The sequence below is a fragment of the Stenotrophomonas sp. EMP41 genome (genome assembly GCF_047495535.1).
In the GTDB taxonomy this organism is placed as follows: domain Bacteria; phylum Pseudomonadota; class Gammaproteobacteria; order Xanthomonadales; family Xanthomonadaceae; genus Stenotrophomonas; species Stenotrophomonas sepilia.
In genome coordinates this window covers 3,222,728-3,280,398 of sequence record NZ_CP179923.1, presented here as the reverse complement: position 1 = coordinate 3,280,398, position 57,671 = coordinate 3,222,728, and the positions used below count along the sequence as shown (strand labels likewise).

Here is a 57,671-nt window from a genome sequence, read left to right as displayed (position 1 = left end):
GGGGTGTCCTGCATGGGCCTGCCTACCCGCGCCATGCAGGAACAATCAACGCGCCGCAGCGCCCGCTTCTGACTTAGAACTCCGCCGCCACCGTCATGAACAGCTGCCGCGGCGCGCTCGCATGGATCGCATAGCGCGTGCCCTTCGGATCGGTCGGTGCGAACGAACTCAGCTGGCCGGCGTAGCGCTTGTTGGTCAGGTTGGTCGCGTTCAACGACACCCGCACGTTGCGCAGGCCCAGGCCGGGGCCGAAGTCGTAGCCTGCACCAGCGTCGAAGGTGGTCACGCCCGGCACCGACTGGTCGTTGGTGTAGGTGTAGTAGCGCTTGCCGGTGTACTTGGCACGCAGGCTGGCGAAGAAGCCATCGCGGTTCCAGCTGATTTCGCTGGAGGCCATGCGCTGCGGCGTATCCACCGTGATCTTGCCCGCCACCGGCACGATCGCGCCGCCCGAGGTGTAGTCATCCTCGTAGGTGGTCTTGTTCCAGGACAGCGCGTTGTACCACTGCAGGCCGTCGATCGGCTTGAGGATGAAGGTCAGCTCCGCACCATGGCTCTTCACCGAACCGACGTTGATGAAGCGCGTCACGCACTCCGGACGCGTGCCGACCTCGATGCTCGAGCACGGGTTCAGCGACAGCAGGCGGTTGTCGAACTTCACGTTGTAGGCCGCGATCGACGCCTGGTACTTCTCGCCGAAGGTACGGAAGCCGGCTTCCAGGCTCTTGGACTTCTCCGGTTCCAGCCCGGCGCTGGCCGCGAACGATTCCGGCGACACCTGCAACGGGCCACCGCTGCCGCCGCCGACGAAGGCGGCGATGTTCTCGGCGTACGAGGCGAACAGCTCATTGTTGGCGTTGAGCTTGAAGCCCAGGCCCACCTGCGGCAGCACCGACTTCTTGGCGGTCAGCGTGCCCGAGGCGATGCTGGTTTCCACGCCCGGCTGGGCGGTGGCGCGCATGCGGGTGTTCGGGCTCTTGATGCCCACGTCGACGGTCAGGCGCTGGTCGAGGAAGCGCATGCGGTCCTGCACGTAGAACTGGCGCGTGCGGATGTCGAAGTCCTGGTTGAACAGCAGGCGGTCCGGGTTCTTCAGGTACAGGTCGTCCAGGAACGGGCCGCTGATGTAGTAGAAGTTGCGCGACACGTTATGGTCGTTCTGCTCGTACCACAGGCCGGCTTCCAGCTCGTGGATACCCACCGTCCACGACAGCGCGGCGGTCAGACCATCGCGGTTGATCGTGTAATTGGTGCTGCGGATCGAAATCGGCAGCATCCTGTCGGTGCCCGGGTAGGACGGCTGGCCCGGTGCCCACCAGTGGCCCTGGCCACGGTTGTCGTGGTGGTAGGCCAGCAGCTTCAGGCGGCCCTGCTCGCCCAGGCGCAGGTCGGCATCGACCGAATACAGATTGTCGTCGCGCAGTGCACGGCTCTGGTAGTAGGCATCGTCGATGCTGTTGACGCCGCCGCTGAACTTGCAGCGCGCCTTGTTGTAGGTGCCCGGCGCGCAGTACGCGGCGGCGACGGCGCGATCCCAGTCCGGCGCGTAGATGTTCCAGTCATACCCCAGTCCGCGTGCCAGCATGTCCTTGGACAGGTAGGCATAGTTGGCCTGGCTGGCGCGCGAGGTGGCCACGAACGCACCGAAGCGGTGGTCGCCGACGTTCCACACGGCCTTGGCGTTGAACTGGCGGGTGGTCTGGTTCTGGTACGGCGCGGCCCACATGTCCTGGTCCTGGTGCACGCCGGACACGTAGGCCGAGAAACCATTGATGTCGCCTGTATCCACGCGCAGGTAGCCGCGACGCTGGTTGTTGTCACCCACGGTGACGCTGGCGCGTCCACCGAATTCGGTGGACGGGTCCATCGAGAAGTACTGGATGGTGCCGCCCAGGTTGCTCGTCGACGCCACGCCCAGCGAGCCGATGCCCTGCGACAACTCTGCGCCGGCCAGGTTCTCGGCGATGATCGCGCGGGCAATGCTCAGGCCGTTGTAGTTGCCGTAGCTGTTGTCGCCCAGCGGGATGCCGTCCAACGTATAGCCGAGGCGGCTCTTGTCGAAGCCGCGCAGGCTGATGGTCTGCGATTCTTCGTTCGCGCCGAAGGCATCGTTGGACTGCACCGACACGCCCGGCAGGCGGTCGAGGATTTTCTGGCCACTGGTGCCCGGCGGCAGCACCTGCTTGTCCACGGCAGTGATGCGCTGCACCTGGCGGGTCTCGCCCTGGCCGATCACGGAGACGGTGTCCAGCGTCTGCGCGCTCAGCGCGGCATCGGTGCTGGCGCCGGTATCGGCGGCGGTGGCGGCATGGGCGCTGGCGGCGGCGGAGAGCGCGATCGCTACGGCGATCGTCAGGTGTCGGGTCTGCATGGTGGTCCGTTGCATGGGGAGTGATCACCGGCACGCGTGCGCGGTGCAGGCCCACTATGCGAACGGAACATGAAACCTTCTTTACGAAAAACCAACGAACGATGCAGGCCCCGTGCGCGTCCTGCAACCAGATAAAAAAAGGGCCGGATCCTCCTCGCGAGCGAAGGTTCACCGGCCCCGCACACTCCGTGGGGGAGGGCTCAACCCATGTACAGGCCACCGTTGACCGGATAGTCGGCACCGGTCACGTACGAGGCTTCATCCGAGGCCAGCCACGCGCACAGGCCGGCCACTTCCTCGGGGCGACCCAGGCGACGCACCGGTACCGACGCCGCCAGCCGGTCCAGCACATCCGGCGGGAAGCTGCTGATCGCCTGGCTGGCGATGTAGCCCGGCGACAGCGTGTTGACGGTGACGCCGCGCGAGGCCACTTCAGCGGCCAGCGCACGGCTGAAACCGTGCATCGCGGCCTTGGCGGTGGCGTAGTTCACCTGGCCGATCTGGCCCTTGTGGGCGCTGACCGAGCCGATATTGATGATGCGGCCCCAGCCCCGCGTGGCCATGCCGTCGACCACCTGCTTGGTCAGGTTGAACAGCGCATTGAGATTGGAGGCGATCACCGCGTTCCAGTCTTCCACCGTCATCTGCCGGAACAGCAGGTCGCGGCTGCCACCGGAGTTGTTGACCAGCACGTCCACCTCGCCGACTTCTGCACGGACCTTGGCGAACGCGGCGCTGGTCGAGGCCCAGTCGGTGGCGTTGCCTTCGGAGGCGATGAAGTCGAAGCCCTGTTCGCGCTGCTCGCGCAGCCAGTTGGCCTTGCGCGGCGAATTGGGCGCGCAGCCGGCGACCACGGTGTGGCCGCTGCGGGCCAGGCTCTGGCAGATGGCAGTACCGACACTGCCCATTCCACTGGTGACGTAAGCGATTCGAAGCGTCATTGCAGAAGGCTCCTAGGCAAAGGGTCAGGCGGCGAGGGGGTACAGGCCGAACAGCAGGCTGCCGATCATCAGCAGCATCGAGATGGCGATGGCCCACTTCAGGGTGAACTTCTGGTGGTCGGCGAACTCGACCTTGGCCAGGCCCACCAGCAGGTAGGTCGACGGCACCAGCGGGCTGAGCAGGTGCACCGGCTGGCCGGCCAGCGAGGCGCGCGCCATTTCCACCGGGGTGATGCCGTAGTTGCCGGCGGCCTCGGACAGGATCGGCAGCACGCCGAAGTAGAACGCGTCGTTGGACATGAAGAAGGTGAACGGCATCGACGCCACCGCGGTGATCACCGCCAGGTACGGGCCCCACGACTCCGGAATCACCGCCAGGAAGCTGTGCGACATCGCTTCGACCATGCCGGTGTTGTTGAGGATGCCGGTGAAGATGCCCGCGGCGAAGATCAGCGACACCACCGACAGCACGTTGCCGGCATGGTTGACCACGCGGCGGCGCTGCTCGGCCAGGTTCGGGTAGTTGATCACCAGGGCGATGGCGAAGCCGACCATGAACAGCACCGGCATCGGCAGCACGCCGATGATCAGCGCGGTCATCAGCGCTACGGTCAGCGCAAGGTTCACCCACAGCAGCTTCGGCCGCTTGATGTCTTCGGCGTCCTCTACCGACGGCAGCGCGTTGTTGTCATCGGACACGCTGTTGTCCATCCAGCTGCCGCCCTTGGGCAGGGTCACCACGCCGAGGCGACGGCGTTCCTTCAGGCCCAGGTACCAGGCCAGCAGCAGCACGCCGGCACAGGCGATCACCATCGACGGGATCAGCGGCACGAACACATCGGCCGGGTCCACGTGCAGCGCGGTGGCCGCGCGTGCGGTCGGGCCGCCCCACGGGGTCAGGTTCATCACGCCGCCGGCCAAGATGGTCACGCAGGTCATGTTCAGCGCGTTCATGCCGAGGCGCTGGTACAGCGGCAGCATCGCCGAGACGGTGATCATGTAGGTGGTCGAACCGTCGCCATCGAGCGAGATCAGCATCGCCAGCACCGCAGTGCCAAGCACGATCTTCATCGGGTCGCCCTTGACGAAGCGCAGGATCACCCGTACCAGCGGATCGAACAGGCCGGCGTCGATCATCACCCCGAAGTAGAGGATGGCGAACATCAGCATCACGCCGGTCGGCGCGATCTTCTTGATGCCCTCCAGCATCATCTCGTCGATGCCGGCGCCGAAGCCGCCGATCAGCGCGAACAGGATGGGGATGGTGATCAGGGCCACCAGCGGCGACAACCGCTTGCTCATGATCAAGTACATGAACGTAATGACCATGCCAAAGCCGAGGATGCTCAGCATCATCTGCGGACTCCTTGCGAAAACAGGATGTGGGGGAGTGGAAGGGGGTCGGGCGGTTTGCCCGGGACAGCTGGCTTAGAAGTCGTACTGCAGGCGGCCGGTGACCGCGCGCGTGCGGTCCACCGTGACCCCGGCCAGGCGGTCGCGATTGCGGCTTTCGATCACGTTGAGCATGAAGCGCAGGTTGTCGCGCAGGTACCAGTTGCCACCCAGCGTCCACGCTTCAGTGCTGCCACGGCGCAGGTCCGGCGCGCCATCGAGGTGCTGCGCGCCCCACATCTGGTCGTAGCGCAGCGCCACTTCGAAGGCCCCAGCCTTGTGGCGGATGTCCTTGACCCGTGCGAAGCGGCCGGTCTTGCGGTCGTAGGCACGGCTTTCGCCGGTGACGAACCAGCTGAGCATGCCGTAGGCCGCCATCACGTCGCCGCGTTGGGGGCCATCATCGAAGGTGGCGCCACTGAACTCGCCCTGCCATGACAGCGGGCCGCGCACCTGCGCGTATTCCAGCGACCACTTGTTGACGTCGGTATCGCGGCCGGCGGAGAAGTCGACCAGGGTCAGGCGGCTGTTGTCGGACAGGTGGCCGGCCGGGCGCGGGCGGATGCGCAGGCCGGGCACGCCGTTGGCACCCGGGTTGTCGTAGGCCTCGCGGGCCAGCGACAGGCCCAGGTGCAGCACGTCACCGTCGCTGGGCGAGGGCGCCCAGGTGACGCGCCCCCCCGCTGCGCGGCCCTTCACCTGCCAGGCGTCGATGCTCTCCAGGCTGTAGATGCTGGCCGCCCAGGTAAAGTCACCCGGATTGGCCTGCCAGGACGCACCCAGGCGATACAGCGGCGCCAGCGTGGTGCCGGCGTTGCCGCGCTCCAGGAAGCTGCCGTAGTTGGAGCTGGTACGGTCATCCAGCGAGAAGTACTGCTTGAACTGGCCCACGGTCAGCTTGCCGGCCTTGCCGAAGCTGCGTGCCAGGTACACGTCCTTGGCCTCGACGCGGTCGCCGGAGAAGTCGGCTTCCAGCTTGTAGTCGACCACGAAGAACTTGCCCGACACATCAAGCCACGCGCGGCGGATCTCGGTGTCGTCCTTGTTCGGGGTACCGCGGTTGTCGTTGTCGAAGGTGGCGAAATCCAGGTGCAGGCGACCACCGAGGGTGGCGGTGACCGGACGGTCGTCTTCGGCGGCGTAGGCCGGCGCCGACAGGGCAGCCAGCGCCATCATGGCGGCAGGACGCCGCCAGGCAAACGTGAATTCCACAAACCCTCCCAGGTGCGCGCCAGGCGCGCGGCAATCGTGGGCACCGGACGGTGCGCGGCCGCAGTCTGGGTCGGGCAAGCTGTCATCGTCCTGTCAGCGGTTTGTGCGGTGCAGCGAAAAGCGTGCCGGCGATCTCGCCGCGCCGTGCCCGGCGAGCTCGGCGGCGGCATGCGGTAGCATTCGGTTCCCCTCCCACCCGTGTGCCCATGCGCCTGCTGCTGGTCGAAGACAACCCGGATCTGGCCGATGCGATCATCCGCCGGATGCGCCGTAGCGGGCACGCCGTGGACTGGCAGGCTGATGGCCTGGCCGCCGCCAGCGTGCTGCGCTACCAGAGCTTCGACCTGGTGGTGCTGGACATCGGCCTGCCCAAGCTCGATGGCCTGCGCGTGCTGGCCGGCATGCGCGAGCGCGGCGACAGCACGCCGGTGCTGATGCTGACCGCGCGTGATGGCATTGAAGATCGCGTGCAGGCGCTGGACGTCGGCGCCGACGACTACCTCGGCAAGCCGTTCGATTTCCGCGAGTTCGAAGCGCGCTGCCGCGTGCTGCTTCGGCGTGCACGCGGGCAGGCCAGCGAAGTAGTGCAGATCGGCGGCTTCCAGTTCGACAACGCTGCGCACCGGGTCAGCCTCGACGGCGAACCGATCGAACTGCCCAACCGTGAGTACCGCCTGCTGGAGATCCTGGTCGGGCGCCTCGGCCACGTCGTCGGCAAGGATGAGATCGGCAACGGCCTGTTCGGTTTCGATGACGAAGCGGGCCCGAATGCCATCGAGTTGTATGTTGGCCGCCTGAGAAAGAAGCTGGCGGGCGCGCCGCTGCGCATCACTACGGTGCGCGGCGTTGGCTATCTGCTGGAAGCCAGCGATACCGATGCCGACGCCGATGGCTGACGTGCGCGCTGCGACTGCGGCGCCGGGTTCGCTGCGGCGCACGCTGCTGCTCTATCTCGGCGTGCTGCTGGCAGTGTTCGCGGTGGCCCTTGTGTTCGCCGCACGCGATTACGGCCAGCGTGCCGCCAACCGTTCCTACGATCACCTGCTGGTGTCCTCGGCGCTGTCCATCGCCGATTCGGTGGCGCTGGTCGATGGACAGTGGCAGGTGGATCTGCCGTATGCGGCGCTGGACCTGCTGGCGATGGCGCCCGAGGACCGCGTGTTCTATCGCGTGGCCGACAGCCGCGGCACCCTGATCACCGGCTACGGTGACCTGCCGGCACCGCCGCACCGGCCCGGTACCCAGCCGCAGCTGTTCGATGCCACCTACAGCGGCGAGACCGTGCGCTTCGTGGTGGTCAGCCGCAGCTTCGCCGCCGCCTCGGCGCAGGGCGAGGTGCAGGTCCAGGTCGGTCAGACCCGGCGTGCGCGTGAAGCGGTCGCGCAGGACATGGTCAACCGCGCGTTGCTGGCGATCGGCGTGCTGTCCGGGCTGCTGCTGGCGCTGGTGGCGTTCGGCGTGCATCGCGCATTCCGGCCGCTGGTGCGGGTGGAGCGCGAGCTGTCGCGACGGGAACCGTCCGACCTGAAGCCGCTGGATGCCCGCGTGCCGCGCGAGATGGACCAGATGGTGGCGGCGCTGAACCGCTTCATGGAACGCCTGTCCAGCAGCAACGAGACACTGCGCGCGTTCATGGCCGAGGCCGCACACCAGATGCGCACGCCGCTGGCCGCGCTGCGCGCGCAGGCGCAGCTGGCGCTGGATGACGATGATCCAGAGGACATGCGGCGCAGCCTGCAGGCGATCGAGCGCAACGCCACGCACATGAGCCGGCTGCTCAACCAGCTGCTCAGCGATGCCAGCGTGATCCATCGGTCGCACCTGCAGCGCTTTGCGGCGGTGGACCTGGCCGAGACGGTGCACCAGGCGTTGCATGAAGCGCTGCCGCAGGCAAGCCCGGCACCGCGCGTGCAGTTGGCGATGACCGCCGAGCCGGTGCAGGTGCATGGCGACGCGCTGCTGCTGCGCGAGGCGATCAAGAACCTGGTGGACAACGCAATGAAGTATGGCGGTGATGGCCCGTTGCAGATCGCGTTGACCGTGGAGGGCGGGCAGGCCGTGCTGACCATCGCCGACCATGGCGCTGGCATCGCTGCGGCCGATGCCGAGCGCGTGTTCGAGCGCTTCGCGCGTGGCGAGGGCGCGCCATCTGGCGGTGCCGGGTTGGGCCTGGCCATCGTCAAGCGCGTGGTCGACAGCCATGGCGGCCGCATCGACCTCAGCAACCGCCCGCAGGGCGGGCTTATCGCCACCATCCGCTTGCCACGGAGCAGTCCATGATCCGCCTGTTTGCCACGGCCGTTGCCCTGCTGCTGGCCCTGCCGGTGCTGGCCGCGCCGGGCGACGTGCGCCGCTTCCCTGCGAAGGGGGCGGCCACGGCGCAGCTGCGCATCCACGGCACTACCGACATCGAAGTGTTCGCGGTGGTCATCGCCGACTACCAGCGCCTGCACCCCGGCACCGAAGTGGTGTACGAGGACATCATCACCCAGGACCTGTACGCGCGGTACCTGCACGACCGCGGCGGGCCGGCATCACCGGACCTGCTGATCTCCAGCGGCATGGACCTGCAGACCAAGCTGGTCAACGATGGCCACGCACTGCCGCACCGCTCGGCGCAGACTGCCGCGCTGCCGGCGTGGGCGCAATGGCGCAACGAAGCATTCGGCATCAGCTACGAGCCGGTGGTGATGGTCTACAACACCCGCGCACTGCCGGTGGCGAAGGTGCCGCACACGCGCCGCCAGCTGCTCGACCGGCTGCGTGCGGAAGGTGCACCGCTGCGCGGCAGGGTCGGCACCTATGACATCGAGCGCAGCAGTGTCGGCTACCTGCTGGCGACCCAGGACGCGCAGCGCGGCAGCATCGCCGGTGCGCTGCTGGGCGCGCTCGGCGACAACGACGTGGTGCGCGAGGAGCGTACTGGCGTGCTGCTGGACCAGGTGGCCAGTGGCCAACTGTCGCTGGTCTACAACGTGCTCGGCTCCTACGCGCAGGCACGTGTCGATGCCGGCGCGCCACTGGCCATCATCGAGCCTGAGGACTACACGCTGGTGGTGCTGCGCACCGCGGTGATCCCGCGCACCGGCCTGCACCCCGAAGAAGCGCGGCGCTTCCTCGACTACCTGCTGTCGCCACGCGGCCAGCAGGTGCTGTCGCGCGAGGCGCGGCTGATGCCGATCGTGACCGGCAACGCACGGGGCGACGATGCACCCGGCCGCAGCCGTCGCCCGATCCAGCTCGGCCCGGGCCTGCTGGTGTACCTGGACGCGCTCAAGCGTCGCCAGTTCCTCGATGCCTGGCGCAGCAGCGTCGAGCCGGCCGGGCGCTGAGGCGGCGACCTGCCCGTACAATGGCGGCATGAGCGAATACACCATCCTGATCGCCGATGACCACCCGCTGCTGCGTTCGGCGGTGGTGCAGTCCTTGCGGCAGAGCCTGCCGCTGGCGCAGGTGCGCGAGGTGGCCAGTGCCGAGGCATTGGCTGAGGCGCTCGACGCACAGCCGGACGTGGACCTGGTGCTGCTCGACCTGACCATGCCAGGCGCCCATGGTTTTTCCGCGCTGCTGCACGTGCGTGGCTCGCATCCGGACATCCCGGTGGTGATCCTCTCGTCCAACGACCATCCGCGGGTGATCCGCCGCGCCCAGCAGTTCGGCGCCGCCGGTTTCATCCCGAAGTCGGCCCCGGCCGAGACCATCGGCGAGGCCGTGCAGGCAGTGCTCGACGGCGGCCTGTGGTTCCCGGCGATGGCCGCCGAGCGCTCGGAGGCCGATGCGCTGCTGGCCAGCCGCCTGGCCCAGCTGACCCCGCAGCAGTTCCGCGTGCTGCTGTGCCTGGCCGATGGCCTGCTCAACAAGCAGATCGCCTACGAGCTGGGCCTGGCCGAGAACACAGTGAAGGTGCACGTCACTGCGATCCTGAAGAAGCTCGAATGCCATAGCCGCACACAGGCTGCGGTGCTGGTGAAGGCGCTGGAGCCGGAAGGCGACCCGCGGGCAGGGATGGACGGCTGATCAACGCAGGGCATTCAGACGGAGATCTTTTGTCTGGCGCTGTTGTCAAAGAAGGACCTCTTCAACGAAGATCGAAAGCTGATGGTCCGTCAGCGCATCGTCGCTGCGCACGTGTACCGAATAGCGGACCGGCAGTTGGTGCAGCGGTGCCCTGAGTGTGTCGATATACTGGACTTGACCTTCTCTTGAAAGAGATTTCAGTTCGGACTTGGACAACTCGCGGGTTGACTGCCTCACGCCATCCGACGAGTAGGAAGAAACAAGCACCGAGGCCGGAAATGAAGGGCAGCGGGTTGCGCAGGAAATGTGGACTCGCATTGAGCGGAAGTAGACGAGACTCCGCTTCCATTCATTCTCTTCAATGGTCTCTGACAAGCGGACTGGTTCTTGCACAGTAAGTGATTGCTTGTGAACTGCTCGAGGTCGAAAGTTGATCCCGGTGTGTCGCTCGTACTGACGCAGTGTGCGCTGTGAGCCCAGTCCAAAAATTCCAAAGCCTTCCATCTCAGATCCCAGGATCGAAGCTGGGGGGGCATCCTGTTAGAACTGGCCTTGGTGAGTGCACCCTCGGACGCTCGAGTAGGCTCTTCATCTTTAAGTCCCATTCACCCGAAAAGCGGTGGTGCGAGTCGATCTGAAGGTTGTAGTGCTCACCCCGGTAGCGCCGCTGGGCCAGGTTTATGGCCCAGCCGCATCCCTTGGAGTGAACATAATCAATGTCGATCAACTCGATGTTTGCACCATGTATCCGTAAGAAATGGACTGTAGTGCCTTCTTCGGTTGCTGTATGGGTCAATTCAAATCCGTTCGCTTCGAAGGACTGGATGTCCTGTTCGGATCCGTGTTGCCAGCAGATGACAACGCGCAGCAGGAATGGCGACTTGGCATTTTCTATCATGTCCTTCAACGTGGGTAACAGCTGAGGGTCTCGATAGCTTGGTATCTGTACAAAGATGGTTCTTTCCAGATTCATCAGGGGTGCGAGCTCCTCGTGGCCTTACGCACTGGAACGCTTCAGCCTGGTTGAAGGATTAGTTGCCGCTGATCGAATTCATTACTGGATCGGTGGAGAATATGAATCTGTTCTCGTATCCAGAGCCAAGATTCTCAGAGGCTTCGGCGTAGCTGTAGGTGGGAGAGGATTGGTCTGACGCAAGCCTGCGGCCCCAGGCTTCATGGTCGGCATTGCTTTTGGCCCGAGCGATGCCGATGCAGATGCTAAGGCCGCATGACAGACGCTCCAGTTGGGCGTCCTCACCCATCGCGCGTGTTATTGAGGATCGATAGTGCTTGGCTAGATCCTGTGCCTCAGTGCTGGTTGCAGCGTCCTGGGTCATGCGGTCGATCACGTCTGATGTGCTTCTGCCGGAGCGTAGGAGGTCTCCGGCAACTTGACTTGAGATTCCGCCCTCGAAGATGAGTGCAGATTCTGATTGAAGATACTCGAGTGAGGATGCTACGGGACGGGAGGTCGCTGTCGAGTTGTCTGTTCTTGATCGCACAACCAAAGGCTGTGTGCTGAGATCGCTCGATCTGACTTGATTGATTTGTGCGTCTGCCGCGCTCGTATTGAGAGTGGTGTTGGCATCTGATGCTCTGTCATCTGTACATCCTGCGCAGCACATGCATAGTAGTGTTGCAGTGATCAGATGTGAGATCTGTATGATGGAGCTGGGCATGTGATTGGAGCTCACTGTGGATCCTAGGTTGCGGGCTATGGGTGTCAATCAATAGGGCAATCAAAAGGACCATTGCAGTCCGGTGGTCGGGTTGTCTGGAACACTGTCCTTACGCGTCCGCCACAGCAATCCGTAACTTTCCAGGCGCCGGCAGAGTCAACATTGACGACACAGCTGTTGGTGCAGCGATATCTGACACCATTGAAGGTCGTTTCACTCTCCGCATTTGCTTCGCCGGTTGCCAGTGCCAGGCCAGCTGCAAGAACAACGCTACCCAGTGAATGCTTGTCCATTCTTCGCCTACGGTGTGGTCGGCCGATCGGCCGGGGAACGAGATATTCCATGCTTCAGTAGCGCCGGTCTGTCAGGAGACTGCTTGTCTTTGCTCGGAATTTGTCCATGCCTTACGCATCTGCGTCGCGCGTCTCGCTCCTTCTCACTTTGCGGATCTCACGCGAAGGGGCGTAGTCATTCGGTACGGGATCAGCCGGGAGCGACCCTGCCCGCGCATCGGCACGGCGATGCCTTACATGGCGAAGCGGTACTACCCCCGATGCCGCAACAACATCTGCGTCATCAATGCCCGCAACGCGGGCGGCCGCACCGGCTTGAGCAGGAAGCCCCAGCCGTTCTCGGCGGCATGCGTCTTCAGCGCCTCGTCACGCTCGGCGGTCACCAGGATCACCGGCGGGCGCACCTTCCACAGCGTGCACAGCGCTTCATACAGGTCCGGTCCGTGCCATTGCCCCATGCGCACGTCCAGCAGCAGCAACTGCGGTACGTTCAGTGAACTGGCGATTTCCAATGCACCCTGCGGGCCATCGGCGAGTTCCACCTGGCAGCCCCAGCGTTCCAGCAGCGCACGGGTCGCCGCACAGACGTGGGGATCATCGTCGATGCTCCACACACGGCATTGTCGCAGTGGGCTGTCATCGGAGGGTTCGCTCGCGATGACCGACGCTGCGGCAGGTGCGATCACGTCGTCGGCGCGACCGAGTGCCACGCTCACGGCGAATACGCTGCCCTTGCCCAGGGTGGAACGCAGGCTGATGCGGTGGCCGAGCAGGCGGCCGATGCGTTCGACGATGGCCAGGCCCAGGCCGGCGCCACGTTCCTGCTCCACACCATCGTTCAGGCGACGGAACTCTTCGAAAATCTCACCCTGCAGGCTTTCCGGAATGCCCGGGCCCTGGTCGTGCACCTCGATGCGCAGCTGGTCGCCCGCGCGCCGACAGCCGATCAGCACGCGTCCCTGTGGTGTGTAGCGCAGCGCGTTGGACAGGAAATTCTGCAGGATACGGCGCAACAGCGCTTCATCACTGACCACCACTGCGCGGGTGTCCACCCAGTCAAGTTGCAGGCCGCGGCCCTGTGCGGCGATGCCGAACTCACGCGCCAGGGTCTCCAGTAGCGGCGAAATCGCAAAGGCGCGCACACGTAGCTGCAACGTTCCTGATTCCAGCCGCGAGATATCCAGCAGGCTGTTGAGGATCGCATCCTGCGCGGCCAACGCAGCGTCGATATGGTCCGCAGTCTGCTGCTGCGCCGGGTCGCCCAGCTTGCCGCGCAGCACCGAGACGAACATGCGCGCAGCGTTGAGCGGCTGCAGCAGGTCGTGCACCGCCGAGGCGACGAAGCGGGTCTTGTAGCGGTTGGCCTGCTCGGCCTCGCGGCGCGCTTCGTCCAGGTCGCGGGTGCGCTCGGCGATGCGGTGTTCCAGCGCATCGGCCAGCGAGCGCAGTTCGCGCGCCGCGTTCTTGTAGCTGGTGATGTCGGCATAGCTGGTGACGAAGCCGCCGTCGGGCAGCGGGTTGCCGCGGATCTCCAGCACCGTGCCGTCGTCCTTCTCGCTCTCGCGCATATGCGGGCGGCCACTGCGCAGGTGGTTCAGGCGGCGCTCGATGGCCTCGTCCACCGGGCCGGGACCGAGCAGGCCACGGCGCGCGTTGAAGCGGAACAGTTCCTCGATCGGCCGGCCAACGCGCACCAGGTCCACGGGGAAGCGGAACAGTTCCAGGTAGCGCGAATTCCACGCGACCAGGCGCAGTTCCCGGTCGATCACCACCACACCCTGTGGCAGGTGTTCGAGGCTGCGGCTGAGGCCGCTGTCGGCATCGGTGGCGGCCTGCAGCAGGCCATCCTGTGCGGTGCGCAGTTCCTGTGCGTGCTGCTTGAGCAGGGTTTCCAGTTCGCGGCGGCTGCGCAGGCGATGCTTGGCCAGGCGTCGGCGCTGCTGCACGAACAGCACCAGGAAGCCCAGCGCCAGCCACGCGGCACCGCCGGTCAGTGCCGCCGCGCGACCGGCAGCAGTAGCGGCGCTGGCGTCGTGCAGCAGGTGCAGGTTCCAGCCCTCGGCGGGCAGCGGCAGGCTTTGCCACAGCATCGGCTGCGGCAGCGCAGGATCCAGCAGCCGCACCATGCGGCCGCCATCGGCAAGCACGTCTTCAGTACGCGCGCGCAATGGCTGCAACGCGCGGTCGGCGTATTGGCGGGCGTCCAGCATTTCGCGGCGCTCACCGGCACGCAGCGGACGCAGCAGCCGGTAGCGCCAGCTGTCCCGGTTGGCCAGGAACACGACGTCATGGTCGTCGCTGGCCAGCACCACGTCCGGGCTGCTCAACCACTCCTGTTCCAGCGCGGACAGCTCGACCTTGATCACCACCACGCCGAGCCGCTTGCCGTCATCCTCAATGGCCTGCGAAAGGTAATAGCCGGGCACGCCGGTGGTCATGCCGATGCCGTAGAAGCGGCCACGGCCCTGGGCGAGGGCTTGGCGGAAATAAGGACGGTAGCTGTAGTTCTCGCCGACGTTGCTGGTCGGCTGGTCCCAGTTGCTGGCTGCCACCGCCACACCATCGTGGCCGACCAGCGTCAGGGTCGAGGCCCGGGTGACTTCATTGGCACGTTGCAGCTTGAGGTTCAGTCGCTGCCGTTCGCCGGGCGAGGGCGGCACACGCAGTGCGTGCAGCAGATCCGGATCCAGCGCCATGACCTGCGGCAAGGTGCCGAAGCGGTCGATGCGCTGTTGCAGGCCCTGGCCATACAGCTGCAGCTGGCGTTGCACCTGGCTGCTTTCGTCGCCGAGCGCGCGCCGCCAGGCGTAATGGCCAGCGGCGACCGCGCACAGCACGGTGCCACCGACCATCACCAGGATCGTCAGCAACAACATCCGGTGGCGGCTGAGCCAGTACATGGCGGCAGTCTACGCAGGGCCGGCGGGCGTGGCGTGCACGCCCGCCGGGGTCTGACGTGGAAGGGGTCAGAAGTGCATCTGCGCGCGCAGCTCGAAGATCTCCGGCGTGCTGTGCACGCCACGACGGCTGGCGTCGACCTTCACGTAGTTGGCCTGGAACTTGAAGTGGCTGGTCAGGTACCAGTTCGCACCCAACGTCAGGTCGTGCTGGCGGCCACCGAGGATGTCGCCATCGTCGAGGTCCAGGCGGCTGTAGCGCGCCACCAGTTCCACTGCACCGTAGTTGTGCGCCGGCTTGATGTTGGCCACCGCGCCAGCGTTGTACGGGCGCGATTCGCCGGTCAGCACCCAGCTGGCCATCGCGTACTGGCCGCTGCCGGTGAAGTCGGGCTTGCCGTCATGGCGGGTGACCGTCGCGCGCAGCGCTTCGGCCTGCAGCGAGAACGGGCCATGGATCCAGATGCCTTCCAGGCCGGTGCGGCGGATCTGGTCGGCGGTGACCAGCGCGCCGGAATCGACGTAGCGGATGTCGGTCAGGCCGGCTTCCGGGCGCGCGCGCAGGCGGGCGCTGGCCTCGTGGTGCACATCGCGGCCATCGCTGTAGCCGCGTGGGTTCTCCTGCGAGTAGGCCAGGCCCAGGTGGATAACGTCACCCGGTGCCTTCACCGGCGTCCACACCGCACGCACCGCCTGGGTGGTGCCGGGGTTGTCGCCCTGCAGGTCCTTGCCGCCATAGGCGCCGGCCTGCAGCAGGTACTGCGGGCGCTCCAGCACCCATTCCACACCGGTACGGCGACCTTCGTAGAAGGCCTGCACCGGCAGCGAGGTTTCCAGGAAGCTGCCGGCACGCGAGGACGTGTTCGCGTCCAGGCCGACCGGGGTCTTCATGTAGCCGAAGCGGAAGCGGCCGATGTCGCGGCCGAAGAAGGCCTTGCTCTCGAAGCGCACGAACACGTCCAGCCAGGTATCGGCCTGGAAGTCGTAGTAGACCATCGCGTCGTACACGCCCTTCTTCTTCAGCGTCGCACCGAATTCCTTGCGGCGCACGGCGTCGTCGTCCTCGAGGCCACTGGCCGAGGAAAAGTCGTTGTAGTCGTAGGCGATGTTGGCGGTGGCCGCCAGCTCGGTGCCATCCCCGAAGGTGTACCTGGTCGGCCAGTTGTCGAAATCCGCAGCCGAAGCGAAGGCGGGTAGGGCGGCCAGCGACAGGGCCAGCAAGGTGGGATTCGGGCGCATGTTGGGTGCGGCTCTCTCAGATTGCGTGTGGACAGGACATCAACGGCCGCAGGGGCCGAAACTTTCGCAGGGACATGCCCAGCCGTTCAGCCCGGGCCACCGGCCTTCCCGTTTATGGGCGGTGCGGCGCCAGTGTAGGCACCTGTGCCACCTGAACCGGGGGGCTAGTACCAATAGGTTATCTGCGCCGGCGTGCCTGGCGCGTACAAAGGCGTCCATTGGTCGCACCCCTGTGCGTGCTGTACAGGACCTGCGATCAGTTTCCACGGTAACGGTTCCCGTGCAGTCCCGGGACCGTACGTGCCTGAAAACGCCCCTTCCGGAGTCCGCCATGCACATCCCGACCGCAGCAGCGGTGCCTGCAAAACCGTTGCCGATCTATCGCCAGCTGTACTTCCAGGTGATCGTGGCGATCGTCCTCGGCGCCATCCTCGGCCACTACGAACCGTTGGTGGGCGAAAAGATGAAGCCGCTGGGCGATGCCTTCATCAACCTGGTGAAGATGATCATCGCACCGGTGATCTTCCTGACCATCGTCACCGGCATCGCCGGCATGACCCACCTGCGCACGGTGGGCCGGGTGTTTGCCAAGGCGATGGCGTACTTCCTGTTCTTCTCCACGCTGGCGCTGATCGTCGGCATGATCGTGGCGCACGTGGTGCAGCCCGGCGCGGGCATGAACATCAACCCGGCCGAGCTGGACCAGACTGCAGTGCACGGCTACGTCGAGAAGTCGCATGACCTGACCCTGGTCGGCTTCCTGATGGACATCATCCCGAAGACGCTGGTGAGCGCCTTCGTCGATGGCAACATCCTGCAGGTGTTGTTCATCGCGGTGCTGTTCGGCATCGCGCTGGCCTCGGTGGGCGAGAAAGGCAGGCCGATCGTGAACTTCCTGGAGGCGCTGGTCGCCCCGGTGTTCAAGCTGGTGCACATCCTGATGAAGGCCGCCCCGATCGGTGCCTTCGGCGCGATCGCCTTCACCATCGGCAAGTATGGCGTCGGCTCACTGATCAACCTGGCCTGGCTGGTGGGCTCGTTCTACCTCACCGCGTTCCTGTTCGTGGCGGTGATCCTGGGCCTGGTCTGCCGCCTGTGCGGATTCTCGGTGTTCAAGCTGGCCCGTTACCTGAAGGCCGAACTGCTGCTGGTGCTGGGCACCTCCTCCTCGGAGTCGGCGCTGCCGTCGCTGATGGAGAAGATGGAACGCGCCGGCTGCAGCAAGTCGGTGGTGGGCCTGGTGGTGCCGACCGGTTACTCGTTCAACCTGGACGGTACCAACATCTACATGACCCTGGCGGCGCTGTTCATCGCCCAGGCCACCAATACCGAACTGACCCTGGGCCACCAGATCGCCCTGCTGCTGGTCGCCATGCTCAGCTCCAAGGGCGCGGCCGGCGTCACCGGTGCCGGCTTCATCACCCTGGCCGCCACCCTGGCCGTGGTGCCGGAGGTGCCGGTGGCTGGCATGGCGCTGATCCTGGGCGTGGACCGCTTCATGAGCGAATGCCGCTCGCTGACCAATTTCATCGGCAATGCGGTGGCCACCGTGGTGGTCTCGCGCTGGGAAGGCGCGCTGGACCGCAACCGCCTGCAGCTGGCGCTGGATGGCCGCGAGAGCGAACTGCCGCCGCCGGTCGATGCGCTGCCCGAGGCGCTGCCGGCCAAGGGCTGATCCAGGTGTGTGGTACCGCGGGGCCGGTCACGTCAGTGGTACGGCCCCGCGGCGTTTCAGGGCGTCCCATGGCTGTCATGGTCAGCGCCGATGCTGGTCTGGGCTCCCGTCGCATACGGTACTGAATTGTGCGGTCGCAGCATGGTTGCGACAGGATAGCGACAGGTCCAGACGCTCCAACGGGGGTATGATCCCCTGTCCCTTCTGCCCATTCATGTAACCCACATCGATGTCCAACGAAGATTTCAAACAGGCCGCCCTCGATTACCACCGGATGTCCCCGCCGGGAAAGATCAAGGTTTCCGCTACCAAGCCCATGCTGACCCAGCGCGACCTGTCGCTGGCGTATTCGCCGGGCGTGGCGTATGCCTGTGAAGCGATCAAGGCCGACCCGCAGCAGGCCAGCGAGCTGACCGCCCGCGGCAACCTGGTGGCGGTGATCTCCAACGGCACCGCGGTGCTGGGCCTGGGCAACATCGGCGCGCTGGCCGGCAAGCCGGTGATGGAAGGCAAGGGCGTGCTGTTCCAGAAGTTCGCCGGCATCGATGTGTTCGACATCGAAGTGGATGAAACCGACCCGGACAAGCTGGTCGACATCATCGCCTCGCTGGAACCGACCTTCGGCGGCATCAACCTGGAAGACATCAAGGCGCCGGAGTGCTTCGTGGTCGAGCGCAAGCTGCGCGAGCGCATGAAGATCCCGGTGTTCCATGACGACCAGCACGGCACGGCGATCATCGTCGGCGCGGCCGTGCTCAACGCGATGGCGATCACCGGCAAGAAGATCGAGGAAGTGAAGCTGGCGACCACGGGCATGGGCGCGGCCGGCATTTCCTGCGTGAACATGCTGGTCCAGCTGGGCCTGAAGCCGGAGAACATCCTGGCCTTCGACCGCGAGGGCGTGATCCACACCGGTCGTACCGACCTGGACCCGGAAAAGCAGCGCTATGCGCGCGACACCGACAAGCGCACCCTGGCCGAGATCGTCGACGGCGCGGACATCTTCCTGGGCCTGTCGGCACCGGGCATCCTGACCGCCGACATGGTCAAGACCATGGCGCCGGACCCGGTGATCTTCGCGCTGGCCAACCCGACCCCGGAAATCATGCCGGAGGTGGCGCGCGCTGCGCGTCCGGACGCGATCATCGGCACCGGCCGTTCGGACTACCCGAACCAGGTCAACAACGTGCTGTGCTTCCCGTACCTGTTCCGTGGTGCGCTGGACGTGGGCGCCACCGCGATCAACGAGGAAATGAAGATCGCCTGCGTGCGCGCCATCGCCGCGCTGGCGCGCCGCGCGGCCACCGACATGGGCTCGGCCTACGGCGGCGAGACCCCGAGCTTCGGCCGTGAATACCTGATCCCGCGCCCGTTCGACCGCCGCCTGCTGGTGGAACTGTCGGCCGCCGTGGCCCAGGCCGCGATGGATTCGGGCGTGGCTTCGCGCCCGATCGAGGACATGGGCGCCTACCGCGACAAGCTGGCCCAGTTCGTCTACCGCACCAGCCTGATGATGAAGCCGGTGTACGACCGCGCGCGCAGCGACAAGCAGCGCGTGGTGTACGCCGAGGGCGAAGAGGAAGTGGTGCTGCAGGCGGTGCAGAACGTGGTCGATGACGGCTTGGCGCATCCGATCCTGATCGGTCGCCCGGAAGTGATCGAGTCGCGCATCGAGCGCCTCGGCCTGCGCCTGAAGATCGGCGAGAACGTTGAAGTCACCAACATCAACGACGACCCGCGCTTCAACGAATACTGGCAGTATTACCACGGCCTGACCGGGCGCCGTGGCGTGACCGTGGCCGCGGCGAAGAACCTGATGCGTTCGCGCCCGACCCTGATCGCAGCGGTGATGGTCGCCCGTGGCGAAGCCGATGCGATGCTGACCGGCATCGTCGGCCGCTTCCACAAGAAGCTGGGCTACGTGCGCAGCGTGCTGCCGCTGGAGCCGAAGGTCACCTCGACCTCGGCGATGACCGGCGTGATCAACCAGCAGGGCGTGTTCTTCTTCGTCGATACCCACGTGCAGGAAGATCCGACCGCCGAGCAGCTGTGCGAGGCGACCCTGCAGGCGGCCTATCGCATGAAGCTGTTCGGCATCGAGCCGAAGGTGGCGCTGCTGTCGCACTCCAACTTCGGCAGCCATGATTCGAAGGATGCGCTGAAGATGCGCCAGGTGCGCGAGCTGCTGCTCAAGCGCAACCCGCGCCTGAACGTGGATGGCGAAATGCAGGGCGACACCGCATGGGATGAAGCGCTGCGCCAGAAGTTGCTGCCGGGCTCGACCCTGCAGGGCCGCGCCAACCTGTTCGTGCTGCCGAACCTGGAAGCGGCCAACATCGCCTACAACCTGGTGCGCGTGTTCACCGACGGCGTGGCGATCGGCCCGATCCTGATGGGCGTGAACAAGCCGGTGCACATCCTGACCACCAGCGCGACCTCGCGCCGGATCCTGAACATGACCGCCATTGCGGCGGTCGATGCGCAGATCAGGAAGCAGCTGGAAGCGGAAAAGAAGGCATAAGCCTTCTTTCCAGCGACAGCTGCGGAAACGCGCCCCACGGGGCGCGTTTTTGTTTCCGCGCAGCGGAAACGGGATCGGGTAGCGCCGGGCCATGCCCGGCGAGCGCGCAGCGCGGCGCTTCTCGCATTCCGCCGGGCATGGCCCGGCGCTACCCGATGAATTGCAGTCCGGCGGTCATTTCCCTGCAACGCCGCTGCGGCCCAATACGCCCACGCGGCCCGGCCGTGGGAAGGGACCGGACCGGCCTTCCCACCCTGGGCCCGACCAACTTCCCATCGGCGAGGGTGTCATGCGCAATCGAGTGGCGCGGCGGTACTTCCAGCAGCTGTTCGCGCTGTACGCCGGTTTCGTGCAGTCGCGCTGAGGCGCCGGCGACAGCGGGGGCGTCAGCGCCGCTTGCCGCGGCGTGCAGGGGCCGGCGGCGGAGCGTCGGAACGCGGCTTGGCGTACTGCGCCCACAGCGCCGGCAGTGCCTTGCCGGTGTGCTTCTGCCACAGCGCCGGTGCATAGCGGCCGTCGCGCAGGGCCTTGTCCAGTGCCAGCACCAGGCCCGGATGTTCGGCGTCGGCCCATTTCAGGAACGCACCGGTGACACGGTAGCCGCTGTCGAAGTTCTGCCCCTTCTCGACCTTGCCCGGCAGTGCCCAGCCCGCAGCGGCATTGTCCATGCCGTAGCGGTCGCGTGCGTAGTCGGCGATGCCCTCCACCAGCCAACCCGGCACCCGTGCGTCGCCATAGCCCGGATAGCCCTGCACGATGTGCATGGCCTCATGGGTGACCAGGTCGATGTCGTTGGGGTGCTGCGCCAGCCAACCCGGGTTGATGGTGATCGTTGCGGCCTGGTCCTTGTCACCGACGAAGGCGATCCCGGTGTAGGCCGGGTCGATCACGATGCGCACCATCGACGGCGCGGCCGGGTGGAAGTCCGCACGTTCGCGCAGGTAGGCGAAGTAGAACGTATCGATGATCCGCTTGCGCTGCGGCGCGGCCAGGGCGCCACGGGCGTCCTGGTAGTTCAGCGTCACGCCGTCGCGGGTCAGCTGCGCATCAAAGGCCTGGGTCTGGCCGAAGCTGGAGAAGGAAAGGGCAACAAGGGCCAGAGGCAGCAGACGGTAGCGCATGGGGCTCATTGTACGGCGCTGGGCGCCAACAGTTCGATCTCCGCCAGCGGCAGCCGGCCCGGTGCGGCCAGGCGCAGCCGATACTCGCTGTAACGACCGGGTTTGGCGATGCGGAACGGTCGGGTCTGGCGGGCAGACTCGAACGCTTCGCCGCTGCGCTGGTCGATCACCATCCAGCGGCCGTTGCCACTGCGCGCTTCCAGCGTCCATTCGCCGCCCTGGATGCGACCGTCACCGCTGGTGAGCGTATACATGGTCGGCGCGCCGTCGCCCAGGCCGGTCAGTGCGATGGTTGCGCCGCCGCCCAGGCCGACGGTGGTGGCCGCATCGTCATCGACCAGCGCCGGCAGGGCGCGGCCATCGGCCAGCGTCGCCTTGGCGCCACTGCCGAGCAGGTCGTGCAGCAGCTGCGGGCGCTGGCCCCGCGCGGTCAGCGAGCGCGGCACGTCATCCACGCCGCTGCCCCAGCGCGACGGCTGCGGCCCCATCACGAAGTCCAGCGTCGCGCCCTTGGCGATCAGCTCGTGCGGCACCCAGGTCTTCGTCCACGGCTTGCCATTGATCTTCAGCGACTGCACGTAGACGTTCTCGCGTGAGTTGTTGGCCGCGTTCACGGTCAGCACCGCGCCGCCCTGCAGTTCCACCCGTGCGTGCTGGAAGGCCGGCGAACCGATCACGTACTCCGGGGCGCCCATGCGCAGCGGGTACAGGCCCAGCGAGGCCAGCACGTACCACGCGGAGGTCTCGCCGTTGTCCTCGTCGCCCGGATAGCCCTGGCCGATCTCGCTGCCGACGTACAGCCGCGACAGGATCTCGCGCACGTGCTGCTGGGTCTTCCACGGCTGCCCGGCGTACAGGTACATCCATGGGATGTGGTGCGCCGGCTGGTTGCTGTGCGCGTACATGCCCATGCGCACGTCGCGCGCCTCGGTCATCTCGTGGATGGTGCCGCCGTAGGATCCGGCAAACGCGGGGTCGGCGGTTTCCGGCGTGGAGAAGAAGGTATCCAGCTTCGCTGCCAGCTTGTCACGGCCACCATAGAGCGCGGCGAGTCCTTCGCCATCGTGGGCGGCGGTGAAGGCGAAGGTCCAGCCATTGGATTCGGTGTAGTCGTGGCCCCACACGCGCGGGTCGTAGGCCCTGGCGTCCACGCGCCACTGGCCATCGGCCTTGCGGCCCTGGAAGAAGCCGGCGGCCGGATCGAACATCGTCGCGTAGCTGGCGGCGCGATGGCGGAAGTAGTCGGCCTCGGTGCTGTAGCGCTCGCGTGCGGCCGGCGTGGTCGCGCGCCTGGCCAGGGCCTCGGCCATGTTGGCGATGCCGAAGTCATTCAGTGCGCCTTCCATCGTCCACGACATGCCTTCGTGCACGTCCGCGCTGGCGTAGCCACGGAAGGTCGAACGGTCCATGCCCTTGCGGCCGACATGGCGGTCGGGGGGGACCACGGTCGCGTTCTTCAGCGCGGCGGCGTAGGCCTCGGCCGGATCGAAGCCGCCGATGCCCTTCAGCCACGCATCGGCGAAGGCCACGTCCGAACTGGTGCCGACCATCAGGTCGGCGTAGCCCGGCGACGACCAGCGTGCGATCCAGCCACCGGCTCGGTACTGCTCGATGAAGCCCTGCACCATCTGCCCGGCATCGTCGGGCGTGAACAGTGCATAGGCCGGCCAGGTGGTGCGGAAGGTGTCCCAGAAGCCGTTGTTGACGAACACCTTGCCATCGCGCACGCCGGTGAAGCTGCGGTTCGCGCTGCCCTCGGTGTTGTCGTCGCTGGCGCTGGCCTGGTTGGCGTAGCGCCAGTCAGGCGCGGCCGCGCTGCCGGCATTCTCGTGGCCGGAGTTGGGGTACAGGTACAGCCGGTACAGGCTGGAGTACAGCGTGGTCTTCTGGTCGTCACTGGCATCGCCGATGTCGAAGCGGGCCAGGCGCGCGTCCCATGCATCCTGCGCACGGCCGGCCACGCTTTCCAGCGTGTCGGCGGCGGAGATTTCCAGCGCCAGGTTGTGACGCGCCTGTTCCAGCGAGATCAGCGAGGTGGCGATGCGCATCGTCACCTGCCGGTCGCTGCCGGCATCGAACTTGATGTAACCGGTCGGGCGGCCGGTCTCGAGGCGGCCGCTGCTGCGCCACGGCTTGTCGAAGCTGGCCACCACGTACATGCGGCTGGCGCCGTTGGACAGGCCGCTGCGCGTATCGGTATAGCCGCTGAGGGTCTGCGTGGCCGTGTCCAGGGTCAGGCCGCCACGCGCATCGACATTGTCGAACAGCAGGTTGGCGTCACCGCCCTCGGGGAACTCGAAGCGGAACAGCGCGGCATGGTCGGTCGGTGCGATGGCAGCAGCGATGCCATTGTCGAAGCGCACGTCGTAGCGGTAGGGGCGCGCGCTTTCATGACGGCGGTCGAACGACAGCGCGCGCTTGCGGCGGTCGGCGTCCGGCACGCCACGGCTGGCCGAGGGCATCACCTGGAAGGTCTGGCGGTCGCCCATCCACGGGCTGGGCTGGTGGCTGAGTGCCAGCGCCTGCAGCTGCGGGCGGTTCTGCGCATCGTTCTGTTCGTTCCAGCGGTACAGCCAGTTCAGTGCGCCGGCGTCGGTCACCGGGGTCCAGAAGTTGAACCCGTGCGGCACCGCCGTGGCCGGGAAATTGTTGCCGCGCGAGAAGGTGCCGTTGGCCTGGGTGCCGCGGGTGGTCAGCACCCAGTCGGAGACGCGCTGCGGCCGCTGCCGCGGTTGGGCATCCAGGCGCACGTCATCAATCCAGCCAGAGACCGGCGCGCCCTCGGCACTGGCCACCTCCAGCTCGATCGCCACCACGCGGCGGCCCTTCAGCGTGGGCACGTCGCCCAGCCGCACCGCCTTGCGGGCCCACTGCTGCGGGTACAGCGTCTTCGATTCGCCCTGCGCCCGCGCGCCGATCGCCACGCCATGCTGGTCGCGTGCCGCACCGGCCGAAACGCGGCTGCCATCGTCCAGCAGCAGATCCAGCGATACATAGGTCGAGGCGACGGTGTCCTTGCCGACGATTTCCGGCAGCACCAGCCACGACAGCGTGGTATCGGCCTCGATGGGCAGGTCGGCCTTGAACAGTTCGCGCCGCGCGCTGCCGCCTTCGCTGCTGTAGCGCAGCGCATGCAGGCCGCTGTAGCCGGCGTTGCGCTTGGCGGCGTAGGGCGCGGCCGGTCCATTGCCGATCGTGACCTGAAGCGCACCGGTGGCCTGCGCCGGGGCAGGTTCGCCCGGTTCGAACGAGGTCTGCAGCCCCTGCGCCAGCACCGGCATCGCAGGGGTCGCACAGGCCAGGGCCAGGGCGAGCGGAAGCAGGGCGCGGCGCGGATCGGACAGGGTCATGCAAGGGTCTCCCGGAAGGGCTGGCGGCGGGCGAACCCGCATCGGCGGATACCACGGACAGCATCGCTCCGCCCGCCAGGCTGGCAGTGGAAGAGGCGATGCCGGTCCGGTGGGGGCGGGCCATGCGATCGGGTTGGATTGGGTCGGTCGGGGTGCGACCTGGCCCGATCCTGCAACAGCCGCCGCGCGCTGACAAGTGCCATTTAGTTCGATCCAAATGCGGAAAATATCGCTGGAGCCGATTCTGGTGAGCCCACCTGCGGGAACAGCCGCAGAATTCCCGTGGCGGCCATCGCGCCGCGTGCCGCGCGCAGCTACGCGACCTTCGCAGGAGCGCGTAGAGGCCCGTTGCGGCGCAATGTCGTTGCGGCCCAGATGCTAGAATCACGGGCCTCGCAACCCGTTCACCGAATCCGCCATGAGCCATACCGCCACCGCGCCCGCCAACGCCGAGAAGCGCTACACCGTGCACCGCAGCGATCTGCCGTTGAGCTGCCCGACCCCGGAAATGGCGCTGTGGAACTCGCATCCGCGCGTGTACCTGCCGATCGAAGACGAGCCCAACGGCGAAGCGCAGTGCCCGTACTGCGGGTCCGTGTTCGTGCTGGCCGACTAACGGCGGCCCCTTCGATGCGCCGATTGACCGTGGTGCAGTTGCTGCCGGCGCTGCACTCCGGTGGTGTCGAGCGCTCGACCCTGGAAATCGCTGCGGCCCTGGTTGCCGCCGGCCATCGCGCGCTGGTGGTGTCTGCCGGTGGCCGCCTGGTGCAGCCGCTGCTGGACAGCGGTGCCGAGCACCTCTCCCTGGACATCGGCCGGAAGTCGGTGCTGACCCTGCGCCATCTGCCGACCCTGCGTCGGCTGTTTGCCGAAGTGGGCGCGGACATCGTGCATGCCCGTTCGCGGCTGCCGGCCTGGTTGGGCCTGTACGCGATCCGCGCCATGCCCGCCGCACAGCGCCCGCATTGGGTGACCACCGTGCACGGGTTGAACTCGCCCAGCCGCTACAGCGCGGTGATGACCAGTGGCGAACGCGTGATCTGCGTCTCCAACACCGTGCGCGCCTACGTGCAGCGCCACTACCCGACGGTGCCGGAAGACAACCTGCAGGTCATACCGCGGGGTGTGGATGTCGGCCAGTTCCCGCGCGTGGCGCGCGCCGACCGCCGCCCACGGCTGGCCCTGGCGGCCGACTACCCGTGGCTGGCCCAGGTCGAAGGCCCGCTGCTGCTGCTGCCGGGGCGCGGCACCCGGCTGAAGGGGCACGCCCACGCGCTGCAGCTGCTGGCCGACGTGCGTGCCGCCGGCGTGCCTGCCCAGCTGTGGATGCTGGGCACCGACGAACCCGGGCGCGAGGCCTACGTGGCTGACCTGCGCCGCCAGGCCGCGGTACTGGGCGTGGCCGAGGCCGTACAGATCAGCACGCCTACCGTCCGCATCGCCCAGGCCTACGCCGCCAGCGATCTGGTGCTGCAGCTGTCGGACAAGCCGGAAGCCTTTGGCCGCACCGTGGTCGAGGCGCTGTCGGTCGGCCGCCCGGTGCTGGGTTGGGACCATGGTGGCGTCGGCGAACTGCTGCAGCAGCTGCAGCCCAGCGGTGCGGTGCCGCTCGGCGACGCGCGCGCGCTGGGTGAACGCGCGCTGGCCCTGCTGGCGCAGCCGCCGTCCCTGCCGACCCGCATCCCGTTTACCCTGCAGGCCATGCAGCGCGATACCCTCCGCCTCTATGCCGATCTCGCCGGCTGACCCCGCGGCCATCGTGCGCGACGACCGTGCCGGGCGCTGGGCGCCCTGGTGGGTGCTGGCGTACGTGGCGATGTGGCCGCTGCCGGGCATTGCCGAAACCGTGCTGGGCCTTGGCGCGCTCTATGCTGCTGCGCGCATGGTGATGCGCCGGCTGCAGCGCCGCCCGCACCTGTTGAGCACGGCGGCGTGGGCGCTGACCTCGATCCTGTTCCTCGGCTACTGGCTGCCGCAGGCGTTTTCGGCCATCGATGCGATCGACCCTTCGGCCTCGTGGACCAAGGCGGCCGCCGGACTGCGCTACCTGCCCTTCATGTGGCTGGTGGCGATCGCGGTGGCCACGCCGGAACGGCGGCGCCTGACCTTCGGTGGCCTGGCGCTGATCACCGGCGCGTGGACGCTGGATGCGCTGGTGCAGGCCCTGGCTGGCACCAGCCCGTGGTTCTGGTCGCTGGAACACCTGAAGCTGGCCGTGAGTGGCCACGCGTTGTGCCCGGCCGACGAAGCCGCACTGGCCGACCGCCTCAGTGGCGCGCTCGGGCCCTGCAATCTGAAATTCGGCCAGGTGCTGGCCAGCCTGTCACCGTTCCTGCTGCTGCCGATGGCACGGCGTTTCGGCAATGCAGGGTGGTTGCTGGCCGCTGCCGCACTGGGATGCGTGCTGCTGCTGGCAGGCTCGCGCGCCTCGTGGATCACCTTTGTGCTGGTGCTGGCCTACAGCGGCGTGCGCCAGTTCGGCTGGAAGCGGCTGCTGCTGCTGGCCCTGGTGGCAGCGCTGGGCACGGCCGCACTGACAGCGGGCGTGCCGCAGCTGCGCGAGCGTGTTGCGCGCACGGCACAGGCATGGAACGAAGACGGGCAGGGCGTTGACGAGGCGCTTTCGGGCCGCGCGCGCATCTGGACCGCGGCGGTGTGCATGATCGAGGAACATCCGGTCAACGGTGTCGGTGCGCGCGGCTTCCGCGATGCGTATCCGGCCTGCGTGTCAGATGAGGGCCCCGCCGTGTGGGGCAACCAACCGGCGTTGCACGCCCACCAGATCGTGCTGGAAATCCTTGCCGAGACCGGCGTTCTGGGCCTGCTGCTGTGGTTGGCGGCGGTGGCGCAGGCCTGGCGGGCCTGGCGCTATGCTCCGGCGGCTGCGCGTGATCGGGCCCGACCGGCGATGCTGGCGCTGGCGGTCACGGTGTTCCCGCTCAATACGCACCTGGCGTTCTATTCCGCGTTCTGGGGTGGCCTGACCGTGCTGCTGGCGGCCCTGTTCGCCGGCAGTCTGCTGGCCCGCGAATCGGACGAATCTCCGCCGATGCAGTAGTTGCCAAGCTTGGTGGGCTCCCCGGGACCGGCCTCGGTTCATCCGGCGCCAACCAAGGTTGGCGACTACCGCGAGGACGCCGGCCCTTCCACCGCATCCGGCTATTTGTAGAAATCGCTCCGGCCGCCGGGCTGGCGCTTGAAGCGGCGGTGGATCCACAGGTACTGGTCGGGAGCCTCTCGCACCATCGCCTCGATGGCCTGGTTGACCCGGGTGGTATCGGCTTCCACATCCTCGCTGGGGAAGTTCTCCAGCGGCGCGCCGATCTTCAGGAAGTACTTTCCGCCTTCGCGACGGTGGAAGTACGGAATCACCGCACAGCCGGTCATGCGTGCCAACTGATGGGTGGCGGTGATGGTCGAAGCGGTGTGGCCGAAGAACGGCACGAACACGGTGTCCTTGCCCCGCATGTCCTGGTCTGGCGCGTACCAGAGGAAGCCGCCCTTCTTCAGGTGGCGCACGGTCGCGCGGATGTCCTCGTTGGCGAACATCGCCTTGGCATAGCGCAGGCGGCCGAACTTCACCGCCCACTCATACACCGGGTTCTTGTGCTTGCGGTACATGCCTGAAAGATCGACGTAGTCGCACAGCAGGCGGCCGCACATTTCCAGGGTCATGAAGTGGCCGGAGACCAGCAGGACGCCGCGGCCTTCGGCCTGCATCTGCCGCAGGTGTTCCAGGCCTTCGATCCGTACCTGCGGGCGGATGCTGTCGATGCTGCCCCACCAGGCGCGGATGCACTCGAACACGCCGACGCCCAGCGCATCGAAACTGTCGCGCACCAGGCGCTGCCGCCACGCTTCGTCCTTCTCGGGGAAGCACAGCTGCAGGTTGACCTCGGCGGCGCGGCGGCGGCTGCCGAGCAGGCGCCAGGTGATCCAGCCGACGCCCCGGCCCAGCGCGCGCTGCAGCATCCACGGCAGGCGGGCGATGGCGAAGGCGCCGAGCATGGCGGCGAACATCGGCCAGTTGCGCGGATCGCGCAGCGACGGGCGGACGGCGGTGGAGGCATCTGACATGGGGCCATTCTACCAAGGCGGCCGCGTGTCTTTCCCGGGGGGCTCCCGTATCCTTGCCGCATGCGTAAAGACCCTGTCGAATGGATCCTGCGCGGCCTGTACTCGGTCGTGCTCTACATCCTGCTGCCGATCACCGTGTACCACCTGGTCTGGCGCGGCTTCCGGGTCCGTGAGTACTTCCGGCGCTGGGACGAACGCTACGCCTCCTATCCGCAGCCGACCGGCCAGCCGCGGGTGTGGCTGCACGCGGTCTCGGTGGGCGAGGTCAATGCCGCCGCGCCGCTGGTCAATGCCCTTCGCCAGCAGCGCCCGGACATCCGCTGGGTCATCACCACCATCACTCCGACCGGCTCCGAGCGCGTGCGTGCGCTCTGGGGCGACGCGCTGGACCATGTCTACCTGCCGTACGACGTGCCGGGCAGCGTCAACCGCTTCCTCGGCCATTTCCAGCCCAGCCTGGCGCTGATCCTGGAAACCGAGTTGTGGCCGAACATGCTGTTCGGCTGCCGTGACCGTGGTGTTCCGGTCTACATCCTCAATGCCCGGTTGTCGGCGCGTTCGCTGCGCGGCTACCGGCTGCTGGCCGCATTGATCCGCCGCGCCCTGCGCACCGTCACCTGCGTGGCCGCGCAGTCGCAGGACGATGCCGAGCGCTTCGTGCAGCTGGGGGCGGAGCCCGGCCAGGTGCAGGCACTGGGCAACCTGAAGTTCGACATCACCACGCCGGACGTGCAGGGCTTCGTCGAACAGTTCCATGCACGGGTGCCGGGTGCGCGCCCGGTATGGATCGCCGCCAGTACCCATGATGGCGAAGAACAGGCGGTGATCGACCTGCACCGGCGCCTGCGCCAGCAGCATCCGGATCTGCTGCTGCTGTGGGCACCGCGCCATCCCGAACGTTTCGCGAAGGTGGAAGCGCTGGCGCGCGAACAGGGCTGGAGCGTGGCGACCCGCCGCGTGGACCAGTGGCCGCACGCCGCCACAGACGTGTTCGTCATCGATACCCTCGGCGAGCTGATGCCGTTCTACGCCTGCGCCCAGGTCGCCTTCGTCGGCGGCAGCCTGCAGGCCATCGGTGGCCACAACCTGCTGGAGCCCGCTGCGATGGGAACCGCGGCGGTGACCGGCCCGCACCTGCACAACTTCGCGGAAATCTCCCGGCGCATGCGCGAGGCCGGTGCGCTGCTGATCGGCGAAGATGCGCAGGCGGTGGGCGACCTGCTGCAGCATCTGCTTGAAGATGCGCAGGCCCGCGAAGACATGGCGCGTGCGGGTTGCACGTTGGTCAGCAATGGCCGTGGCGCGCTGCAGCGCACGCTTGCGCTGGTCGCACCGCATCTGCCACCACCGCGCGAGTGATCCCGGCGTTGCTGCGTCGGCGGCGCTGCGCAGCGTTGTCGTGATCAACTTCATCAATTCTGCTTAGCGACGATTTTTCTGTCGTTGCTGGACCGACCCTGCCGATGGCAGCGTGCCTGCCATCACATCGTGGCGCACGCAGCACCGATTCCGATTCCGCAGGACGACGCAGGCTGCCAGCCTGCTGTCGACCGCGCTTGGGCGGATATCAAGGGAACTTGCGATGGACGGCGACAGGGGCAGGGACGGCACCGGTGGGGCGCGCTTGGGGATGGACCACCTGGCTGTGGTGGCACTGACGCTGCTGGTGGGCGGCAGTGTGATCGCGCTGGTGGGCCAGCACACGGCGGCACAGGCGGGCCCCGCCATCGTGCTGAGCCTGTTGCTGGCCGCACTGGGGGCTGGCCTGGTGCTGTGCTGCCTGCAGGATCTGGTGCTGCGACTGCCGGCGGCCAATGGCCTGTACGGGCTGCTGGCCGCCAGCTGGGGGCCACGGGTGGCCATTGTTCTGGGCGCGATCCTGTTGCTTGAGCTGATGGCGACCACGGCGGGCGCGGCACAGTCCATGGCCCGCCATGTACATGCCGTGCTGGCTACCGGAGGCCTCCATGCCAACGACTGGCTGCCCGTGCAGGTGGCGGCGGCCGTGGGTCTGCTGATGTTGACCGCGCTCGCGTTGCTGCCGCCGCGGGGTGTGGCCCTGGCGGCTTGTGCGCTGCTGACGGTGAAGATCGGTGTGGGGGTGCTGCTGCTGGCGCTGGCGGCGCGTCACGTGCACTACGGGCATTGGGTTCCCTGGCTGCCTCCGGCGACGGCGCCATATCGCTTCGGGCTGGGGGGCGTCCTGGCGGCTGCGGTGCCGCTGCTGGGCATATTTGCCAGCGTGGGCCTGGCACTGGGCTTTCCTGCGCTGCGCCGCCAGGGCGCGATGTGGCAGCCGGCGGTGCTGGCGCTGGTCTCGTTGCTGGCGATGCTGCTGCTGATCGTGCTGGCAGCATTGCAGGCCGGGCTGGTCGAGTTTTCCGCGCTCGCCAGTACCCGGCCACTGGCCGTGGCGCTGCAGGTGCATCCCCAGTTGCAGTGGATGCTGCCATTGTTGCCCCTGGCCGGGGCAGCGGGCCTGGCCGCCCTGCAGTTGGTGCTGCTGATGCTGGCCGTCCGGTTGGCCACATCGTTGTGGCTCCGCGCAGCTGACGCGGCGGGACGATCCCGCACGCGCCTGAGCGCAATGGTGGTTGGGCTGCCGGCGGTGATGCTGGTGCTGTGGCTGCCGCAGGGCACCTTGCCGGCGCTGCCGGGTCCAGCGACGCTGGTGGTGATGGCGGCGCTGTGCCTGGCGGTGCTGCGGCGTCGGGATGACACCCGGCAAGGCGCAGCCGGCTGCGGGCTGATGATGTCGATGCTGGCCCCCTTGGCAGCCGCGCTGTGCGTGCTTGCGGCGTTGGAACGCCTGCGCGCATGGCCGGGCTGACGGTTCGTGGGGCCACGCCGGGGACGCGCGCGTGGATGCACCACCTGCAAAAAAGCCACCCTCGCGGGTGGCTTTTTCGTTGCAGGGGCGACGACTCAGTGCGTGGTCGTGGCCGGGTTGCCCGCGTCCTGGGTCAGCAGTCGATTGACGTCCTGCAGTTCGGCCACGTCCAGCGCACCCAGCGACTGGCTCAGCAGCAGGCGGTTCTGCAGGAAGGTGTAGCGGGCCTGGGCATAGTCCAGCTGCGCCGAGAACAGGATGCGCTGGTTCTGGATCACATCCAGCACGGTACGGGTACCGACTTCCAGGCCGACCTGCGAAGCGTCGTACGCGCTCTGCGCCGAGACCACCGCCAGGCGGCGCGCTTCCACCTCGCTGATGCCCTGCACCAGGGTCTGGTAGGCATTGCGGGTATTGCGATCCAGGGCACGCTTCTGCTGCTCGTAGCCGTCCTGGGCGATGTCACGCTGCGCCAGCGCCTGGCGCACGCCGGACTGGGTGGCACCACCGGAGAAGATCGGCACGCTCAAGGTCAGGCCGATGCTGTTGGTGCGCGCATCCGGCGACAGCGATCCGGCACCGGTGCTGTCGCCCCAGGTGGCGCTCTTGCCCCAGCTGCCGCCCAGCGACAGGGTCGGGTAATGACCACCACGGGCAGCCTGCACGCCGGCTTCGGCGGCACTGACCTTCAGCTCCTGCGCCTTCAGCGCCGGATTCTGGGTGGTGGCCTGCTGCACCAGCTCGTCAATGTTGCCGCGGTTGGCCGGCACTTCCGGGCGGAAGTCCGTCGGAAGGCCACGCAGGTTGGTCACCGGCTGGCCGGTCAGTTCGGTCAGGGCCTGGTAGTTATCGGCCAGGGTGTTCTGCGCAATGATGGTGTTGGCGCGCGCCTGGTCGTACTGGGCGCGTGCTTCGTGCACGTCGGTGATCGGCGCCAGGCCCACTTCCAGGCGCTTGTCGGCGAAGTCGAACTGCTTCTTCGCGGCCGCTTCATTGGTCTGTGCGGCGTTCAGCGATTCGATCGCCACCAGCACGTTGAAGTAGGCCGCCGAGGTGCGCACGATCAGGTTGTCGTTGGCCGATTCGAGGGTGAAGTCCGCCGCCTTGCTCAGCTCACGCTGCGAGCGCAGGTTGTTGATCTGGGTCCAATTGAACAGCGTCTGGCTGCCGTCGATCGTGTAGGTGCGGCGCTTGTTGGTGAACGAGCCGGAGTTGGCGTCGGCGTTCGGCTCGCTGCGCGTGCGGTTCAGCGCGGCCTGGCCGTTGATCTGCGGCAGCAGGGCGGCACGCGCCTGCACGGCGCCTTCCTTGTCGTACAGCCGGGTCGATTCGGCGGCCGACAGCTGCGGATCGCCGTTGCGGGCCATTTCGTAGACCTGCAGCAGGTCGGCGGCATGGGCGGACAACGGCAGCAGGGCAGTGGCCAGCGCAACAGCGAGGGATCGGCGGATCATTGCGGCTTCCTTGGACTCAGAGGTGGAACTGGGGGGCCGGGGCGGCACCACGCAGGTAATCGATATCGGTCTCGAACAGGGACTCGGAGCTGCCGTCGGCCTTGACCAGCAGGGCCTCCATCGCCGGCGAGCGGCCGTGGATCACGAACAGGCGGCCACCCGGACGCAGCCACGAGGCGAACTGTGACGGCACCACGTCGACCGCACCAGTGACACAGATCACGTCAAAGCGGCGTTCGGTCTGCCAGGACAGGGCATCGGCCACTTCCACGCGGACGTTGCTGCCCAGGCCGGAGGCGTCCAGGCGGGCACGCGCAGCGGCGGCCAGCTCCGGGTCGATTTCCAGGCTCAGCACATCGCGCGCCAGCGCGCCGATGCAGGCCGACAGGAAGCCGCTGCCCGTGCCGATTTCCAGTACTTCGTCACCCGGCTGCAGGTCCAGTGCCTGCAGGGTACGGCCCTCGATGACCGGCTTCATCATCTTCTGGCCGTGGCCGATCGGCAGTTCGACATCGGCGTAGGCCAGTGCCCGGTGTGCGTCGGCGACAAAGGCCTCGCGCGGCAGGCGGGCCAGGACGTCGAGCACCTTGATGTCCAGCACGTCCCAGGGACGGATCTGCTGTTCCACCATCAGTTCGCGGGCGTGGGCGTAATCAATCGTCATGAGGTTCAAATCCAGCGCAGTGGGCCGGCCATTTTACCGGTGCCGGAGGCCGGCGGCGCGCCCAGAGCATCAGCTGCCGGGGGCCGGGGTCGCAGTGCCGGAAGTCATCGCGACCTCCGGTTCGTTCAGTTTTGGTTATTCAGCCGGTCCGGCCCCTCGCGGCGCGTAGGCGCGCAGGAAGAAGTCGATGCTGGCGGTCACGTGGGCAAGAGGGTCGCATTCCACGGGTGACAGTGGCATGCCGCACATCATATGCATGTGCACTTCGCCCTTGACCAGGGTCAGGAACTGCTCGCCGGCCAGAGCACAGTCGGGGATATCCAGTTCGCCGCGCTCGGCGCGGGCGCGCAGGAAATCGGCCAGCGCCTCGCAGGTACGCTCGGGGCCGGCTTTCCAGAACAGCGCGCGCAGGCGTTCGTCGGTCTCCGGCGCCATCATCATGCGCTGGATCGAGATCGCCGCGTCGGAGGTGATCAGTTCAAAGAAGGCCAGACCGATGCCGATCAGCTGGTCGCGCAGCGGGCCGTCCGCGTCGGCTACGAACAACGCGTCGGGCAGCATTTCAATGCACTTTGACTGCACCGCCTCGGAGAACAGCGTTTCCTTGTCGCCGAAGTGGCTGTACACAGTCAGCTTCGAGACGCCGGCCTGAGCGGCGATGGTGTCCATGCTCACGCCGGTATACCCCTGTTCGATGAACAGTGCCTTGGCTGCTTCAAGGATCGCCGCGCGCTTGCCGAGGTCCTTGGGGCGCCCGGGTCCGGCGGCCTTGGCAGCGGGCTTGGCCGACGGCTTGCGGGAAGTGGGAGAACTCATCGCGACAATACTAGACCAAGCGGTTCGATATTTATACTATACCGACCGGTTTATTAAATTGGGCCGGCAGTCGCGGCTCCCTCCTTAAGTTGCAACCCTGCGTTTTCAGGACGTTGACCGATGAAGATCGTGCGCTGGATGGGCGGTATGGTGTGGATGGCTGCGCTGGCAGCCTGTTCGGGGCAGGAACAGGCGCCGCCGGCGGCCGTGCCGGTACTGGTGGTTCACCCCGGCGAGCAGGCCGGGCAGGCGCCGGCGGCGTTCCCGGGTACGGTGCGTGCGCGACAGGAAAGTCCGCTGTCGTTCCGCGTTGGCGGCAACCTGGTCAAGCGCCACGTCGATGCCGGGCAACGGGTGAAGAAGGGCGACGTGCTGGCCGAGCTGGACGTGGCCGACTTCGCGCTGCAGGCCCGTGCCTCGCAGGCACAGCTGGCGGCAGCCGAAGCCGATCTGGTGCGCGCCCGCGATGACCTCAAGCGTTACCAGGTGCTGGCCGACCAGCAGCTGGTCAGCCGCTCGCAGCTGGACCAGCAGTCCGCCGCGTTCAAGGCCGCGCAGGGCCAGGCCAATGCCGCTCGCGCCAACCTTGATGTGCTGCGCAACCAGGCCGGCTACGCACAGCTGCGTGCGCCGGCCGACGGTGTGATCGCCAGCCGCGAGGCCGAGGCCGGGCAGGTGGTGTCCGCCGGGCAGACCATTTTCAACCTGGCCGCCGACGGTGGCCGCGAAGTGCTGATCGACCTGCCCGAGGCCACCATCCGCGACTATGCGGTGGGCCAGCCGGTCGAGGTGGAGTTGTGGAACCGCCCCGGCCAGCGCCTGCCGGGCACGATCCGGGAGATCGCCGCCGCTGCCGATCCGCAGGCACGCACCTATGCGACCCGGGTGAGCCTGCCCGCCGATACGCTGGCCGACGTCGAACTGGGCCAGAGTGCCCGCGTCTACAGCAGTGCCGGCCGCCACGGCACCCTGCAGCTGCCGCTCGGCGCGCTGCAGCGCGGTGCCAATGGTGCCGCCAGCGTGTGGGTGGTCGATCCGGCCAACAGCACGCTGAAGGCCGCAACGGTTACCACCGGTGCGTTTGGCAGCGAGACGGTACCGGTACTGTCGGGCGTGAGCGGGGGTGACTGGGTGGTTGCTGCGGGTGGCCACCTGCTGCGGGCCGGTCAGCCGGTGATCGCCGTGGACCGGCAGAACCGTCCCGTGCTGAAGCCGGCTACGCCGGCCGCTGCCGCCAAGGCCAGGGAGTAAGCCGGTGCGCCGCTTCAATCTTTCCGAGTGGGCGTTGTCCAACCGCCCGCTGGTGCTGTTTGCGATGCTGGCCTTCGCGCTGATCGGCGCATGGTCGTACAAGCACCTGGGCCAGTCCGAGGACCCGCCGTTCACCTTCAAGGCGATGGTGGTGCGCACATTGTGGCCGGGGGCGACCGCCGAGCAGGTCTCGCGGCAGGTGACCGAGCCGCTCGAGAAGGCGCTGATGAATACCGGCGAGTACGAGTTCATCCGCTCGTACTCGCGCCCGGGCGAATCGCAGATCATCTTCATGGCGCGCGACAGCCTGCGTTCCAGGCAGATCCCGGACCTGTGGTACCAGGTGCGCAAGCGCGTGGGCGACATCCGCCCGACGCTGCCGCGCGAGATCGTCGGCCCGTTCTTCAACGATGAGTTCGGCGACACCTACGGCAACATCTATGCGTTGACCGGCAAGGGCTTCGACTACGCAGTGATGCGCGACTACGCCGACCGCATCCAGCTGGAACTGCAGCGCGTACCCGATGTCGGCAAGATCGACCTGGTCGGCCTGCAGGACGAGAAGGTGTGGATCGAACTGTCCAACACCCGGCTGGCAACGCTGGGTGTGTCGATGCAGCAGGTGCAGCAGGCGCTGGCCGACCAGAATGCGGTGACCGGCACCAGCTTCTTCGAGACCGCCACCGATCGCGTGCAGCTGCGGGTGACCGGCCAGTTCAACGACATCGAAGCGATCCGCCAGTTCCCGATCCGCGCCGGCGACCGCACCGTGCACCTGGGCGACATCGCCGAGGTCAAGCGCGGCTTCGCCGATCCGGCGTCGCCGAAGATGCGCTTCATGGGCGAAGAGGCGATCGGCCTGGCGGTGGCGATGAAGGATGGCGGTGACATCCTCAAGCTCGGCGCCAACCTCGATGCCGAGTTCGAGCGCCTGCAGAAGACCCTGCCGGCCGGCATGCAGCTGCGCAAGGTGTCCGACCAGCCGCAATCGGTGGAGGAGTCGGTCGGCGAGTTCGTGCAGGTGCTGACCGAGGCGGTGGTGATCGTGCTGCTGGTCAGCTTCTTCTCGCTGGGCCTGCGCACCGGCCTGGTGGTAGGCGTGACCATCCCGCTGGTGCTGGCGATGACCTTCTTCGTCATGCACTACTTCGACATCGGCCTGCACAAGATCTCGCTGGGTGCACTGGTGCTGGCGCTGGGCCTGCTGGTGGACGATGCGATCATCGCGGTGGAGATGATGGCCACCAAGATGGAGCAGGGCTACGACCGCCTGCGCGCCGCCAGTTTCGCCTGGGAGTCGACCGCGTTCCCGATGCTGACCGGCACCCTGATCACCGCGGCCGGCTTCCTGCCCATTGCCACTGCGGCATCGAGTACCGGTGAATACACCCGCTCGCTGTTCCAGGTGGTGACCATCGCGCTGGTGGTGTCGTGGATCGCAGCGGTGCTGTTCATCCCTTACCTGGGCGACAAGATGCTGCCGGACCTGTTCAATCCGCAGCCGCCGAAGCCGGGCAGCCTGTCCGCGCGCTGGCACGCCAAGCGCCAGCAGTGGGCCGACCGCTATCCGGCGCTGGCCAATCTGATCGCGCCGCCGCAGCACGGGCACGACCACGATCCGTACCAGCGCCCGTTCTATCGTAGCTTCCGTCGCTTCCTCGATACCTGCCTGCGGCATCGCTGGTGGGTGATCGCGGCGACCATCGGCCTGTTCGTGTTCTCGCTGATGATGTTCCGCTTCGTGCCGCAGCAGTTCTTCCCGGACTCGACCCGGCCGGAACTGATGGTGGACATCGAGCTGGCCGAGGGCGCCTCGTTGCGCTCGACCCAGGCCCAGGCCGAGAAGCTGGAGAAGCTGCTGTCCAGCCGCGAGGGCATTGCCAACTACGTGTCCTATGTGGGCACCGGTTCGCCGCGCTTCTACCTGCCGCTGGACCAGCAGCTGCCGGCGACCAACTTCGCCCAGTTCGTGGTGCTGGCCAAGGACATCACGTCGCGTGAAAGCACCCGCGACTGGCTGCTGCACGAGGTGATCCCGAAGTTCCCGGACGTGCAGATGCGCGTGACCCGCCTGGAGAACGGCCCGCCGGTCGGCTATCCGGTGCAGATGCGCATCTCCGGCGAGCACATCGAGAAGGTGCAGGCGATCGCGCGCCAGGTCGAGGCCAAGGTGCGGGAGAACCCGCACGTGATGAACGTCAACCTGGACTGGAGCGAGCCGAGCAAGGTGGTGCGCCTGGTGGTCGACCAGGAGCGCGCCCGCGCGCTGGGCGTGAGCAGCGCCCAGGTCAGCCAGTTCCTGTCCAGTTCGTTGGCCGGGCAATCGGTAAGCGTGTATCGCGAGGGCAATCGCCAGATCGAGATGCTGCTGCGCGGGCCGGCCGATGAGCGCAACCAGCTGGAGCTGCTGTCCAGCCTGTCGATGCCCACCGCCAACGGTGGCAGCATCACACTGTCGCAGGTGGCGACGATGGAGTACGGCTTCGAGGATGGCATCATCTGGCACCGCAACCGGTTGCCGACGGTGACCGTGCGCGCCGACATCAGTGATGGCATGCAGGCGCTGGACGTGGTGCATCAGATCCTGCCCACACTGGACGGCATCCGTGCCGAGCTGCCCAGTGGTTACCTGCTGGAAACCGGCGGTACCGTGGAGGATTCGGCGCGTGGCCAGAACTCGATCAAGGCCGGCATGCCGCTGTTCCTGGTGGTGGTGGCCACGCTGCTGATGCTGCAGCTGCGCAGCTTCTCGCGTGCAGCGATGGTGCTGGTGACCGCGCCGCTGGGCATCATCGGCGCGACGCTGTTCCTGCTGCTGTTCCGGGCGCCGTTCGGCTTCGTCGCGCTGCTGGGCACGATCGCACTGGCCGGCATGATCATGCGCAACTCGGTGATCCTGATCGACCAGATCCAGCAGGACATCGATGCCGGGCATGACCGCTGGCATTCGATCATCGATGCCACGGTGCGCCGCTTCCGCCCGATCGTGCTGACCGCACTGGCAGCCGTGCTGGCGATGATTCCGCTGTCGCGCAGCGCATTCTATGGCTCGATGGCGATCTCGATCATGGGTGGCCTGATCGTCGGTACGGTGCTGACCCTGGTGTTCCTGCCGGCGTTGTACGCGGCCTGGTTCCGGGTGAAGCCCGATGAATCCGGGGCGTGATGCCCCGGCCGGCGTCCACGGCCACCGCCTCAGGCAGGTGCCAACCTCGGTTGGCACGCATGCATCCACGCATGGCGCGGAGTGATCTGCGCGCGGGACCTGCTTGCTGTAGAGCCGAGCCATGCTCGGCTGCTCTTCGCGCGATGATGGGATGAGTCGAGCGTGGCTCGACTCTACAGAAGCACCACGCAGGGCATGGATCTACCGCAGCTGCAGACCGATCCGTAGCACCGGCAGCAACCATTCGATGAACACCTGCACGCGCAGCGCACGGTGTTGCCGATGCGGCTGCAGCAGGGTGACCGGCAATGGCTGTGCGACGTGCTGTGGCATCACTTCCACCAGCGCGCCGGAGTGCAGCTCGGCCTGTACGTCGTAGCGCGGAATCTGCAAAAGGCCCAACCCCGCTACACAGCACGCAATCGATGCCTCGGCGCTGTTCACACGCACCCAGCCGGGCATCGGCAGCGTGCGCAGTTGGCCGCCGTCCTGCCACTCCCACGGTTCCACCCGTGCCGTGGTCGGCGACGCGTAGTTCACCGCGCGGTGCTGCGGCAGGTCGGCAGGATGCTGCGGCACGCCGTGTTCGCGCAGGTACGCCGGCGCGGCAACGTTGACGAAGTCGAGTTGGCCCAGCGTGCGCGCCACCAGGCTGGAATCGCCCAGCTGGCCGACCCGCAGCACCGCATCGCAACCGTCCTCGATCAGGTTCACCGCGCGGTCGGTCATGCCCAGGTCGACTTCCACCTGCGGATACTGCGCGAAGAACCCGGGCAGCGCCGGAGCGATGATGCGACGGCCGATGCGACTGGGTACGTCGATCTTCAGCAGGCCCGACGGCTGGGCGTCGACCTGCAGGAACAGCGATTCGGCGTCCTCGACCTCGGCGATCAGGCGCAGGCAGCGGGCATGGAACACGTCGCCGTCGTGGGTGGTGGACACCCGTCGGGTCGAACGCTGCAGCAGGCGGGTGCCGAGCCGCTGCTCCAGCTCCGCAATGGCTGCCGAGACAGTGGAGCGGGGCAGGCCGAGCTGGTCGGCGGCGCGGGTGAAGCTCGCGCACTCCACGACCCGGGTGAAGATGCGGAAGCGATCGATCCGGTCCATTGTTCGCTGGCTCTGGAAAGTTAAGTCAATGGGGCGGGCTTTATCCGCTTTTTCTGCACGATATCGTCGTCAGGGCAGGGTTGCCACCCCGGGCAGCCCCCTCCCGAGACCGAAGCCATGACCGAGCATTCCCTCAAGGGCAAGACCGTGCTGATCGCCGGTGGCGCCAAGAACCTGGGCGGCCTGATCGCCCGCGACTTCGCCGCACGGGGCGCCAAAGCCATCGTCATCCACTACAACAGTGCCGCTACCCAGGCCGATGCAGAAGCGACCGTAGCCGCGGTGCAGGCCGCCGGCAGCAAGGCGGTGGCCCTGCAGGGCGACCTGACCTCGGCGGCAGCGATGGAGCGCCTGTTCGCCGATGCCGTGGCCGCAGTCGGCCGTCCCGACATCGCCATCAATACGGTCGGCAAGGTATTGAAGAAGCCGCTGCTGGACATCAGCGAAGCGGAGTACGACGAGATGAGCGCGGTCAACGCCAAGGCGGCGTTCTTCTTCCTCAAGGAAGCAGGCCGCCACGTCAATGACGGTGGCCGCATCTGCACCCTCGTCACCTCGCTGCTGGGTGCCTACACGCCGTTCTATTCCAGCTACGCCGGCACCAAGGCGCCGGTCGAGCACTTCACCCGCGCGGCGTCGAAGGAGTTTGGTGAGCGCGGCATTTCGGTGACCGCGATCGGTCCCGGTCCGATGGACACGCCGTTCTTCTATCCGGCCGAGAGCGCCGATGCGCAGGCCTACCACAAGACCGCGGCGGCGCTATCGGCGTTCACCCGCACCGGGCTGACCGACATCGCCGATATCGTGCCGTGGATCCGCTTCCTCGTCACAGATGGTTGGTGGATGACCGGCCAGACCATTCTGGTCAATGGTGGGTACACCACCAAGTAACGCAGCCACGCATGGCGTGGCTCTACCAGTGCAGCCACCCCATGGGTGGCTGCGCACGATATCCGGCGGAAAGCGCGCCACGCAGGGCGTGGCGCTACCGGGTCAGCCCAGCTTCGCCAGCACCGCGTCGGTTGCTGCGGCCGTACTCACCGCCTTGCCCTTCGCAGCCAGATCAGCAGTGAACACGCCGTCATCCAGCACCGCATGCACGGCGGCTTCCACTGCGGCCGCTTCGGCTTCCAGCCCCAGCGAATGGCGCAGCAGCATCGCGGCGCTGAAGATCGTGGCGTACGGATTGGCGATGCCCTTGCCGGCGATGTCCGGAGCCGAACCGTGGATGGGTTCGTAAATGCCCACCGCACCCGGCTCGCCCAGCGAGGCCGACGGCAGCAGGCCCAGCGAACCGGCCAGCATCGAGGCCTCATCGGTGAGGATGTCGCCGAACATGTTCTCGGTGACGATCACGTCGTACTCGCGTGGCTTGGCCAGCAGGTGCATGGCCATCGAATCGACCAGCTGGTGCTCCAGCGCCACGTCCGGGAACTCCTCGCGGCCAATGCGCGCGGCCACGTCACGCCACAGGCGCGAGGTTTCAAGCACGTTGGCCTTGTCCACCGAGGTGACCTTGCCGCGGCGCTGCCGGGCCAGGCGGAAGGCGCTGCGCAGCACGCGCTCGATCTCGGCCACGGTGTAGCGGCACAGGTCGCTGGCGCTGTCGGCGTCGCGGGTCTTGTCGCCGAAGTAGATGCCGCCGGTCAGCTCGCGCACCACCACGAAGTCCACGTCCTGCAGCAGCTCGGCCTTGATCGGCGAGGCGTGCAGCGCGGCCTCGTGGGTACGCACCGGGCGCAGGTTGGCGTACAGGCCCAGTGCCTTGCGGATCGCCAGCAGGCCCTGTTCCGGGCGCACCTTGGCATTGGGGTCGGACCACTTCGGGCCGCCAACCGCGCCCAGCAGTACGGCGTTGGCAGCCTGGCAGGCAGCCAAGGTGGAGGCGGGCAGCGGTTCGCCATGGCGGTCGATGGCGATGCCACCGATATCGTGCTCGCTGAAAGTGAAGGTGTGGTTGAAGCGGTCGGCGACGGCCTTCAGGACGGCCACTGCCGCGGCGGCCACTTCCGGGCCGATGCCATCACCGGGCAGGACAACAATCTCAGCGTGCATGCTCACTCTCGTAACGTTCGATTTCAGGGACACGGCCCAACAGATACCCCAACTGGTCCACGCCTTCCAGCAGGCAGGTCTGCGAGAAGCCATCCAGCGGGAAGGAATAGACGCGGCCATCGGGCGTGCGCAGCTCACGCGCGGCCACGTCGATGGTCAGCTCGTCGTCCGGGCGCTGCATCAGCGCCTGCACGTCGGCTTCGTCCAGCACGATCGGCAGCAGGCCGTTCTTCAGCGCGTTGCCGCGGAAGATGTCGGCGATCTCGCTGCTGACGATGGCACGCAGGCCCAGATCGGTCAGTGCCCAGGGGGCGTGTTCGCGCGACGAGCCGCAACCGAAATTGCGGCCAGCCAGCAGGATGCTGCGGCCGGCGTTGTGCGGCTGGTTGAAGGCGAAGTCGGCCACCGGCGAACCGTCGGCCTGCCAGCGCCAGTCGTTGAACGCGTTGCGGCCCAGGCCGGCACGCTCGGTGGTGGACAGGAACCGCGCCGGGATGATCTGGTCGGTGTCGATGTTGGTCTGGCGCAGCACCACGCTGGCCGAGGTCAGGGTACGGAAACCGGTCATCACGCCACCTCCTGTGCGAACAGTTCGCGGGTATCGGCGACGTGCCCGTTCACCGCGGCCCACGCGGCGCTCATCGGCGAGGCCAGCAGCGTGCGCGAACCGGGCCCCTGCCGGCCCTCGAAATTGCGGTTGCTGGTGCTCACGGCCAGCTGGCCGGGGGCGACCAGATCGCCGTTCATCGCGATGCACATCGAGCAGCCCGGCTCGCGCCACTCGGCCCCGGCCGCGCGCACGATCTCGTGGATGCCCTCGGCCTCGGCCTCGCGCTTGACGATCTCCGAGCCCGGTACCACCAGCATGCGCACGCGCTCGGCGACACGACGACCGCGCAGCACCTGTGCGACTTCGCGCATGTCGCTCAGGCGGCCGTTGGTGCACGAACCAACGAACACTACGTCCACCGGTGTGCCCGCCAGCGCCTTGCCGGCCTGGAAGTGCATGTAGTCCAGGCCCTTCTGCGCGGCGGCATCGTTGGCGGCGGGAATCGGCGCATCCACGGCGATCGCGGTACCCGGATGTGTACCCCAGGTCAGGGTCGGGCGGATGTCGGCGGCGTCGATGTGCACTTCGCTGTCGAAGCGCGCGCCGTCATCGCTGCGCAGCTGTTGCCAGCGCGCCACGGCAGCGTCGAAGTCAGCGCCCTTGGGGCCGCGCGGCGTAGCGGCGACGAAGTCGAAGGTGACCTGGTCGGGCGCCACCATGCCGGCGCGTGCACCTGCTTCGATCGACATGTTGCACAGGGTCATGCGCTGTTCCATGTCCATCGCTTCGATGGTGCTGCCACGGAACTCGATCACATGGCCGGTGCCGCCGTTGACGCCGATCACGCCGATGATGTGCAGGACCACATCCTTGGCGCCGACGCCGGGCGCCAGCGCACCGTCAACGGTGATCGCGAAGGTCTTGGCCTTGCGCTGCAGCAGGCACTGCGTGGCCAGCACGTGGCCGACCTCGCTGGTGCCGATGCCGAAGGCCAGCGAGCCGAATGCACCGTGGGTGGAGGTGTGGCTGTCGCCGCAGACGATGGTCATGCCGGGCTGGGTGAAGCCCTGTTCCGGCGCGATCACGTGGACGATGCCGCGGTTGTCGGAAGCCATGTCGAACAGTTCGATGCCGTACTCGGCACAGTTGCGCGCCAGGGTGGCGACCTGTGCTTCGGCGGCGGCGCTGGCGTAGGGCAGCGAGCCGTCGGCGGCAGCAGGCAACGTCGGCGTGGAATGGTCCATCGTGGCCTTGGTGCGATCCGGGCGGCGCGGCGACAGGCCACGCGCGCGCAGCTCGGTGAAGGCCTGCGGTGAGGTCACCTCGTGGATCAGGTGCAGGTCGATGTACAGCACGGCGGGCGCGCTGTCGGATTCGGGAACCACCACGTGGGCGTCCCACAGTTTGTCGTACAGGGTGCGGGGTGCGGAGGTCATGCGTATGCCTGGCAGAAGTACGAAGGAGCGGACATCGGGAATGTAGATGAAAGAGGCCGGTCAGCGGCGGCGGGCGAGCACGCGCAGCCGGACGTAGTCGGCCAGCGGCTGGCCGGAGGCATTGCGCGGCAGGTCGGCCAGCAGCGCGCCGGCGGCTTCGCGCACGGTCGCACGGGCCTCGGCCGGCAGATCGTCGAGCAGCGGCGCAGCGAAAACCCGCAGCCAGCCGGCCACGCCGGTCGGCAGCGCGGTCGGGCGCGGCGTGCATTCGATCAGCTGCACGTGGAAGCCATGCTGGCGCAGGCGGTCGGCGTAGGCGTCGGCCGTGGGGAAGTACCACTGGAACGTGCTGGCACCATGGCCATGCGCTGCACGCGCGGCCTGTACTGCGGCGATGATCGTGGCCACGTTGCCATGGCCGCCGAACTCGGCGACGAAGCGCCCGCCGGGACGCAGGGCGCGGCGCACGCCTTCCAGCACGCGGTCCGGCGTGGACATCCAATGCAGTGCGGCATTGCTGAACACGGCATCGAATTCGCCGTCGAAGGACAGCGCGTGCCCATCCATCACCTGGGCGTCGACACCGCGGGCACGGGCGGCGATGACCAGTTCCGGCGAGGCATCCACGCCGTGGATGCGCGCGCCGCTGAGGGCCAGCTCGGTGCTGAGCACGCCATCGCCACAGCCCAGGTCGAGGATGCGTTCACCGGCGCGCGGGTCGAGCAGGCGCGATACCGCGCCACCCAGCAGCGGCACGAAGCCGGCATCGATCGCATAGTCCTGGGCGTTCCACTGCTGGCCAGCGGCGCTGGCCGGGGTGGGGGTGTCGAAGGCGCTCATGGTGGGTTCCTCAGGCGGTGGCGGAAGCGGGAACGTCGGTGCCGCTGTGGGTGGCGGCCTGGCGCTGGCGCAGCAGGCGGTTGGCCACGTCCAGCCACGCCAGTGCGGAGGCTTCGATGATGTCCTTGCTGGTACCGGTGCCGTCGTACTCCACCCCTTCGTGGCGCACGCTCAGGTTGGCTTCACCGCGCGCATCGGCGCCGATGCCGACGCTGTGCACGTGGTAGCTGTCCAGCATCAGCTGCACGCCGGTGGCGGCCGACAGTGCGCCGAACAGCGCATCGACCGGGCCATCGCCCTGCGCGGTCTCAGCCACGCGATTGCCGTCCGGGTCGGACAGTTCCACCAGCGCATTGGCGCGGCTGCCGACATCGCTGATGGTCATCGAGGCCAGCCGGTAGCCCTGCGCGTTGGAGCCACCCTGCATCAGCGCCTGCAGGTCGGCATCGGTCACCACGCGCTGCTGTTCGCACAGGCCCTTGAACTGCTCGAACACCAGCTTCAGTTCGTCTTCGTCCAGCCAGAAGCCCAGCGCACGCAGGCGCGCTTCGACGGCGGCGCGGCCGCTGTGGCGGCCCAGCACCATCTGCGAGTCCTCCCAGCCGACGTCTTCCGGACGCATGATTTCGTAGGTGCCGCGGTGGCGCAGCATGCCGTGCTGGTGGATGCCCGATTCGTGGGCGAACGCATTGGCGCCGACGATGGCCTTGTTGCGCTGCACCGGCATGCCGACCAGGCGCTGCAGCAGCTGCGAGGTGCCGACGATGCGCGGGGTGTTGATCGAACTGTCCTGCTCGTAGAAGGCCTGGCGCACTTTCAGCACCATCGCGATCTCTTCCAGTGAACAGTTGCCGGCGCGCTCGCCGATGCCGTTGATGGTGCACTCGACCTGGCGCGCGCCACCTTCGATGGCAGCCAGCGAGTTGGCCACGGCCAGGCCCAGGTCGTTGTGGCAGTGCGCGCTGAAGATCACGTTGGCGGCGTTGGGAATGTCGGCGACGCCGGCGATGACCTGCTGGAACATCGCGCGGATCTCTTCCGGCGTGGTGAAGCCGACGGTGTCGGGCAGGTTGATGGTGGTGGCGCCGGCAGCGATCGCCACGCGCGAGACCTCGATCAGGTAGTCCAGCTCGGTGCGGGTGGCATCCTCGGCGGAGAATTCGACATCGTCGATGTACGATCGGGCCAGCGATACGTGCTTGCGTACCGACTCCAGTACCTGCTCACGGGTCATCCGCAGCTTGTGCTCGCGGTGCAGCGGACTGGTCGACAGGAACACATGCAGGCGTGGGTTGGCTGCCGCTTCCAGCGCACGTGCCGAGGTTTCGATATCGGCCTGCAGGCAGCGCGACAGCACCGCCAGGCTCAGGCTCGGGCGACGCAGTTCGCGGCCGATCAGCGCCATCGCCTCGCGGTCGGACTGCGAGCTGGCCGGGAAGCCGGTCTCGATGATGTCCACGCCCAGTTCGTCCAGCGCACGCGCCATCACCAGCTTCTGCGGCGGGCTCATGCTGCAGCCGGGGGACTGCTCGCCGTCACGCAGGGTGGTGTCGAAGATGCGGATGCGCGGGGTGGTAATTCGTTCGATGGTGGTCACAGGGAAATCTCCTCGACAGCGGGTGCGACGGCTTGCATGGGGGAAGGGGAAGAGGCGGGGGAGGCGAGGGCGCTGGCCTTGGTCGGCGAGCGCGGGGTTTCGCTGCGCCGTCGCCGCGGTTTGCGTGGCGGGCGCGGACGGATGTCGGTGAGCAGGCCGGCCAGGACACCGGCATCGATGTTGCCGCCGGACACCACCGCACACTTGCGGCGGCCGGCGACACGGCGGCCAGCTGCCAGCGCCAGCGCACCGGCGCCCTCGGCGATGATGTGTTCTTCCAGTGCCAGCCGCACCAGGGTTTCACGCAGTTCGGCTTCGCGCACGATCACCACGTCGTCCAGCAGCGAGGTGCACAGGCGTCGGGTCAGGAAACCAGGGATCTTCACCCGCACGCCGTCGGCCAGCGAGGCGACGGGGGCGATCTCGCGCACGTCGCCGCGGATGGCGCGCGCCATTGAGTCAACGCCTTCCACCTGGGCGCCGATCACGCGCACGCCCTGTGATTTCAGCGCCAGTGCAACGCCGGAGGCCAGTCCGCCACCACCGATCGGCACGATCACCACGTCCGGCGCGTGCGCGGCCAGCTCGATGCCGACGGTACCCTGGCCGGCAATCACATCTGCGTCGTCGAACGCGGACAGGAAGCGGTAGCCATGGCGCTGTGCCAGTTCGACGGCGAAGGCGTAGGCCTCGTCATAGCTGGTGCCATGCTGGCGCACGGTGGCGCCCCAGTGAGCGACGCCGGCGATCTTGGTGGCCGGTGCGCCATGCGGCATCACGGTGATGGCCGGGACGTCCAGGCGGTAGGCCGCCCACGCCACGCCCTGGGCATGGTTGCCGGCCGAGGCGCAGATCACCGGCCGGGTATCGCCGCGTTCGCGGCCGGCCAGCAGCGCGTTCAACGCGCCGCGCACCTTGTAGGACCCGGTGCGCTGCAGGTTCTCCAGCTTCAGCCAGGTGCCGAAGCGCTCGGCATGGTGCAGCGGGGTAGGCGGCAGGAAGCGGCGCAGCCGGGCCTGCGCCGCCAGTACGTCGGCGACGCTTACGTCGCCGACATCGCTTTCCTGGCTGGCATCAGCGGCCGGCATGGGCCACCAGCGGGGTGCAGGCGACCGCCGCATGCGGGAACGGGCGGCGAAGAAGACGCCTCCGTACCGGCACCGTGGTCACTACGGTACGGGTGTTCATACGGATGCTCCTTCCACGGCGGTGACCTGCACGGACACGCAGTCGTAGATCTTCTCGATCTGCCGGCACAGCGTTTCCGCCGGGCGTTGGCCATCCACCACCAGCTGCAGGTGCCAGCGGCCATCGTCGGCGGCCACCGGCGCACCGCTGATCGCACGCGGCGCGAAGCCACGGCGCTCGGCCATGCCGATCACGCGCAACAGCGCGCCTTCGGCCGGGTGCAGCACCAGGTCAAGCCGGTAGTGCATTGGGGACCTCCTGGGGGGCATGGGCGGGGTTGCTTTCCAGCATCGTGCTGTTGGCGGTGTTCGGCGGCACCAGCGGCCACACGTTGGCACGTGCATCGATGGCCACGTGCAGCAGTGCCGGGCCGGGTTCGGCCAGCAGCGCGGCCAGGCCACCTTCCACGTCGTCGCGGTGGTCGATGCGGGTTGCGGCGATGCCGAACACCTGCGCCAATGCCACGAAGTCCGGGTTGTCGGACAGGTCGATTTCACTGTAGCGCTCGGCGAAGAACAGCTCCTGCCACTGACGCACCATGCCCAGCGAACTGTTGTCCAGCAGCACGATCTTCACCGGCAGGCGGCAGCGGGCGATGGTCGCCAGCTCCTGCACGTTCATCATGAAGCTGCCATCGCCGGAGACCAGCACCACGGTGCGGTCCGGGCAGGCGAACTGCGCGCCCATCGCCGCCGGCAGGCCGAAGCCCATGGTGCCCAGCGCGCCACTGGTCAGGTGGTTGCGCGGGTGGTTGAAGCGGCAGTGCTGGGCCACCCACATCTGGTGCTGGCCGACATCACAGGCGATCACCGCGTCGGCCGGCGCCAGCTCGCTCAGGCGCTTCAGCAGCGCCGGCGCGTAGATGTGTTGCCCCGGGGCATCGTAGCGGGCAGCGAAGCGATCGCGGTGCTGCGCACAGCGCTTGCGCCACGCCTCCTGGTGGGCCTTGGGGGAGGGGAAGGCCGCACGCAGGGCGCGGATGGCGTGACCGACGTTGCCGGGCACGGCGACATCGGCGCTGCGCAGCTTGGAGATCTCATACGCGTCCGCATCGATGTGAACGACGCGGGCGAACGGTGCGAACTCCGCCAGCTTGCCGGTGGCACGGTCGTCGAAGCGTGCGCCCAGCACCAGCAGCAGGTCGCTTTCCTGCACCGCCATGTTGGCCGCGCGGGTCCCGTGCATGCCCAGCATGCCCAGCGACTGCGGATGGCTGGCCGGCAGTGCGCCCAGGCCGCGCAGCGTCATCACGGTGGGGATGGCACTGGCCTCGACGAAATCGCGCAGGTCCTGCACCGCATCACCCAGCGCGATACCCCCGCCGGCGTAGACCACCGGCTTCTCGGCCGCGGCCAGCGCGGCAATGGCTTCGGCCATGGCGGCCTCGGCCGGCGCCGGCGGCGGTTCGACGCTGCTGGGCGCATGGGCCGGCAGATGGCTGGCGTCGGCCAGCTGCACGTCCTTGGGCAGGTCGATCAGCACCGGGCCGGGGCGACCTTCGCGGGCGATCCGGAACGCATCGGCCACCACGCGCGGCAGGTCATCGACGCTGCGCACCAGCCAGCTGTGCTTGACGATCGGCATCGTCAGGCCGAACACATCCAGTTCCTGGAAGGCGTCGGTGCCCAGCAGCGGCGTGCCGACCTGGCCGGTGATGCAGACCATCGGTACCGAGTCCAGCATCGCATCGGCGATGCCGGTGACCAGGTTCGACGCGCCCGGGCCGGAGGTGGCCACGCAGACGCCCACCTGGTTGCTGGCGCGGGCGAAACCATTGGCGGCCAGGGCGGCACCCTGCTCGTGGCGCACCAGGATGTGCTTCAGCGACGAGTCCACCAGCGCGTCGTAGAACGGCATGATGGTGCCACCGGGATAGCCGAACAGCGTGCGGACGCCTTCGGCCTCCAGCGCCTGGGTCAGCCAGCGCGCGCCGTTGGGCGGCGCGCTGCGGTGTGTGGAAGAGTTCATGGGGGAACCTTGCAAAGCGGGTGGGGGAGGGCCGCGCGGTTACGCGGCCTGTCCTTGCAACCAGACCATCTTGGCGCGCAGTTCCTTGCCCACCTTTTCGATCGGGTGCTCCAGGTCGGCCTGCTTGAACCTGTTGTAGTTCGGCAGGCCCGCTTCGTACTCGGCCACCCAATTCTTGGTGAAGGTGCCGTCCTGGATGTCCTTCAGCACTTCCTTCATGCGTGCCTTGGTGCCGGCGTCGATCACGCGCGGGCCGCTGACGTAGTCGCCGTACTGCGCGGTCTCGGAGATGAATTCCAGCATGCGCGAGATGCCGCCTTCGTAGAACAGGTCGACGATCAGCTTCAGCTCGTGCAGTACTTCGTAGTAGGCGATCTCCGGCTGGTAGCCGGCTTCGACCAGGGTCTCGAAACCGGCCTGCACCAGCGCCGACGCACCACCACACAGCACCGCCTGCTCGCCGAACAGATCGGTCTCGGTCTCTTCCTTGAAGGTGGTCTGGATCAGGTTGGCGCGGGCACCGCCGAGGCCGGCCGCATAGGCCAGGGCGTACTCGGCCGCCTTGCCGCTCTTGTCCTGGTAGACCGCCCAGATGCACGGCACGCCACGGCCGATTTCATACTCGCGACGCACCAGCGCGCCCGGGCCTTTGGGCGCGACCAGCACCACGTCCAGGTCCTCGCGCGGCTTGATCATGTCGAAGTGCACGTTCAGGCCGTGCGCGAACAACAGCACCGCACCCTGTTTCATGTTCGCAGCCAGCACGTCGTCGTAGAGCTTCTTCTGCACCATGTCCGGCGTCAGCACGGCAACCAGGTCCGCATCCTTTACCGCATCGGCTGGTGCTTTCACGGTGAAGCCATCGGCCTGTGCCTTGACCTCGGTCGGGCCACCCGGACGCAGGCCTACCACCACGTCGAAGCCGGATTCGCGCAGGTTCAGTGCGTGGGCGCGGCCCTGGCTGCCGTAGCCGATGACGGCGATCTTGGTCTGGGGCAGGTCGTTGGTGCTCATGGGGGAGGTTCCTTGCGGTGGGAAGAAAAAAAAAGAACGGCCGGTCGTCGAGGTGACGTGCCGGCCGGTCAGGGGAAAGCGGGGGAGGGGGCGCCGCGCATCGCACAGGCACAGCCACTACGAGGCGTGGTGGTGGTCTGGGTCCGGGCTTTGCACTGAGCGTTGGTCATGGTGGTTGCGTCTGAAACCAGGTCCTGAAATGAAAAAACCCGCACCGGGGCGGGTGCGGGTTTTTGATGAGTTCCGGTGTGTCTGTTGCTTACACGCTGGCTCGTCCCGCACCTGTTGGCTGGGTAATAAGTACGAGCACAAGAATCGAACGCAGCGAGGCGGCGCCGGTGTCGGCGGCTTCAATGTGGGTTCGCAGTGGCGTGTTGTGATGCAACATGTGATCGAGAGAAACACAGCCGTTTTGGCGGTGTCAACCCTCACGACGGTTTTTTTATCGGTTTCCAGTGAATCCAGCGCAATCGCTTGCGGCACAAGGATGGTTGCCGTTGAAAGTGTTTCGGTGAACCCGAATTCACTCCTTTCAGGGCGGTTTTTGCGCGGAATCCAGTGGCTTTCTGCCTTGGTCCGCATCTACCCCAGGATCAACGTCCATGACCTCTGCCCGATACCGTAGGAAGGTCGCAGCGGCGAAGATCGCGGAACCACCTTCCACCGGAACCCGACCGTGTCCCGACGCCTTGCCCGCTCCCTGCTCGCCGCCGCCGTGCTGGCTGCCGTGCCTGCACTGTCCATCGCCGCCGACCGCATCACCGGCCACACCTTCGCCACCCGTTCGGAGGTGATCGCCCCGCATGCGATGGCGGCTACCTCGCAGCCGCTGGCCACCCAGATCGCGCTGGACGTGATGAAGGGCGGTGGCTCGGCGGTCGACGCGGCGATCGCGGCCAATGCCGCGCTCGGCCTGATGGAGCCGACCGGCAACGGCATCGGTGGCGACCTGTTCGCCATCGTCTGGGACCCAAAGACGCAGAAGCTCTACGGCTACAACGGCTCGGGCCGCTCGCCGAAGTCGCTCACCCTGGCCGAGTTCCAGCGTCGTGGCCTGAAGGACATCCCGGCCACCGGCCCGTTGCCGGTGTCGGTGCCCGGTGCGGTCGACGGCTGGTTCGCCCTGCACGACCGTTTCGGTCGCAAGCCGATGGCCGACAACCTGGCGCCGGCCATCCGTTACGCCCGCGAAGGGCACCCGGTGGCCGAGGTGATCGCCTACTACTGGGACCGCTCGGTTCCCAAGCTGTCGCAGTACCCGGGCTTCAAGGAGCAGTTCACGATCAACGGCCGCGCCCCGCGCAAGGGCGAGATGTGGAAGAACCCGAACCTGGCCAGCACCCTGCAGAAGATCGCCGACGGCGGGCGCGACGCCTTCTACAAGGGCGAGATCGCCCGCACCATCGGTGACTACTTCAAGGCCAACGGTGGCTACCTGAGCTACCAGGACATGGCCGACCACCACGGTGAATGGGTCGAGCCGGTCAGCAGCAACTACCGGGGCTACGACGTCTGGGAGCTGCCACCCAACAGCCAGGGCATCGCTGCGCTTCAGATCCTCAACGTGCTGGAAGGCTACGATTTCTCGAAGATCCCGTTCGGCTCACCCGAGCACGTGCACCTGTTCGTCGAAGCGAAGAAGCTGGCCTTCGCCGACCGTGCGCGCTTCTACGCCGACATGGCATTCCAGCCGGCGCCGGTGCAGAAGCTGATCTCCAAGGAGTACGCCGCGCAGCGCCGCGCGCTGATCTCGATGGACAAGGCCCTGAAGGAAGTGCAGCCGGGCACACCGAAGCAGCTGGAGGAAGGCGACACGATCTACATGACCGTGGCCGACGCCGACGGCATGATGGTGTCGTTGATCCAGTCCAATTACCGCGGCATGGGCAGCGGCATGGCGCCGCCGGGATTGGGCTTCATCCTGCAGGACCGCGGCGAGATGTTCGTGCTGCAGAAGAACCATCCCAACGGCTACGCACCGGGCAAGCGCCCGTTCCAGACCATCATCCCGGCCTTCATTACCAAGGGTGGCAAGCCGTATGCCAGCTTCGGCGTGATGGGCGGCGCGATGCAACCGCAGGGCCATGCGCAGATCGTGATGAACCTGGTGGACTTCGGCATGAACCTGCAGGAAGCCGGTGACGCACCGCGCATCCAGCATGAAGGCTCGACCGAGCCGACCGGGCAGGCCACGGCGATGACCGATGGTGGCGAAGTGAATCTGGAAACCGGCTTCCCGTATGAAACAGTGCGTGCGCTGATGCGCAAGGGGCATCGCATCGTGTTCGCAGATGGGCCGTATGGCGGTTACCAGGCGATCATGCGCGATCCCGACACCGGGGTTTACTACGGTGCTTCGGAGAGCCGCAAGGACGGGCAGGCGGCGGGGTACTGAGGTTTCCCGGCCACCGGGCTGAGCCCCCTCTGCGGTGATGGCAGTGATACGGGGCTTAGCCGGGCGGGTGGATCGTCTGGGGGCCGCTGCAAGTACGTCCATGTAAGCTCGGTCGCCGCATCCATGCGGCTCACGCCCCCAGCCAACCCACCCGCCCGGCCACGGACAGTTTCCGTGTCCGTCACCGCAGGAAAAGAAAAAAGAAGAGCAAGAGCAAAGGCAAAGGCAACAGCCGCGCGCTGTGTGTTGGGGTCAGATCCGTTTTCCGAAGGAAAACGGATCTGACCCCTTCTTGTTTTCCGATACATATCTTCCACGCAAAGCGTGGAAAACCAACCGTTACCGGGAAACTGTCGGGGGTGGGGGGGTGTGGGTGGGCAGGACCGTTGGCGCCATGGATGGCGCCATCGAGCCCGCATGGATGGGTTCACGGCGTGTCCTGCCCACCCACACCGCCCCACCCAACCAGCAGCAACCCAGAGCCGCCTTTGAATTTGACCTTGGCCCTTGCCTGAAAAGCGGTGCAGCCGCAGGCTGCAAAACACCCTCAATCCTGATCGTGTGCGCGTGCGGCCTCGGCCTGCGTCTCTTCCTGCGCCGCCATCTCGCGTGCGATCCACGCATCGATCATGTGCCGCTGGCGCTGCGCCTGCCGCCGCTCGCGCGTGTATTCCTGGTCCAGCACCCGATACAGCGACACCATCACCAGCACCATCAACAGTGCGAATGGCAACGCCGCAATCGTGATCATGCCCTGCAGTGCATCCAGGCCACCGGCCAGCAGCAACGCCGCTGCGATCAACGCCACCGCGATGCCCCAGGCCAGCTTGCGCTTCAACGGAGGATCGCCTGCTTCGTCAGTGGACATGCTGGCCAGAACCAGTACCGCCGAGTCGGCCGAGGTTACGAAGAAGATCATCAGCAGTACCAGTGCGATGCACGACAGCAGCAGCGGCAGCGGCATGCTGTCGAACAGCGTGAACAGCACCGTCTCGTAGCCATTGCCCAGCGCCTGCACCAGGTCGGCATGGCCGAAGATCTGCGCCCACAGCGCGGTGCCGCCGAATACCGCGAACCAGAAGAAGCCCAGCAGCGTCGGCGCGAGCACTACGCCGATCACGAACTCGCGCACGCTGCGGCCGCGCGAGATGCGTGCGATGAACGAGCCTACGAACGGTGCCCACGAGATCCACCAGGCCCAGTAGAAGATTGTCCAGTCCGCCACCCACGTGCTGCCGGAGAACGGTGACATGCGCAGGCTCATCGTCACCAGCTGGTTGAGGTAGGAGCCCAGCGTGGTGGTGAACGTATCGAAGATGAAGCCGGTCGGCCCCAGCACAAGCAGGATGGCTGCCAGCAGGGCAGCCAACGCCAGGTTGAAATTGGACAGCCACTTCACACCCCGCTCCACGCCACTGGCGGTGGACGCCATATACAGCACGAAGGCGACGGCAATGATGGTCATCTGCACTGGGACGGTAGCCTGCACGCCGAACACGCGCTCGATGCCGGCGGCGATCTGGATGGTGCCGAAGCCCAGCGTCGTCGCGACACCGATCGCGGTGGCGACCACTGCAGCGATGTTGACCACCCGACCGATCCAGCCGCGATGGTGGCGGCCGATGATCGGCTGCAGCATGTCGCTGACCAGGCCACGGCCGTTGCGGTTGAACTGGAACCAGGCCATTGCCAGCCCGATCAGCGCGTAGATGGCCCACGGGTGCAGGCCCCAGTGGAAGAATGCATAGCGCATCGAGGCGCGTGCCGCGTCCAGGCTTTGCGGAGCAAGCCCTTCCGGTGGCTTGCTGAAGTGCGAAATGGGCTCGGCGGCGCCCCAGAACACCAGGCCGATGCCCATGCCGGCGGCGAACAGCATCGACATCCAGCTGGCTCGCGAGAACTCCGGTTCGGCGTCTTCGCCGCCGATGCGCAGGTTGCCGAAGCGGCCGAAGGCCAGGTACATCAGGAATACCAGCGCCAGGAACACGACCAGCAGGTACAGCCAGCCGATGCCGCGGATGAGTTCACCGAGGATGCTCTGCACCACGGTATTGAAGGGGCCGGGTGCAATACCGGCAAGCAGCACCAGCAGCAGAACCAGTGCGATGGAAACGCGAAACACCATGAAGGAGCTTCTCCGATCAAGGGATTGAGGGGAGCGAGCAGAGCTTGCAGCGAAGGGCCGGCGGCATGCAGCGCGAACCGGGCAGGGGCCGCGTCGGCGGCGAAGGAAGCATCGGTCGCTGGAACGCGACGGACGTGCACGTTACTGAACGCGACGTCATGGTTCTGTTAACGAACATCAATTGGGGGCAACTCCGGAGGCGGGCGGTCTATGCTCTAATGCACGCCAAGAAGCGGGGGTACCGCGGCCATGTGGCCACGGTTGAGACAGTCCCTTGGAACCTGATCCGGCTCATACCGGCGTAGGGAAGCTTTGCAGTGCAGCCATTCCCGGACTCCGCCCAAGGAGCGTCCGGGCGCGGTCGCAGTGCGCCGCCGCTTCGTCCCTGACCTTCCTGGACGATGCCCGATGAACGCACAGCTCTCCGCCCTGCAGCAACAGGCCCAGCAACTCTCCGAATCCGTGACCCGGCCCATTCCCGGCTCGCGCAAGATCCACGTGCCCGGTTCGCGCCCGGATCTGCAGGTGCCGATGCGGGAGATCGCGTTGACCCGCACCCCGACGCTGTTCGGCGGCGAAGAGAATGCGCCGGTCACGGTCTACGACACGTCCGGCCCCTACACCGATCCGGGCGTGCGTATCGATCTGTCCGCCGGTCTGCCGGCACTGCGTCGCGGCTGGGTGGAGGAACGTGGCGATACCGAGCAGCTCGAAGGCCTGAGTTCGTCGTTCGGGCGTGATCGCGAGCACGACCCCAAGCTCGCTGCCGTGCGCTTCCCCGCACGCAGCCTGCCGCGCCGTGCACGGGCAGGCGCGAACGTCACCCAGATGCACTATGCGCGGCGCGGCATCATCACGCCGGAAATGGAATTCGTTGCCATCCGCGAGAACCAGCGGCTGGAAGCGATCCGCGATGCGGGCCTGCTGCAGCAGCACCCGGGCGAGGCGTTCGGCGCTTCGATCCAGAAGATCATCACCCCGGAGTTCGTGCGGGATGAAATCGCGCGCGGCCGCGCGGTGCTGCCCAACAACATCAACCATCCGGAAAGCGAGCCGATGATCATCGGCCGCAACTTCCTGACCAAGATCAATGCCAACATCGGCAACAGCGCCGTTTCCTCGGGAATCGCCGAGGAGGTAGAGAAACTGGTGTGGGCGATCCGCTGGGGCGGTGACACCGTGATGGACCTGTCCACCGGCAAGCACATCCATGAAACCCGCGAGTGGATCATCCGCAACTCGCCGGTGGCGATCGGTACGGTGCCGATCTACCAGGCGCTGGAGAAGGTTGACGGCCGTGCCGAAGCACTGACCTGGGAGATCTTCCGCGACACGCTGGTCGAGCAGGCCGAGCAGGGCGTGGACTACTTCACCATCCACGCCGGCGTGCTGCTGCGCTACGTGCCACTCACCGCCAAGCGGGTGACCGGCATCGTCAGCCGCGGGGGCTCGATCATGGCCAAGTGGTGCCTGGCGCACCACAAGGAGAATTTCCTGTACACGCATTTCGAAGAGATCTGCGAAATCATGAAGGCCTATGACGTGACCTTTTCGCTGGGTGACGGCCTGCGCCCGGGCTGCATCGCCGACGCCAACGACGCCGCGCAGTTCGGTGAGCTGGAAACACTGGGCGAGCTGACGAAGATCGCTTGGAAGCATGATGTGCAGACCATGATCGAGGGCCCCGGCCACGTGCCGATGCAGCTGATCAAGGAGAACATGGACAAGCAGCTGCGTGAGTGCGGCGAGGCGCCGTTCTATACGCTGGGGCCGTTGACCACCGATATCGCACCGGGCTACGACCACATCACCAGCGCGATCGGCGCGGCGATGATCGGGTGGTTCGGCACGGCCATGCTCTGTTACGTGACGCCGAAGGAGCATCTCGGCCTGCCCAATCGCCAGGACGTGCGCGACGGCATCATGGCTTATCGCATTGCCGCGCATGCAGCCGACCTGGCCAAGGGCCATCCGGGCGCGCAGGTTCGCGACAACGCGTTGAGCAAGGCGCGCTTCGAGTTCCGCTGGGAAGACCAGTTCCACCTTGGCCTGGATCCGGAGAAGGCCAAGGAGTTCCATGACGAGACGCTGCCGAAGGATGCGCACAAGCTGGCCCACTTCTGCTCGATGTGCGGCCCGCACTTCTGTTCGATGAAGATCACCCAGGATGTGCGTGACTACGCCGAGGCCGGCATGAAGGAGAAGTCGGAGGAGTTCCGCGCGGCTGGCGCAGAGGTCTACCACCAGGGATGACGAGTAGCCGGGTGCCGGCCGCTGGCCGGCAGCCGGTTGTGCGGGGGCCGGGAAGCGTGCTGGCCAGCGGCCGGCACCACCGCTCATCACGCCGCTCCCCGCTATGCTCCGCGCATCACCCTGGGGGAAGGACACCATGCCTGTTGCCATGACCACCCGTTGGCTGGCCATTGCCCG

At 67.0% G+C, this 57,671-nt stretch carries 43 protein-coding genes and 1 riboswitch (1 of these 44 cut by a window edge); of the genes, 17 read left to right on the top strand and 26 right to left on the bottom strand.

Translation table 11 applies throughout. The features are described from left to right. Nucleotides 1-73 precede the first annotated feature (73 nt). From ACMGRF_RS15060 to ACMGRF_RS15045, 4 genes are all read right to left on the bottom strand, one after another. Nucleotides 74-2,371, bottom strand: a complete 2,298-nt coding sequence (locus ACMGRF_RS15060) for a TonB-dependent receptor (RefSeq protein WP_049415298.1) — start codon at nt 2,369-2,371, stop codon at nt 74-76. 200 nt (nt 2,372-2,571) lie between these two features. Then, nucleotides 2,572-3,312, bottom strand: coding sequence for an acetoacetyl-CoA reductase (gene phbB / locus ACMGRF_RS15055; protein WP_005419193.1), 741 nt, complete (start codon nt 3,310-3,312; stop codon nt 2,572-2,574). Nucleotides 3,313-3,336: 24 nt separating this feature from the next. Further along, complete coding sequence (locus ACMGRF_RS15050; RefSeq protein ID WP_049415311.1) at nt 3,337-4,665, bottom strand: CitMHS family transporter; 1,329 nt, start codon at nt 4,663-4,665, stop codon at nt 3,337-3,339. A 75-nt stretch (nt 4,666-4,740) separates the two neighbouring features. Then, a complete protein-coding gene (locus ACMGRF_RS15045; protein ID WP_049415302.1) occupies nt 4,741-5,880 on the bottom strand; it encodes an OprO/OprP family phosphate-selective porin in 1,140 nt (379 codons plus the stop codon). A 242-nt stretch (nt 5,881-6,122) separates the two neighbouring features. Between ACMGRF_RS15045 and ACMGRF_RS15040 the strand changes: the two genes are divergently transcribed. Genes ACMGRF_RS15040 through ACMGRF_RS15025 form a run of 4 tightly spaced genes read left to right on the top strand, consistent with a single transcriptional unit; the run spans nt 6,123 to nt 9,933 of the window. Next, nucleotides 6,123-6,812 carry a response regulator gene (locus ACMGRF_RS15040; RefSeq protein WP_049415305.1) on the top strand — a complete coding sequence of 230 codons (690 nt, stop codon included), beginning with the start codon at nt 6,123-6,125 and terminating at the stop codon, nt 6,810-6,812. Then, nucleotides 6,805-8,196: a sensor histidine kinase gene (locus ACMGRF_RS15035; RefSeq protein ID WP_100479119.1), complete on the top strand. Its 1,392-nt coding sequence runs from the start codon at nt 6,805-6,807 to the stop codon at nt 8,194-8,196. Before ACMGRF_RS15040 ends, ACMGRF_RS15035 begins: the two co-directional genes overlap by 8 nt. Beyond that, the gene (locus tag ACMGRF_RS15030; RefSeq protein ID WP_049415307.1) at nt 8,193-9,248 is read left to right on the top strand and encodes an ABC transporter substrate-binding protein; all 1,056 of its coding nucleotides are present in this window, start codon (nt 8,193-8,195) and stop codon (nt 9,246-9,248) included. The genes ACMGRF_RS15035 and ACMGRF_RS15030 overlap by 4 nt, the downstream gene beginning before the upstream one ends. Nucleotides 9,249-9,276: 28 nt before the next feature. Continuing rightward, nucleotides 9,277-9,933 carry a response regulator gene (locus ACMGRF_RS15025; RefSeq protein WP_049440202.1) on the top strand — a complete coding sequence of 219 codons (657 nt, stop codon included), beginning with the start codon at nt 9,277-9,279 and terminating at the stop codon, nt 9,931-9,933. Nucleotides 9,934-9,978: 45 nt separating this feature from the next. On the opposite strand, the gene ACMGRF_RS15020 is transcribed toward ACMGRF_RS15025, so the two are convergent. From ACMGRF_RS15020 to ACMGRF_RS15000, 5 genes are all read right to left on the bottom strand, one after another. Next, entirely contained in the window at nt 9,979-10,308 is a 330-nt protein-coding gene (locus ACMGRF_RS15020; RefSeq protein ID WP_143566552.1) for a hypothetical protein, read from the bottom strand. 130 nt (nt 10,309-10,438) lie between these two features. Beyond that, entirely contained in the window at nt 10,439-10,906 is a 468-nt protein-coding gene (locus ACMGRF_RS15015) for a GlcNAc-transferase family protein (RefSeq protein ID WP_414485365.1), read from the bottom strand. 58 nt (nt 10,907-10,964) lie between these two features. After that, nucleotides 10,965-11,282: a hypothetical protein gene (locus tag ACMGRF_RS15010; protein WP_143566365.1), complete on the bottom strand. Its 318-nt coding sequence runs from the start codon at nt 11,280-11,282 to the stop codon at nt 10,965-10,967. Nucleotides 11,283-12,156: 874 nt separating this feature from the next. Continuing rightward, nucleotides 12,157-14,805 (bottom strand): PAS-domain containing protein, encoded by a 2,649-nt coding sequence (locus ACMGRF_RS15005; protein WP_414485364.1) that lies wholly within the window; start codon nt 14,803-14,805, stop codon nt 12,157-12,159. Nucleotides 14,806-14,871: 66 nt separating this feature from the next. Next, nucleotides 14,872-16,041, bottom strand: coding sequence for an OprO/OprP family phosphate-selective porin (locus ACMGRF_RS15000; RefSeq protein ID WP_049411689.1), 1,170 nt, complete (start codon nt 16,039-16,041; stop codon nt 14,872-14,874). A 331-nt stretch (nt 16,042-16,372) separates the two neighbouring features. Between ACMGRF_RS15000 and ACMGRF_RS14995 the strand changes: the two genes are divergently transcribed. Then, nucleotides 16,373-17,716 (top strand): dicarboxylate/amino acid:cation symporter, encoded by a 1,344-nt coding sequence (locus tag ACMGRF_RS14995; protein WP_414485363.1) that lies wholly within the window; start codon nt 16,373-16,375, stop codon nt 17,714-17,716. 229 nt (nt 17,717-17,945) lie between these two features. Next, nucleotides 17,946-20,237: an NADP-dependent malic enzyme gene (locus ACMGRF_RS14990; RefSeq protein WP_005419150.1), complete on the top strand. Its 2,292-nt coding sequence runs from the start codon at nt 17,946-17,948 to the stop codon at nt 20,235-20,237. Nucleotides 20,238-20,623: 386 nt separating this feature from the next. Here ACMGRF_RS14990 and ACMGRF_RS14985 read toward each other — a convergent pair whose 3' ends face one another. After that, a complete protein-coding gene (locus ACMGRF_RS14985; protein WP_049416677.1) occupies nt 20,624-21,367 on the bottom strand; it encodes a basic secretory protein-like protein in 744 nt (247 codons plus the stop codon). Beyond that, nucleotides 21,364-24,708 (bottom strand): GH92 family glycosyl hydrolase, encoded by a 3,345-nt coding sequence (locus tag ACMGRF_RS14980; protein WP_414485362.1) that lies wholly within the window; start codon nt 24,706-24,708, stop codon nt 21,364-21,366. The genes ACMGRF_RS14985 and ACMGRF_RS14980 overlap by 4 nt, the downstream gene beginning before the upstream one ends. Nucleotides 24,709-25,126: 418 nt before the next feature. Between ACMGRF_RS14980 and ACMGRF_RS14975 the strand changes: the two genes are divergently transcribed. Genes ACMGRF_RS14975 through ACMGRF_RS14965 form a run of 3 tightly spaced genes read left to right on the top strand, consistent with a single transcriptional unit; the run spans nt 25,127 to nt 27,766 of the window. Further along, entirely contained in the window at nt 25,127-25,324 is a 198-nt protein-coding gene (locus tag ACMGRF_RS14975; RefSeq protein ID WP_005410967.1) for a zinc-finger domain-containing protein, read from the top strand. Between the two features lie 14 nt (nt 25,325-25,338). Beyond that, a complete protein-coding gene (locus ACMGRF_RS14970) occupies nt 25,339-26,454 on the top strand; it encodes a glycosyltransferase (protein WP_049416680.1) in 1,116 nt (371 codons plus the stop codon). Beyond that, on the top strand, nt 26,435-27,766 hold the full coding sequence (locus ACMGRF_RS14965; RefSeq protein ID WP_099485841.1) for an O-antigen ligase family protein: 1,332 nt from the start codon (nt 26,435-26,437) through the stop codon (nt 27,764-27,766). The genes ACMGRF_RS14970 and ACMGRF_RS14965 overlap by 20 nt, the downstream gene beginning before the upstream one ends. Nucleotides 27,767-27,867: 101 nt before the next feature. On the opposite strand, the gene ACMGRF_RS14960 is transcribed toward ACMGRF_RS14965, so the two are convergent. Then, nucleotides 27,868-28,785 (bottom strand): LpxL/LpxP family Kdo(2)-lipid IV(A) lauroyl/palmitoleoyl acyltransferase, encoded by a 918-nt coding sequence (locus ACMGRF_RS14960; RefSeq protein WP_099485843.1) that lies wholly within the window; start codon nt 28,783-28,785, stop codon nt 27,868-27,870. A gap of 60 nt (nt 28,786-28,845) precedes the next feature. On the opposite strand from ACMGRF_RS14960, the gene waaA reads away from it, so the two are divergent. Both waaA and ACMGRF_RS14950 read left to right on the top strand, forming a co-directional pair. Beyond that, nucleotides 28,846-30,144, top strand: a complete 1,299-nt coding sequence (waaA, locus tag ACMGRF_RS14955; RefSeq protein ID WP_049416687.1) for a lipid IV(A) 3-deoxy-D-manno-octulosonic acid transferase — start codon at nt 28,846-28,848, stop codon at nt 30,142-30,144. A gap of 271 nt (nt 30,145-30,415) precedes the next feature. Then, the gene (locus ACMGRF_RS14950; protein ID WP_414485361.1) at nt 30,416-31,615 is read left to right on the top strand and encodes an amino acid transporter; all 1,200 of its coding nucleotides are present in this window, start codon (nt 30,416-30,418) and stop codon (nt 31,613-31,615) included. Nucleotides 31,616-31,710: 95 nt separating this feature from the next. Here ACMGRF_RS14950 and ACMGRF_RS14945 read toward each other — a convergent pair whose 3' ends face one another. The 3 genes from ACMGRF_RS14945 to ACMGRF_RS14935 form a co-directional block, all read right to left on the bottom strand. Then, nucleotides 31,711-33,069, bottom strand: coding sequence for a TolC family outer membrane protein (locus ACMGRF_RS14945; protein ID WP_049416692.1), 1,359 nt, complete (start codon nt 33,067-33,069; stop codon nt 31,711-31,713). Between the two features lie 16 nt (nt 33,070-33,085). Next, entirely contained in the window at nt 33,086-33,733 is a 648-nt protein-coding gene (locus ACMGRF_RS14940) for a protein-L-isoaspartate O-methyltransferase family protein (protein ID WP_049416694.1), read from the bottom strand. 135 nt (nt 33,734-33,868) lie between these two features. Then, nucleotides 33,869-34,549, bottom strand: coding sequence for a TetR/AcrR family transcriptional regulator (locus ACMGRF_RS14935; protein ID WP_049416696.1), 681 nt, complete (start codon nt 34,547-34,549; stop codon nt 33,869-33,871). Between the two features lie 120 nt (nt 34,550-34,669). Here ACMGRF_RS14935 and ACMGRF_RS14930 point away from each other — a divergent pair, with 120 nt between their 5' ends. Continuing rightward, nucleotides 34,670-35,800: an efflux RND transporter periplasmic adaptor subunit gene (locus ACMGRF_RS14930; protein ID WP_049416699.1), complete on the top strand. Its 1,131-nt coding sequence runs from the start codon at nt 34,670-34,672 to the stop codon at nt 35,798-35,800. A 4-nt stretch (nt 35,801-35,804) separates the two neighbouring features. Then, the gene (locus tag ACMGRF_RS14925) at nt 35,805-38,966 is read left to right on the top strand and encodes an efflux RND transporter permease subunit (RefSeq protein ID WP_049416701.1); all 3,162 of its coding nucleotides are present in this window, start codon (nt 35,805-35,807) and stop codon (nt 38,964-38,966) included. A 201-nt stretch (nt 38,967-39,167) separates the two neighbouring features. On the opposite strand, the gene ACMGRF_RS14920 is transcribed toward ACMGRF_RS14925, so the two are convergent. After that, entirely contained in the window at nt 39,168-40,073 is a 906-nt protein-coding gene (locus tag ACMGRF_RS14920) for a LysR family transcriptional regulator (RefSeq protein WP_049416703.1), read from the bottom strand. Nucleotides 40,074-40,190: 117 nt separating this feature from the next. Here ACMGRF_RS14920 and ACMGRF_RS14915 point away from each other — a divergent pair, with 117 nt between their 5' ends. Further along, nucleotides 40,191-40,964, top strand: a complete 774-nt coding sequence (locus ACMGRF_RS14915; protein ID WP_414485360.1) for an SDR family oxidoreductase — start codon at nt 40,191-40,193, stop codon at nt 40,962-40,964. 102 nt (nt 40,965-41,066) lie between these two features. Here ACMGRF_RS14915 and leuB read toward each other — a convergent pair whose 3' ends face one another. From leuB to ilvC, 9 genes are all read right to left on the bottom strand, one after another. Continuing rightward, nucleotides 41,067-42,128 carry a 3-isopropylmalate dehydrogenase gene (gene leuB / locus ACMGRF_RS14910; protein WP_099485855.1) on the bottom strand — a complete coding sequence of 354 codons (1,062 nt, stop codon included), beginning with the start codon at nt 42,126-42,128 and terminating at the stop codon, nt 41,067-41,069. Beyond that, entirely contained in the window at nt 42,118-42,696 is a 579-nt protein-coding gene (gene leuD / locus ACMGRF_RS14905) for a 3-isopropylmalate dehydratase small subunit (protein WP_099485857.1), read from the bottom strand. Before leuD ends, leuB begins: the two co-directional genes overlap by 11 nt. Next, a complete protein-coding gene (gene leuC / locus ACMGRF_RS14900; RefSeq protein ID WP_049416709.1) occupies nt 42,696-44,114 on the bottom strand; it encodes a 3-isopropylmalate dehydratase large subunit in 1,419 nt (472 codons plus the stop codon). The genes leuD and leuC overlap by 1 nt, the downstream gene beginning before the upstream one ends. Nucleotides 44,115-44,174: 60 nt before the next feature. Continuing rightward, nucleotides 44,175-44,954: a class I SAM-dependent methyltransferase gene (locus tag ACMGRF_RS14895; RefSeq protein ID WP_049440957.1), complete on the bottom strand. Its 780-nt coding sequence runs from the start codon at nt 44,952-44,954 to the stop codon at nt 44,175-44,177. Between the two features lie 10 nt (nt 44,955-44,964). Beyond that, nucleotides 44,965-46,551 (bottom strand): 2-isopropylmalate synthase, encoded by a 1,587-nt coding sequence (locus ACMGRF_RS14890; protein WP_049440960.1) that lies wholly within the window; start codon nt 46,549-46,551, stop codon nt 44,965-44,967. Continuing rightward, a complete protein-coding gene (locus ACMGRF_RS14885; protein ID WP_049416714.1) occupies nt 46,548-47,639 on the bottom strand; it encodes a threonine dehydratase in 1,092 nt (363 codons plus the stop codon). Before ACMGRF_RS14885 ends, ACMGRF_RS14890 begins: the two co-directional genes overlap by 4 nt. Nucleotides 47,640-47,735: 96 nt before the next feature. Beyond that, nucleotides 47,736-47,987 (bottom strand): ACT domain-containing protein, encoded by a 252-nt coding sequence (locus tag ACMGRF_RS14880; protein WP_005419108.1) that lies wholly within the window; start codon nt 47,985-47,987, stop codon nt 47,736-47,738. Next, nucleotides 47,971-49,707, bottom strand: a complete 1,737-nt coding sequence (gene ilvG, locus ACMGRF_RS14875) for an acetolactate synthase 2 catalytic subunit (RefSeq protein WP_414485359.1) — start codon at nt 49,705-49,707, stop codon at nt 47,971-47,973. The genes ACMGRF_RS14880 and ilvG overlap by 17 nt, the downstream gene beginning before the upstream one ends. 39 nt (nt 49,708-49,746) lie before the next feature. Next, the gene (gene ilvC, locus ACMGRF_RS14870) at nt 49,747-50,721 is read right to left on the bottom strand and encodes a ketol-acid reductoisomerase (RefSeq protein WP_014038401.1); all 975 of its coding nucleotides are present in this window, start codon (nt 50,719-50,721) and stop codon (nt 49,747-49,749) included. A 676-nt stretch (nt 50,722-51,397) separates the two neighbouring features. On the opposite strand from ilvC, the gene ggt reads away from it, so the two are divergent. After that, nucleotides 51,398-53,116, top strand: coding sequence for a gamma-glutamyltransferase (gene ggt, locus ACMGRF_RS14865; RefSeq protein ID WP_049416718.1), 1,719 nt, complete (start codon nt 51,398-51,400; stop codon nt 53,114-53,116). A gap of 547 nt (nt 53,117-53,663) precedes the next feature. On the opposite strand, the gene ACMGRF_RS14860 is transcribed toward ggt, so the two are convergent. Then, nucleotides 53,664-55,241, bottom strand: a complete 1,578-nt coding sequence (locus ACMGRF_RS14860; protein WP_049413309.1) for a BCCT family transporter — start codon at nt 55,239-55,241, stop codon at nt 53,664-53,666. Nucleotides 55,242-55,465: 224 nt separating this feature from the next. After that, nucleotides 55,466-55,567: riboswitch (TPP riboswitch) on the top strand. Nucleotides 55,568-55,649: 82 nt separating this feature from the next. On the opposite strand from ACMGRF_RS14860, the gene thiC reads away from it, so the two are divergent. Together thiC and ACMGRF_RS14850 are read left to right on the top strand one after the other, a co-directional pair. Beyond that, nucleotides 55,650-57,494: a phosphomethylpyrimidine synthase ThiC gene (thiC, locus tag ACMGRF_RS14855; RefSeq protein WP_049413306.1), complete on the top strand. Its 1,845-nt coding sequence runs from the start codon at nt 55,650-55,652 to the stop codon at nt 57,492-57,494. 136 nt (nt 57,495-57,630) lie between these two features. Beyond that, nucleotides 57,631-57,671: the start of an ion channel gene (locus tag ACMGRF_RS14850; RefSeq protein ID WP_049439493.1), read on the top strand. 631 nt of this gene lie beyond the right edge of the window; the window shows 41 of its 672 coding nt (coding positions 1-41); it begins with the start codon at nt 57,631-57,633; the stop codon falls past the right edge of the window.

What these genes read in the sequence shown, in the direction of transcription:
- ACMGRF_RS14965 (WP_099485841.1), top strand. Translation starts at nt 26,435, where the DNA reads ATGCCGATCTCGCCGGCTGACCCCGCGGCCATCGTGCGCGACGACCGT.
- ACMGRF_RS14895 (WP_049440957.1), bottom strand. Translation starts at nt 44,954, where the DNA reads ATGAGCGCCTTCGACACCCCCACCCCGGCCAGCGCCGCTGGCCAGCAG.
- ACMGRF_RS14935 (WP_049416696.1), bottom strand. Translation starts at nt 34,549, where the DNA reads ATGAGTTCTCCCACTTCCCGCAAGCCGTCGGCCAAGCCCGCTGCCAAG.
- ACMGRF_RS15015 (WP_414485365.1), bottom strand. Translation starts at nt 10,906, where the DNA reads ATGAATCTGGAAAGAACCATCTTTGTACAGATACCAAGCTATCGAGAC.
- ACMGRF_RS14920 (WP_049416703.1), bottom strand. Translation starts at nt 40,073, where the DNA reads ATGGACCGGATCGATCGCTTCCGCATCTTCACCCGGGTCGTGGAGTGC.
- ACMGRF_RS14945 (WP_049416692.1), bottom strand. Translation starts at nt 33,069, where the DNA reads ATGATCCGCCGATCCCTCGCTGTTGCGCTGGCCACTGCCCTGCTGCCG.
- ACMGRF_RS15040 (WP_049415305.1), top strand. Translation starts at nt 6,123, where the DNA reads ATGCGCCTGCTGCTGGTCGAAGACAACCCGGATCTGGCCGATGCGATC.
- ACMGRF_RS15025 (WP_049440202.1), top strand. Translation starts at nt 9,277, where the DNA reads ATGAGCGAATACACCATCCTGATCGCCGATGACCACCCGCTGCTGCGT.
- ACMGRF_RS15060 (WP_049415298.1), bottom strand. Translation starts at nt 2,371, where the DNA reads ATGCAGACCCGACACCTGACGATCGCCGTAGCGATCGCGCTCTCCGCC.
- ACMGRF_RS14970 (WP_049416680.1), top strand. Translation starts at nt 25,339, where the DNA reads ATGCGCCGATTGACCGTGGTGCAGTTGCTGCCGGCGCTGCACTCCGGT.
- leuB (WP_099485855.1), bottom strand. Translation starts at nt 42,128, where the DNA reads ATGCACGCTGAGATTGTTGTCCTGCCCGGTGATGGCATCGGCCCGGAA.
- ilvG (WP_414485359.1), bottom strand. Translation starts at nt 49,707, where the DNA reads ATGAACTCTTCCACACACCGCAGCGCGCCGCCCAACGGCGCGCGCTGG.
- ACMGRF_RS15000 (WP_049411689.1), bottom strand. Translation starts at nt 16,041, where the DNA reads ATGCGCCCGAATCCCACCTTGCTGGCCCTGTCGCTGGCCGCCCTACCC.
- ACMGRF_RS14985 (WP_049416677.1), bottom strand. Translation starts at nt 21,367, where the DNA reads ATGAGCCCCATGCGCTACCGTCTGCTGCCTCTGGCCCTTGTTGCCCTT.
- ACMGRF_RS14990 (WP_005419150.1), top strand. Translation starts at nt 17,946, where the DNA reads ATGTCCAACGAAGATTTCAAACAGGCCGCCCTCGATTACCACCGGATG.
- ACMGRF_RS15045 (WP_049415302.1), bottom strand. Translation starts at nt 5,880, where the DNA reads ATGATGGCGCTGGCTGCCCTGTCGGCGCCGGCCTACGCCGCCGAAGAC.
- ACMGRF_RS14940 (WP_049416694.1), bottom strand. Translation starts at nt 33,733, where the DNA reads ATGACGATTGATTACGCCCACGCCCGCGAACTGATGGTGGAACAGCAG.
- ACMGRF_RS14915 (WP_414485360.1), top strand. Translation starts at nt 40,191, where the DNA reads ATGACCGAGCATTCCCTCAAGGGCAAGACCGTGCTGATCGCCGGTGGC.
- ACMGRF_RS14950 (WP_414485361.1), top strand. Translation starts at nt 30,416, where the DNA reads ATGGACCACCTGGCTGTGGTGGCACTGACGCTGCTGGTGGGCGGCAGT.
- ACMGRF_RS14960 (WP_099485843.1), bottom strand. Translation starts at nt 28,785, where the DNA reads ATGTCAGATGCCTCCACCGCCGTCCGCCCGTCGCTGCGCGATCCGCGC.
- ACMGRF_RS14880 (WP_005419108.1), bottom strand. Translation starts at nt 47,987, where the DNA reads ATGCACTACCGGCTTGACCTGGTGCTGCACCCGGCCGAAGGCGCGCTG.
- ACMGRF_RS15030 (WP_049415307.1), top strand. Translation starts at nt 8,193, where the DNA reads ATGATCCGCCTGTTTGCCACGGCCGTTGCCCTGCTGCTGGCCCTGCCG.
- ACMGRF_RS15005 (WP_414485364.1), bottom strand. Translation starts at nt 14,805, where the DNA reads ATGTACTGGCTCAGCCGCCACCGGATGTTGTTGCTGACGATCCTGGTG.
- ACMGRF_RS14980 (WP_414485362.1), bottom strand. Translation starts at nt 24,708, where the DNA reads ATGACCCTGTCCGATCCGCGCCGCGCCCTGCTTCCGCTCGCCCTGGCC.
- ACMGRF_RS14995 (WP_414485363.1), top strand. Translation starts at nt 16,373, where the DNA reads ATGCACATCCCGACCGCAGCAGCGGTGCCTGCAAAACCGTTGCCGATC.
- thiC (WP_049413306.1), top strand. Translation starts at nt 55,650, where the DNA reads ATGAACGCACAGCTCTCCGCCCTGCAGCAACAGGCCCAGCAACTCTCC.
- leuD (WP_099485857.1), bottom strand. Translation starts at nt 42,696, where the DNA reads ATGACCGGTTTCCGTACCCTGACCTCGGCCAGCGTGGTGCTGCGCCAG.
- ACMGRF_RS15035 (WP_100479119.1), top strand. Translation starts at nt 6,805, where the DNA reads ATGGCTGACGTGCGCGCTGCGACTGCGGCGCCGGGTTCGCTGCGGCGC.
- ACMGRF_RS14860 (WP_049413309.1), bottom strand. Translation starts at nt 55,241, where the DNA reads ATGGTGTTTCGCGTTTCCATCGCACTGGTTCTGCTGCTGGTGCTGCTT.
- ACMGRF_RS14885 (WP_049416714.1), bottom strand. Translation starts at nt 47,639, where the DNA reads ATGCCGGCCGCTGATGCCAGCCAGGAAAGCGATGTCGGCGACGTAAGC.
- phbB (WP_005419193.1), bottom strand. Translation starts at nt 3,312, where the DNA reads ATGACGCTTCGAATCGCTTACGTCACCAGTGGAATGGGCAGTGTCGGT.
- leuC (WP_049416709.1), bottom strand. Translation starts at nt 44,114, where the DNA reads ATGACCTCCGCACCCCGCACCCTGTACGACAAACTGTGGGACGCCCAC.
- ilvC (WP_014038401.1), bottom strand. Translation starts at nt 50,721, where the DNA reads ATGAGCACCAACGACCTGCCCCAGACCAAGATCGCCGTCATCGGCTAC.
- ACMGRF_RS14975 (WP_005410967.1), top strand. Translation starts at nt 25,127, where the DNA reads ATGAGCCATACCGCCACCGCGCCCGCCAACGCCGAGAAGCGCTACACC.
- waaA (WP_049416687.1), top strand. Translation starts at nt 28,846, where the DNA reads ATGCGTAAAGACCCTGTCGAATGGATCCTGCGCGGCCTGTACTCGGTC.
- ACMGRF_RS14930 (WP_049416699.1), top strand. Translation starts at nt 34,670, where the DNA reads ATGAAGATCGTGCGCTGGATGGGCGGTATGGTGTGGATGGCTGCGCTG.
- ACMGRF_RS15050 (WP_049415311.1), bottom strand. Translation starts at nt 4,665, where the DNA reads ATGCTGAGCATCCTCGGCTTTGGCATGGTCATTACGTTCATGTACTTG.